The sequence below is a fragment of the Nonomuraea polychroma genome, assembly GCF_004011505.1.
In the GTDB taxonomy this organism is placed as follows: Bacteria; Actinomycetota; Actinomycetes; order Streptosporangiales; family Streptosporangiaceae; genus Nonomuraea; species Nonomuraea polychroma.
This window is the reverse complement of the sequence record NZ_SAUN01000001.1, coordinates 3,082,154-3,138,223: the sequence shown is the minus strand read 5'-3', so window position 1 is coordinate 3,138,223 and position 56,070 is coordinate 3,082,154. Positions and strand designations below refer to the sequence as shown.

56 protein-coding genes (1 of these 56 running past the window's edge) are annotated in these 56,070 nt (G+C 72.0%); 29 read left to right on the top strand and 27 right to left on the bottom strand.

What is annotated here, in order from left to right; genetic code table 11:
- From EDD27_RS13920 to EDD27_RS13890, 7 genes are all read right to left on the bottom strand, one after another.
- Positions 1–756, bottom strand: the 5' portion of a protein-coding gene (locus tag EDD27_RS13920) for a P1 family peptidase (protein WP_127932812.1). It extends 387 nt beyond the left edge of the window; only the first 756 of its 1,143 coding nucleotides appear in the window; its start codon is at positions 754–756; its stop codon lies beyond the left edge, outside the window.
- Positions 756–1,928 carry a M20 family metallopeptidase gene (locus EDD27_RS13915; protein ID WP_241564027.1) on the bottom strand — a complete coding sequence of 391 codons (1,173 nt, stop codon included), beginning with the start codon at positions 1,926–1,928 and terminating at the stop codon, positions 756–758. Before EDD27_RS13915 ends, EDD27_RS13920 begins: the two co-directional genes overlap by 1 nt.
- A complete protein-coding gene (locus EDD27_RS13910) occupies positions 1,925–2,725 on the bottom strand; it encodes an ATP-binding cassette domain-containing protein (protein ID WP_127932811.1) in 801 nt (266 codons plus the stop codon). The genes EDD27_RS13915 and EDD27_RS13910 overlap by 4 nt, the downstream gene beginning before the upstream one ends.
- A complete protein-coding gene (locus EDD27_RS13905; RefSeq protein WP_241564026.1) occupies positions 2,694–3,626 on the bottom strand; it encodes an ABC transporter ATP-binding protein in 933 nt (310 codons plus the stop codon). The genes EDD27_RS13910 and EDD27_RS13905 overlap by 32 nt, the downstream gene beginning before the upstream one ends.
- An 87-nt stretch (positions 3,627–3,713) precedes the next feature.
- Positions 3,714–4,598: an ABC transporter permease gene (locus EDD27_RS13900; RefSeq protein WP_241564025.1), complete on the bottom strand. Its 885-nt coding sequence runs from the start codon at positions 4,596–4,598 to the stop codon at positions 3,714–3,716.
- Between the two features lie 8 nt (positions 4,599–4,606).
- Complete coding sequence (locus tag EDD27_RS13895; protein WP_127932809.1) at positions 4,607–5,545, bottom strand: ABC transporter permease; 939 nt, start codon at positions 5,543–5,545, stop codon at positions 4,607–4,609.
- Positions 5,542–7,029, bottom strand: a complete 1,488-nt coding sequence (locus tag EDD27_RS13890; RefSeq protein WP_127932808.1) for an ABC transporter substrate-binding protein — start codon at positions 7,027–7,029, stop codon at positions 5,542–5,544. Before EDD27_RS13890 ends, EDD27_RS13895 begins: the two co-directional genes overlap by 4 nt.
- A gap of 88 nt (positions 7,030–7,117) precedes the next feature.
- Between EDD27_RS13890 and EDD27_RS13885 the strand changes: the two genes are divergently transcribed.
- The 6 genes from EDD27_RS13885 (at position 7,118) to EDD27_RS13860 (ending at position 11,919) form a co-directional block, all read left to right on the top strand.
- A complete protein-coding gene (locus EDD27_RS13885; RefSeq protein WP_127932807.1) occupies positions 7,118–7,861 on the top strand; it encodes a FadR/GntR family transcriptional regulator in 744 nt (247 codons plus the stop codon).
- A gap of 29 nt (positions 7,862–7,890) precedes the next feature.
- Positions 7,891–8,856, top strand: a complete 966-nt coding sequence (locus tag EDD27_RS13880) for an adenylate/guanylate cyclase domain-containing protein (protein ID WP_127932806.1) — start codon at positions 7,891–7,893, stop codon at positions 8,854–8,856.
- Between the two features lie 71 nt (positions 8,857–8,927).
- Positions 8,928–9,407: a SigE family RNA polymerase sigma factor gene (locus tag EDD27_RS13875; RefSeq protein ID WP_127932805.1), complete on the top strand. Its 480-nt coding sequence runs from the start codon at positions 8,928–8,930 to the stop codon at positions 9,405–9,407.
- Entirely contained in the window at positions 9,404–10,411 is a 1,008-nt protein-coding gene (locus tag EDD27_RS13870; RefSeq protein WP_127932804.1) for a hypothetical protein, read from the top strand. The genes EDD27_RS13875 and EDD27_RS13870 overlap by 4 nt, the downstream gene beginning before the upstream one ends.
- Before the next feature lie 5 nt (positions 10,412–10,416).
- Complete coding sequence (locus EDD27_RS13865) at positions 10,417–11,175, top strand: aminotransferase class IV (protein WP_127932803.1); 759 nt, start codon at positions 10,417–10,419, stop codon at positions 11,173–11,175.
- A gap of 102 nt (positions 11,176–11,277) precedes the next feature.
- A complete protein-coding gene (locus EDD27_RS13860; RefSeq protein WP_127932802.1) occupies positions 11,278–11,919 on the top strand; it encodes a class I SAM-dependent methyltransferase in 642 nt (213 codons plus the stop codon).
- Here EDD27_RS13860 and EDD27_RS13855 read toward each other — a convergent pair.
- The 4 genes from EDD27_RS13855 to EDD27_RS13840 all read right to left on the bottom strand — a co-directional run bounded on the left by EDD27_RS13855 (position 11,904) and on the right by EDD27_RS13840 (position 16,807).
- Positions 11,904–13,523, bottom strand: a complete 1,620-nt coding sequence (locus tag EDD27_RS13855) for a benzoate-CoA ligase family protein (RefSeq protein WP_206641392.1) — start codon at positions 13,521–13,523, stop codon at positions 11,904–11,906. The genes EDD27_RS13860 and EDD27_RS13855 overlap by 16 nt on opposite strands.
- Before the next feature lie 78 nt (positions 13,524–13,601).
- The gene (gene boxB, locus EDD27_RS13850; RefSeq protein ID WP_127932801.1) at positions 13,602–15,011 is read right to left on the bottom strand and encodes a benzoyl-CoA 2,3-epoxidase subunit BoxB; all 1,410 of its coding nucleotides are present in this window, start codon (positions 15,009–15,011) and stop codon (positions 13,602–13,604) included.
- 31 nt (positions 15,012–15,042) lie between these two features.
- Entirely contained in the window at positions 15,043–15,825 is a 783-nt protein-coding gene (locus EDD27_RS13845) for an NUDIX hydrolase (protein ID WP_241564023.1), read from the bottom strand.
- A gap of 28 nt (positions 15,826–15,853) precedes the next feature.
- The gene (locus EDD27_RS13840) at positions 15,854–16,807 is read right to left on the bottom strand and encodes a LysR family transcriptional regulator (protein WP_127940676.1); all 954 of its coding nucleotides are present in this window, start codon (positions 16,805–16,807) and stop codon (positions 15,854–15,856) included.
- A 66-nt stretch (positions 16,808–16,873) separates the two neighbouring features.
- On the opposite strand from EDD27_RS13840, the gene EDD27_RS57720 reads away from it, so the two are divergent.
- A complete protein-coding gene (locus EDD27_RS57720; RefSeq protein ID WP_277750712.1) occupies positions 16,874–18,265 on the top strand; it encodes an MFS transporter in 1,392 nt (463 codons plus the stop codon).
- Here EDD27_RS57720 and EDD27_RS13830 read toward each other — a convergent pair.
- From EDD27_RS13830 to EDD27_RS13815, 4 genes are read right to left on the bottom strand one after another with little or no spacing between them, the layout of a single operon-like run.
- Positions 18,243–19,058, bottom strand: a complete 816-nt coding sequence (locus EDD27_RS13830) for a transglutaminase family protein (protein WP_127932799.1) — start codon at positions 19,056–19,058, stop codon at positions 18,243–18,245. The two genes, EDD27_RS57720 and EDD27_RS13830, sit on opposite strands and share 23 nt — an antisense overlap.
- On the bottom strand, positions 19,043–19,930 hold the full coding sequence (locus tag EDD27_RS13825; RefSeq protein WP_127932798.1) for an alpha-E domain-containing protein: 888 nt from the start codon (positions 19,928–19,930) through the stop codon (positions 19,043–19,045). Before EDD27_RS13825 ends, EDD27_RS13830 begins: the two co-directional genes overlap by 16 nt.
- The gene (locus tag EDD27_RS13820) at positions 19,927–21,450 is read right to left on the bottom strand and encodes a circularly permuted type 2 ATP-grasp protein (RefSeq protein WP_127932797.1); all 1,524 of its coding nucleotides are present in this window, start codon (positions 21,448–21,450) and stop codon (positions 19,927–19,929) included. Before EDD27_RS13820 ends, EDD27_RS13825 begins: the two co-directional genes overlap by 4 nt.
- Before the next feature lie 45 nt (positions 21,451–21,495).
- Positions 21,496–22,467 carry a MerR family transcriptional regulator gene (locus EDD27_RS13815; RefSeq protein ID WP_127932796.1) on the bottom strand — a complete coding sequence of 324 codons (972 nt, stop codon included), beginning with the start codon at positions 22,465–22,467 and terminating at the stop codon, positions 21,496–21,498.
- Positions 22,468–22,547: 80 nt separating this feature from the next.
- Between EDD27_RS13815 and EDD27_RS13810 the strand changes: the two genes are divergently transcribed.
- Entirely contained in the window at positions 22,548–23,306 is a 759-nt protein-coding gene (locus EDD27_RS13810) for a maleylpyruvate isomerase family mycothiol-dependent enzyme (protein ID WP_206641391.1), read from the top strand.
- Between the two features lie 30 nt (positions 23,307–23,336).
- On the opposite strand, the gene EDD27_RS13805 is transcribed toward EDD27_RS13810, so the two are convergent.
- The 4 genes from EDD27_RS13805 to EDD27_RS13790 are packed head-to-tail and all read right to left on the bottom strand — an operon-like array spanning position 23,337 to position 26,841.
- Positions 23,337–23,981, bottom strand: a complete 645-nt coding sequence (locus EDD27_RS13805; protein WP_127932795.1) for a response regulator transcription factor — start codon at positions 23,979–23,981, stop codon at positions 23,337–23,339.
- Positions 23,972–25,129 (bottom strand): sensor histidine kinase, encoded by a 1,158-nt coding sequence (locus EDD27_RS13800; RefSeq protein WP_241564022.1) that lies wholly within the window; start codon positions 25,127–25,129, stop codon positions 23,972–23,974. Before EDD27_RS13800 ends, EDD27_RS13805 begins: the two co-directional genes overlap by 10 nt.
- Positions 25,130–25,138: 9 nt before the next feature.
- Positions 25,139–25,930, bottom strand: a complete 792-nt coding sequence (locus EDD27_RS13795) for an ABC transporter (RefSeq protein ID WP_127932794.1) — start codon at positions 25,928–25,930, stop codon at positions 25,139–25,141.
- Positions 25,927–26,841 (bottom strand): ABC transporter ATP-binding protein, encoded by a 915-nt coding sequence (locus EDD27_RS13790; RefSeq protein ID WP_127932793.1) that lies wholly within the window; start codon positions 26,839–26,841, stop codon positions 25,927–25,929. The genes EDD27_RS13795 and EDD27_RS13790 overlap by 4 nt, the downstream gene beginning before the upstream one ends.
- Positions 26,842–27,389: 548 nt before the next feature.
- Here EDD27_RS13790 and EDD27_RS13785 point away from each other — a divergent pair.
- Together EDD27_RS13785 and EDD27_RS13780 are read left to right on the top strand one after the other, a co-directional pair.
- On the top strand, positions 27,390–27,767 hold the full coding sequence (locus EDD27_RS13785; RefSeq protein WP_127932792.1) for a hypothetical protein: 378 nt from the start codon (positions 27,390–27,392) through the stop codon (positions 27,765–27,767).
- 85 nt (positions 27,768–27,852) lie between these two features.
- A complete protein-coding gene (locus EDD27_RS13780; RefSeq protein ID WP_127932791.1) occupies positions 27,853–28,794 on the top strand; it encodes an NBR1-Ig-like domain-containing protein in 942 nt (313 codons plus the stop codon).
- A gap of 3 nt (positions 28,795–28,797) precedes the next feature.
- Here the strand turns inward: EDD27_RS13780 and EDD27_RS13775 are convergent, their stop codons facing one another.
- Positions 28,798–31,665 carry a hybrid sensor histidine kinase/response regulator gene (locus EDD27_RS13775; protein WP_127932790.1) on the bottom strand — a complete coding sequence of 956 codons (2,868 nt, stop codon included), beginning with the start codon at positions 31,663–31,665 and terminating at the stop codon, positions 28,798–28,800.
- A 168-nt stretch (positions 31,666–31,833) separates the two neighbouring features.
- Here EDD27_RS13775 and EDD27_RS13770 point away from each other — a divergent pair, with 168 nt between their 5' ends.
- The 8 genes from EDD27_RS13770 to EDD27_RS13735 all read left to right on the top strand — a co-directional run bounded on the left by EDD27_RS13770 (position 31,834) and on the right by EDD27_RS13735 (position 39,635).
- Entirely contained in the window at positions 31,834–32,520 is a 687-nt protein-coding gene (locus tag EDD27_RS13770) for a response regulator (RefSeq protein WP_127932789.1), read from the top strand.
- Complete coding sequence (locus EDD27_RS13765) at positions 32,517–33,344, top strand: glutamate ABC transporter substrate-binding protein (RefSeq protein WP_241564021.1); 828 nt, start codon at positions 32,517–32,519, stop codon at positions 33,342–33,344. The genes EDD27_RS13770 and EDD27_RS13765 overlap by 4 nt, the downstream gene beginning before the upstream one ends.
- A 102-nt stretch (positions 33,345–33,446) precedes the next feature.
- Positions 33,447–34,190: an amino acid ABC transporter ATP-binding protein gene (locus tag EDD27_RS13760; protein ID WP_127932788.1), complete on the top strand. Its 744-nt coding sequence runs from the start codon at positions 33,447–33,449 to the stop codon at positions 34,188–34,190.
- Between the two features lie 10 nt (positions 34,191–34,200).
- Positions 34,201–35,028, top strand: coding sequence for a glutamate ABC transporter substrate-binding protein (locus tag EDD27_RS13755; RefSeq protein WP_206641390.1), 828 nt, complete (start codon positions 34,201–34,203; stop codon positions 35,026–35,028).
- A gap of 3 nt (positions 35,029–35,031) precedes the next feature.
- The gene (locus EDD27_RS13750; protein WP_127932787.1) at positions 35,032–35,700 is read left to right on the top strand and encodes an amino acid ABC transporter permease; all 669 of its coding nucleotides are present in this window, start codon (positions 35,032–35,034) and stop codon (positions 35,698–35,700) included.
- On the top strand, positions 35,697–36,491 hold the full coding sequence (locus tag EDD27_RS13745) for an amino acid ABC transporter permease (RefSeq protein ID WP_127932786.1): 795 nt from the start codon (positions 35,697–35,699) through the stop codon (positions 36,489–36,491). Before EDD27_RS13750 ends, EDD27_RS13745 begins: the two co-directional genes overlap by 4 nt.
- Positions 36,492–36,548: 57 nt before the next feature.
- Entirely contained in the window at positions 36,549–38,198 is a 1,650-nt protein-coding gene (locus EDD27_RS13740) for an NAD-dependent malic enzyme (protein ID WP_127932785.1), read from the top strand.
- Between the two features lie 42 nt (positions 38,199–38,240).
- On the top strand, positions 38,241–39,635 hold the full coding sequence (locus tag EDD27_RS13735) for an amidase (protein WP_127932784.1): 1,395 nt from the start codon (positions 38,241–38,243) through the stop codon (positions 39,633–39,635).
- A gap of 11 nt (positions 39,636–39,646) precedes the next feature.
- On the opposite strand, the gene EDD27_RS13730 is transcribed toward EDD27_RS13735, so the two are convergent.
- A complete protein-coding gene (locus EDD27_RS13730) occupies positions 39,647–41,749 on the bottom strand; it encodes an amylo-alpha-1,6-glucosidase (protein ID WP_241564020.1) in 2,103 nt (700 codons plus the stop codon).
- A 152-nt stretch (positions 41,750–41,901) separates the two neighbouring features.
- Here EDD27_RS13730 and EDD27_RS13725 point away from each other — a divergent pair, with 152 nt between their 5' ends.
- From EDD27_RS13725 to EDD27_RS13710, 4 genes are all read left to right on the top strand, one after another.
- Positions 41,902–42,456 (top strand): carbohydrate ABC transporter permease, encoded by a 555-nt coding sequence (locus EDD27_RS13725; protein ID WP_241564019.1) that lies wholly within the window; start codon positions 41,902–41,904, stop codon positions 42,454–42,456.
- 373 nt (positions 42,457–42,829) lie between these two features.
- Entirely contained in the window at positions 42,830–43,381 is a 552-nt protein-coding gene (locus EDD27_RS13720; RefSeq protein WP_127932783.1) for a TetR/AcrR family transcriptional regulator, read from the top strand.
- Complete coding sequence (locus EDD27_RS13715; RefSeq protein ID WP_127932782.1) at positions 43,365–43,766, top strand: DUF5360 family protein; 402 nt, start codon at positions 43,365–43,367, stop codon at positions 43,764–43,766. The genes EDD27_RS13720 and EDD27_RS13715 overlap by 17 nt, the downstream gene beginning before the upstream one ends.
- 331 nt (positions 43,767–44,097) lie before the next feature.
- A complete protein-coding gene (locus EDD27_RS13710; protein WP_127932781.1) occupies positions 44,098–45,036 on the top strand; it encodes a zinc ribbon domain-containing protein in 939 nt (312 codons plus the stop codon).
- Here the strand turns inward: EDD27_RS13710 and EDD27_RS13705 are convergent.
- From EDD27_RS13705 to EDD27_RS13695, 3 genes are all read right to left on the bottom strand, one after another.
- The gene (locus EDD27_RS13705; RefSeq protein ID WP_127932780.1) at positions 44,996–45,328 is read right to left on the bottom strand and encodes an ArsR/SmtB family transcription factor; all 333 of its coding nucleotides are present in this window, start codon (positions 45,326–45,328) and stop codon (positions 44,996–44,998) included. The genes EDD27_RS13710 and EDD27_RS13705 overlap by 41 nt on opposite strands.
- Positions 45,328–45,804, bottom strand: a complete 477-nt coding sequence (locus EDD27_RS13700; RefSeq protein ID WP_127932779.1) for an SRPBCC domain-containing protein — start codon at positions 45,802–45,804, stop codon at positions 45,328–45,330. Before EDD27_RS13700 ends, EDD27_RS13705 begins: the two co-directional genes overlap by 1 nt.
- 120 nt (positions 45,805–45,924) lie before the next feature.
- Positions 45,925–46,473, bottom strand: coding sequence for a CGNR zinc finger domain-containing protein (locus EDD27_RS13695; RefSeq protein ID WP_127932778.1), 549 nt, complete (start codon positions 46,471–46,473; stop codon positions 45,925–45,927).
- 74 nt (positions 46,474–46,547) lie between these two features.
- Between EDD27_RS13695 and EDD27_RS13690 the strand changes: the two genes are divergently transcribed.
- From EDD27_RS13690 to EDD27_RS13680, 3 genes are all read left to right on the top strand, one after another.
- Positions 46,548–47,042, top strand: coding sequence for a mycothiol transferase (locus EDD27_RS13690; protein WP_206641389.1), 495 nt, complete (start codon positions 46,548–46,550; stop codon positions 47,040–47,042).
- Positions 47,039–48,220 carry an aminotransferase class I/II-fold pyridoxal phosphate-dependent enzyme gene (locus tag EDD27_RS13685; protein ID WP_241564018.1) on the top strand — a complete coding sequence of 394 codons (1,182 nt, stop codon included), beginning with the start codon at positions 47,039–47,041 and terminating at the stop codon, positions 48,218–48,220. The genes EDD27_RS13690 and EDD27_RS13685 overlap by 4 nt, the downstream gene beginning before the upstream one ends.
- 242 nt (positions 48,221–48,462) lie before the next feature.
- Positions 48,463–49,557 carry a glycerophosphodiester phosphodiesterase gene (locus tag EDD27_RS13680; protein WP_241564017.1) on the top strand — a complete coding sequence of 365 codons (1,095 nt, stop codon included), beginning with the start codon at positions 48,463–48,465 and terminating at the stop codon, positions 49,555–49,557.
- Position 49,558: 1 nt separating this feature from the next.
- Here the strand turns inward: EDD27_RS13680 and EDD27_RS13675 are convergent, their stop codons facing one another.
- A complete protein-coding gene (locus tag EDD27_RS13675) occupies positions 49,559–50,377 on the bottom strand; it encodes a DUF1206 domain-containing protein (protein WP_241564016.1) in 819 nt (272 codons plus the stop codon).
- An 87-nt stretch (positions 50,378–50,464) separates the two neighbouring features.
- On the opposite strand from EDD27_RS13675, the gene EDD27_RS13670 reads away from it, so the two are divergent.
- From EDD27_RS13670 to EDD27_RS13660, 3 genes are all read left to right on the top strand, one after another.
- Positions 50,465–51,865, top strand: coding sequence for a tetratricopeptide repeat protein (locus EDD27_RS13670; RefSeq protein ID WP_127932777.1), 1,401 nt, complete (start codon positions 50,465–50,467; stop codon positions 51,863–51,865).
- 467 nt (positions 51,866–52,332) lie between these two features.
- Positions 52,333–53,271: a hypothetical protein gene (locus EDD27_RS13665; protein ID WP_127932776.1), complete on the top strand. Its 939-nt coding sequence runs from the start codon at positions 52,333–52,335 to the stop codon at positions 53,269–53,271.
- A 305-nt stretch (positions 53,272–53,576) separates the two neighbouring features.
- Complete coding sequence (locus tag EDD27_RS13660; RefSeq protein ID WP_127932775.1) at positions 53,577–54,401, top strand: PIG-L family deacetylase; 825 nt, start codon at positions 53,577–53,579, stop codon at positions 54,399–54,401.
- Here EDD27_RS13660 and EDD27_RS13655 read toward each other — a convergent pair.
- Positions 54,362–54,736 carry a hypothetical protein gene (locus EDD27_RS13655; RefSeq protein WP_127932774.1) on the bottom strand — a complete coding sequence of 125 codons (375 nt, stop codon included), beginning with the start codon at positions 54,734–54,736 and terminating at the stop codon, positions 54,362–54,364. The genes EDD27_RS13660 and EDD27_RS13655 overlap by 40 nt on opposite strands.
- The gene (locus EDD27_RS13650) at positions 54,733–54,993 is read right to left on the bottom strand and encodes a helix-turn-helix domain-containing protein (protein ID WP_127932773.1); all 261 of its coding nucleotides are present in this window, start codon (positions 54,991–54,993) and stop codon (positions 54,733–54,735) included. Before EDD27_RS13650 ends, EDD27_RS13655 begins: the two co-directional genes overlap by 4 nt.
- A 292-nt stretch (positions 54,994–55,285) precedes the next feature.
- On the opposite strand from EDD27_RS13650, the gene EDD27_RS54150 reads away from it, so the two are divergent.
- Positions 55,286–56,062 (top strand): DUF2267 domain-containing protein, encoded by a 777-nt coding sequence (locus EDD27_RS54150; RefSeq protein ID WP_164903606.1) that lies wholly within the window; start codon positions 55,286–55,288, stop codon positions 56,060–56,062.
- Positions 56,063–56,070: the final 8 nt, after the last annotated feature.

The window sequence follows — 56,070 nt, the reverse complement described above, 5'->3', positions numbered from 1 at the left end:
GTGGTCGAACTCGCCCGGAAGGCCGTAACGGGTGCCGGCCAGGGTGCCGTCGGCGGGGTCCAGGACGGAGCCGACGGGGTTGGCGACGGCCAGGGCCGCGACGGTGCCGCCGTCGGGGAGTATGACGCTGGCCGTGCCGACCCCTCCGGCCAGACCGCCCGCCATCGCACCGGTCCCTGCCCCGATCGACCCGCTCGCCGCCGGGGGTGCGGTCCCAAGGGCGGGTACGGCTCCGGGGCGCGCCGCGACGTTCCCGCCGACCGGAGGTGCGGTCCCTTCGGGGCTGGTGGTGTGGGGGTCGCCGCCCGACGCGGGGCCGACGCCGTGCGGGCCGCCGGTGGCGGCGTCGTAGGCGGCGGTGCCGAGTGCGGCATCGGGGACGGCGCGGAAGGCGCCGCCGCGGCCCAGGTCGAAGATGACGGCCGCCGGGACGATCGGCACCACGCCACCGTTCACCGGGTAGCCGATGCCCGCGTCCGCCAGCCGTTCCACCACCCCGCACGCCGCCGCCAGCCCGTACGCGCTCCCGCCCGTCAGCACCACGGCGTGCACGCGTTCGACCAGGTTGCGCGGGTCGAGCAGCTCGGTCTCCCGCGTCCCCGGCGCGGCGCCGCGCACGTCCACCCCGGCCACAGCCCCTCCGGCGGGGGCCAGGACGACGGTGGTGCCGGTGCGGTGGCCCGCCCCCACCCGGTGGGCGTGGCCGACGCGCAGTCCCGCCACGTCCATCAGCGAGTTCGTCGGACCACGCCGCATCAGAAGTCGCCGTTCAGGAACCGCCGCGCCGCCTCGGCGAACACCCGGGTGCACCGGACGATCTCCTCGACCTCCACGTACTCGTCCGCCTGGTGCGCGATCCACTTCCCGCCGGGGCCGTACACGACGGACGGGATCCCGCCCCAGTGCGTCAGCACGGTTCCGTCGGTCGACCCGGGCACCCCGCCGTACACCGGCTCCTCCCCCGTGACCGCCCGATGGGCGGCGGCCAGCGCGGCCACCACCGGGTCGGACACGGGCACGTCCACGGCCGGCCGGTCCACCAGCACCGACACCTCGGCCCCGATCCCGTCGCAGGCGGCCAGCGCGGCCACCCGGTCGGCGATGTCCTTGTGCTCGACGCCCGGGATCGTCCGCACGTCCACGAACACCGACGCGGCGGCGGGAATGACGTTGACCTGCTCCTCGGAGCCGGCCTGGAGCACGGTCGGCGTCACGTAGACCTCGCCGAGGTGCTCGTGCGCCGGATGCCGGCCCTGCAGTTCCTCCTGCAGCGCCCGCAGCCCGACCAGCAGCGGGCCGATCGCCTGGATGGGGTTGCGGCCGTGTTGCGGCATCGCGCCGTGCGCCATCTTGCCGGCGAGGTCCACGCGCAGCCGCAGCGCGCCCTTGGCGACGGCGCAGATCTCACCGGCCTCGGGTTCGGCCACGATCGCGCCGTCCACGTCGGCCGCGAGTCCTTCGGAGACGAAGTGGTGGGCGCCGATCATGAGGCCTTCCTCGTCGGCCAGCGCGCACACCTTGATGCGGCCGGGGAAGGGGCCGGCGAGTTGCAGGGCGCGGGTGGCGTACAGGGTGGCGGCCAGGCCGGATTTCATGTCGGCGCTGCCGCGTCCCCACAGCCTGCCGTCGCGGATCTCCCCGCCGAACGGGTCCACGGTCCACGTGGACAGGTCGCCTTCGGTGACGACGTCGGTGTGCCCCTCGAACATCAGCGTCGGCCCGTCGCCACCGCCGCCCTCGACGACGGCCACCACGTTGGGCCGGCCCGGCGCGACCTCGTACACGGTGGGCGCCCAGCCCCACTCCCGCATCCGGGCCGCCACGAGCTCGGCGGCGGCCTGCTCGCGCCGTCCGGGGTCGTTGGTGCTGGGGATGCGCACCAGCGCCTGCGTGAACGCGACCACTCCGTCGGCATCGACGTCGATCACAACAATCCCTCCAGAGTCGGTACGGCCTGCAGCAACGTACGCGTGTAGGGGTGGACGGGCGCGGCCCACACCTCGTCCACGGGCCCGGTCTCGACGATCTCGCCTTCGCTCATGACCGCGACCGTCTCGCACACGTGCCGCACCACGGACAGGTCGTGCGAGACGAACACGAGCGTGAGCCCGAGCTCGTCGACGAGGTCGGCCAGCAGGTTGAGTATCTGCCCGCGCACGGAGACGTCCAGGGCGCTGACGGGTTCGTCGGCGACGAGCACCTTCGGGCGGGGCGCGAGCGCGCGGGCGATGGCGATGCGCTGCCGCTGCCCGCCGGAGAACTGGTGCGGGTAACGATCGGCGGCGGCCGCGGGCAGGCCGACCTCGTCGAGCAGTTCGGCGACCCGGTTGCCGACGGGCAGGCCGAGGGCGACGAGCGGCTCGGCGACGAGGTCGCGCACGCGCATGCGGGGGTCGAGTGAGCTCATCGGGTCCTGGAAGACGATCTGGAGGTTCTCCCGCAGGAAACGCAGGCCGCGCTCGGGCCGGCCGGTGATCTGCCGGCCGTCGAACGTGATGGTGCCGCTGGTGGGCTGGTCGAGCGCGCAGAGCAGGCGCAGGAGGGTGGACTTGCCGGAGCCGGACTCGCCGACGATGCCGTACCGCTCGCCCCTGCCGATGGTGAGCGACACGTCCTTCAGCGCGTGGACGGGGGCGCCCGGTTGGGTGAGGGAGGTGCGGGGGCGGCGGTAGACGCGGGTCAGGTTGCGGGCGTCAATCAGCGGGGTGCCAGCATGCGTGGGCATGGCCGTCTCCTGTCAGCGCCGGTGCCGTCTCACAGTCGGGGGTGGCGTGCGGGCAGCGGTTCCTGAACACGCAGCCGCGAGGGAAGTGCCCGGCCGCCGGGACGCTGCCCTGGATGGTGGGCAGGCGGGTGCCGCGCGGGGTGAGCTTGGAGGCGGCCAGCAAGCCCTCGGTGTAGCGGTGGCGGGGCCGGGTGAAGACCTCGCGGATGGTGCCGCTCTCGACGACGCGGCCGCCGTACATGACCAGGACCCGCTCGCAGACGGAGGCGACGACGGCGAGGTCGTGGGTGATGAACAGCAGCGCGGGCGCCACCTCGGCGATCAGGTCGAGCATCTGCTTCTGCACGGTGACGTCGAGGGCCGTGGTGGGCTCGTCGCAGATGAGCAGCTGGGGCTCGTTGGCCAGGGCGATGGCGAGCATGACGCGCTGCCGCTGGCCGCCGGACAGCTGGTGCGGGTACGCCTGGGCGATCTGCCGGGGGTGGGGCAGGCGGACCCGTTCGAGGAGGTCGTACGTCCGGGCGAAGGCCTGCGGGCGGGAGGCGCCGTGCAGGGTCATGACCTCGGCGACCTGGGCGCCGATCCGCATGACCGGGTTGAGCGCGGTCATCGGCTCCTGGAAGACCATGGACAGGTCGCGGCCGCGCAGCCGCTTGAGCCGTTTCTCGGGCACGCCGACCAGGTCGCGGCCGTCGAGCGCGGCCCGTCCCGAGGCGGTGACGCCCTCGGGGAGCAGCCCCATGAGCGACAGCGCGGTCAGCGACTTGCCGGACCCGGACTCGCCAATGAGCCCGACCCGCTCGCCGGGCCCGATCTCGAACGACACGTCGCGCACGAGCTCGACGGCATCCGCACGGACGGCGAGTCCCTCAACCTTCAGCGTGCTCACTGGGTCGCTCACCGCTCCTCACTCGCTCCGCGGAGTCCCTCCTCCGTCGGGCCTCCACTACGCTCGCTACGTCGGGTTCGCTCCCTGCCCATGGGTCGCTCACCGCTCCTCACTCGCTCCGCGGAGTCCCTCCTCCGTCGGGCCTCCACTACGCTCGCTACGTCGGGTTCGCTCCCGGATCCTCCTGAGCTTGGGGTCGAGGTAGTCGCGCAGCCCGTCTCCCAGGAGGTTGAAGCCGAGCACCGCGAGGGCGATCGCCAGGCCGGGCCACAGCGCCAGGCGCGGGGTGGAGAACAGCAGCTCCTGGGACTCCTGCAACATGCGCCCCCAGGACGGGGTGGGCGGGCGGGTGCCGAAGCCGAGGAACGACAGCGCCGCCTCGGCCAGGATCGCGATCGCGAACGACACCGACGCCTGCACGATCAGCACGGAGCCGATGTTCGGCAGCACGTGCCGGAGCGCGATCGCGGTGCGGCGGCGTCCGGCGGCCCGGGCGGCGAGGATGTAATCGGTGACCATGACCTGGAGTGTGGCGGCGCGGGCCACGCGGGCGAAGGCGGGCACGGTGGCCACCCCGATCGCGATCATCGCGGTGAGCGTGCCGGCGCCGTAGACCGCGCCGAGCATGACCGCGAGCAGCAAGGCGGGGAAGGCGAACACGAGGTCGTTGACCCGCATGATGAGCTCGGACAACCAGCCCCACGGCGACATCCCGGCGATCATTCCCAGGGGCACGCCGAGCACGGCGGCGATGCCGACGGCCACGATGCCGACGTAGAGGGTGGTACGGGCCCCGACCATGAGCTGGCTGAAGGTGTCGCGGCCGAACTTGTCGGCGCCGAGGAGGTTGCCGTCGCCGGGCGCGCGGAGCTTGCGCGCGGCGTCGACGAGCGTCGGGTCGTGCGGCGTCCAGAAGAACGACAGCAGCGCGGCCAGCACCACCAGGGCGACGAGCGTGCCGCCGACCAGCAGGGCGGCGTTCATGCGGCCTCTCATCGCAGCCTCGGATCGAGCAGGTGGTAGGTCACGTCCACCACGAAGTTGATCAGCAGGACGGCGGCGACCAGCACCATCACCACGCCTTGGACGAGCAGCAGGTCACGCCCGGCCACGCCGTTGAGCAGCAGGTCGCCGAGCCCCGGGATGACGAAGACCCGCTCGACCACGACCGCGCCGATCAGCAGCGTGGCCAGTTGCAGGCCGAGCACGGTGACGACGGGGATCGAGGCGTTGCGCAGCCCGTGCCGCCACAACGCGCCGGTGCTGCCCCTGCCCTTGGCTCGGGCGGTGCGCAGGTAGTCCTCGCGCATCACGTCCAGCACGGCGCTGCGCACGTAGCGGGTGAGCACCGCGCCCTGGACGAGCCCGAGGGAGAGCCACGGGAGCAGGAGGCTGCGCAGCCACTCCCCCGGGCTCTCGGCGATCGGCACGTAGCCGCCGGACGGCAGGGCCTGTGCCTGCACCGCGAAGACGAACACCAGCAGGATGCCGGCCAGGAAGGCAGGGACGGCGATGCCGACCTGGCTGAACGCGCTGATCACGGCGCCCAGGGGGTCGCGGTGGTGCACGGCGGCGAACGTGCCGAGCGGCACCGCGATGACCAGCGCCATCACCATGCCGCCGAGCACGAGCACCGCGGTGACGCCGAGCCGGTCGCCGATCTGCGGGCCGACGGCCGCATTGGTCACGTACGAGGTGCCGAAGTCGCCCTGCACCAGCCCGCCGGCCCAGTCGAAGAACTGCACGACGGGCGGCCGGTCGGTGCCGAACTGCCGGCGCAGCTCGGCCACCGCCTCAGGGGTGGCGTTGACGCCGAGCGCGATCTCGGCCGGGTCCCCGGGCAGCAACGCCATGAACGCGAACACCACCACTGCGGCCACGGCGGTGCTCGCCAGCAGCACCGCCAGCCGTTTGAGCAGGTAGACGATCACTGTTTGGCGAGCGCGGTGAAGTCGAAGGACTCCGCGATGGCGTTCTTCGGCAGCCCGGTGACGCCCTTCTTCGCCACGATCAGGTTGGGGAACAGGAAGAGCCAGTCGGCCGCGGCGTCGTCGGACAGCAGCTTGCCGGCCTTCTTGAGGTCGTCGGTCTGCTGCTGCTCGGTGCCTTCGTCGGCGGAGGCGAGCAGCTTGCCGAACTCGGGGTTGTCGTAGTGGAAGTAGTACGACTTGTCAGCGAATATCCCCATGTCGCGGGGTTCGACGTGGTTGATGATGGACAGGTCGTAGTCGCCCTGCTTGAACACCACGTCCAGCCAGCGTGCCGGGAACTCCAGGGGCTCGATGTCGGCCGTGATGCCCACCTGGGCCAGCTGCGACTTGACGACCTGGGCGCTCGCCACCGCGTACGGCAGGTTCGGGATGCGCATCTTGACGGTCAGCGTCTTGCCGCCGAGCAGCTCCTTGGCCTTGGCCGGGTCGTACGGGTAGTCCCCGGTGCGGTCCTCGTACCACGGGTCGGTCGGCGGCACCATCGAGCCGATCAGCTGGCCGCGCCCGGCCCAGGCGGTGTCCAGCAGCGCCTTGTGGTCGATCGCGTGGCGCACGGCCTGGCGGGCCTTCTTGTCGTTGAACGGCGCGCGGGCGTTGTTCATCGACAGCACGACCTCGCCGTTCGTCGTGCCCTCGACCGTCTGGAAGCGGTTGGGGTCGGCGAACTGCTGCAGCGACTCCGGCGCCTGGACACTGGAGATGACGTCGATGCCGCCGGTCAGCAGCGCGTTGTTCATCGCCGTGGCGTCCTTGAAGTACTTCAGCGTGACCGACGACAGCGGCGGCTTCGTGCCCCAGTAGGAGGGGTTGGCGTTGAGCTGGATGGAGTCGCCGCGCCGCCACGAGCCCAGCACGTACGGGCCGGTGCCGACGGGCTTGTTGGCCAGGTCGGCGACGCCGGTGCGGCTGAACATCGCGCCGAGCCTGGTCGCCATCGAGTAGAGGAAGCCGTTGCTGGGCCGCTTGAGCGTGACGACGGCGGTGGAGTCGTCCTTCTTCTCCACCTTGTCGATCATGTCGAGCTGCGACTTGATCTTCAGCTTCCAGTCGCTCTTGACCCGGTCGAGCGAGAACACCACGTCGTCGGCCGTGAACGGCGCCCCGCTGCTGAACGTCACGTTCTTGCGGAGCGTGAACGTGTAGGTCTTCCGGTCGTCCGAGACGTCCCACTTCTCGGCCAGCAGCGGCACGATCTTGCCGTCCTGGTCGAGCTTGACCAGTCCCTCGTAGACGTTGACGAGCAGCGCCTGGGGGATGGCGACGCCTTCGGTGGAGGTGAAGTCCAGGTTCGCGGGCTCGGCCACGAATCCGACGGACAAGGTTTGGGCCGCGGGGGTGGAAGTGCCGCCGCCGGAGTCGCCGCCACAGGCGGCCGCGCTCAGCAGGAGACCGCCTACGGCGATCCAGATTCCGATGCGCCTCATGTCTTGCAGCCTCCTGGCTAGTGCACTGGTCGGACCAGTAGGCTAAGCACATTGCCAGCCGACGACGGCTCGGGTCAAGGGGGCGTACATGGGTGGTCCGCGATTCGAACCGGTGCGTACTGTGCGCGCCTATGAGCGCGTCGTGGAGCAGATCGAGGGGGCGATCGAGGGCGGCACCCTGTGCCCGGGCGAGCGGCTGCCCAGCGAGCGCGAGCTCATGGTGCAGTTCTCGGTGAGCCGGTCCACCGTGCGGGAGGCGCTGCGCGTGCTGCAGGCGCGCGGCCTGGTGCGCTCGCGGCCCGGTGACCCGAACGGCGCCGAGGTGCTGCCGTTCTCGCCCGTCGCGTTGCACAAGTCGATGACCACGCTGGCGCGGGTGGCGGAGCTGTCGCTGGGCGAGCTGGTGCAGTTCAGGATGGTGCTGGACGCGGCGGCCATCCTGCTGGCGGCGCGGCTGCGCACCGAGGAGGAGCTGGAAGAGATGGCCGCGGCCGTCGAGCGCATGAAGGAGGCGGACAGCGACGCCTTCAGCGCCGCGGACGTCGCCTTCCACGACGTGGTGGCGCGGGCCAGCGGCAACAAGCTGATCCAGATCTGCACCGACGTGGTGCGCTCGGTCGTGGTCGATCTCATCGCCGGCAGGATCGCCGCCGCTCCCGACCAGGAGGCGCTGATGCGCCGGAGCATCGCTCACCACGAGGAGGTCCTGGCCGCCGTGCGCGCCGGCGACGGCCCGCTGGCCGCCCGGCTGTCACGCCGATCGATGTACGACTACTACGCCGGCTACGTTCCCGAGGACGAGCGAATCGCCATGCAAGCCCTTCTGGAGTGATTTGCCCCACACAGTGCTATCTTGCACGCGTGGGCCGCGGGGATGAGAACGGGCTGACAGAGGCCTTCCTGCGTGAGCCGCGCCGCTACACCAGCCACCAGGTCGCCGACATGGCGGGGGTGCCGGTCTACCGCGCGCGGCGCTTCTGGCGTGCCCTGGGGTTCGCCAACGTGGCGGACGACGCCGTCGAGTTCACCGACTCCGACGTCGAGGCGCTCAAGACACTGCTCGGCATGGTCAGCTCCGGCGTCTACGACGAGGAGCACGTGCTGCTGATGGCCCGCTCGCTCGGCGGGGCCACTGCGAGGCTGGCCGAGTCGCAGGCCGAGCTGGGCGTCGAGGCCCTGGACCAGGCGGGCGTGCCGCTGGCCGACCGGCCGCGGGCCTGGCGCCGGCGGGCCGAGCGGGTCGTGCCCGACCTGGCGAAGCTGCTGGTCTACGCCTGGCAACGCCAGCTCGCCGCCGCCGCGGGCCGCATGGCCGACCAGGACATGAGCGCGGTACGGCTGGCCGTCGGCTTCGCGGACCTGGTCGCCTTCACCCGGCTGAGCAGGCAGATCACCAGCAGCGAGCTGGCCCGGCTGATCGACAGGTTCGAGGGGGGATCCGCCGACATCGTCACCTCCACCGGCGGCCGGGTGATCAAGACGCTGGGCGACTCGGTGTTGTTCGTGGCCGACAAGGCGCACGTGGCGGCCGAGATCGCGCTGCGCCTGGTCGAGACGCACGCGCGCGTCAGGGGCCTGCCGGAGCTGCGGGTGGGCCTGGCGTCCGGGCCGGTGATCTGGCGGATGGGCGACGTGTTCGGCACCACCGTCAACCTGGCGAGCAGGCTCACGGCGCTGTCGTTGCCGGGCACGATCCTCGCCGACCCGGCGACGGCCGAGGAACTGGAAGGCGACCGGGCCTTCCGGCTGCGGCCTGTCGACAAGCTGTCGGTACGCGGGCTGGGCGAGATGGCGCCCTTCACCGTCATGCGGTCGGGAGCCCCTTGACGGCCGGGGCAACCTGGGATCGCGCTCGATGCGTCACTACCGTCAGCGAGCTCTGACGGGAGGCGTACACGTTGGCTGATAGAGCCATATTTCAGGACTTCGTGGTGGCGAGGTCCGATCGGCTGTTACGGACCGCGTACCTGCTGACCCGCGACTGGGGGGTGGCCGAGGACCTGCTGCAGGAGTCGCTGGCCAAGGCGTGGTTCGCCTGGCCGGGCATCGACGAGCCCGAGGCGTACGTGCGCAAGGTGCTGGTGACCACGTACACGTCCTGGTGGCGGCGCCGGTGGCGCAGGGAGCTGCCCAGCGCCGACCTGCCGGACGCGCCCTCGTACGACCCGGCAGGACCGCGCGAGGAGCTGTGGAAGGCGGTGGGCCGGCTGCCGGCGAGGCAGCGCGCGGTGATCGTGCTGCGCTTCTACGAGGACTTGCCGGTGGCCGAGGTGGCGGAGCTGCTCGGCTGCCAGGAGGGCACGGTCAAGAGCCAGACCGCCAAGGCGCTGGCCAAGCTGCGAGTGGACGAGTCGATCGTGAAGGAGCTGCACCGATGACCGTGCAAGACCTGCGTGACGTCCTGCGGGAGCGGGCCGAGGCGCCGTCGCCGACGAACCCGCGCCGCCACGACCAGGTCGCCGCCCGCGTCCGCAGGACGCGCCTGCGCCGCCGGGTCACGGCGGGTGCCGCGGTGGCGGCGGCGGTCGTGGTCGGGGTTTCCCTGCTGCCGGGTGCGGCCGAGCAGCCGCGCGAGACGACAGCGGCCGCCCGGCCCGTGCCCGAGCTGCCGGAGCGGTTCACCGCGGACGACGGCACCGAATACCGCCGCCTGACCACGCTCACGATGAAGGGGAGCGGCCCGAAGAAGTCGTCGGTCACGGTGCCGGTCTCCGGGCGGCCACTCGAAGTGGCCGGGATCTGCGACGGCGAGCTCGGCGGCCTCGGCCCGAGGATCTTGGTGAACGGCAGGCCGCAGGCAGGCTCGCACATCGGGCTGTGCTTCAAGCGGAACGCCATGGAGCTGCGGCCGGTCACGATGCCGACGGGCGCCACGGAGGTGACCATCGGCTTCGACAAGACGGTCAACGGCTGTGTCCTCGACAAGAAGGGCGGTCAGTGCGTGCCGTCCAAGCCCGACCGCACGGACTGGCGACTCGGGGTCTACGAGTGGACGCCGCCCGTCCAGCCGGTCGAGCCCGCTCCGCTCAAGGCGTTCCCCGGCAAGCTGGGCCGCCTCAAGCTGGCCGGCCAGACGTCCGGCGTGTGGGACCGGGATCGTTCCTTCGAGATCGTGGTCAAAAGCCCGAGCGGGAAGATCGCCTTGGAGCAGCTCTGCTCGGGCGACCTGGCTTCGAGGGTGTGGTTCACCTACAAGGTCGACGGCATGGACACCGGCACGGGCCCGACCTGCGTGGTCTGGAAGCAGGGCCCGTTCCCCATGGCGGCGACCGAGTTCACCGTGCCCAAGGGCAAGCGGGTGACGATCACCGGCAGGGTGGGCATGTGGGGCGACTCCACCAACCGCCCGGTCCGCTGGTCGGTGGCCGTGTACGTAAGGTAGATCACATGACGAGACGCGCCGCGATCGAGGGCAAGCCGGTGGGCTCGGACGCCTACGTCGCGCTGGAGGCCCGCTACGGGCACTTCACCGCCATGCAGGTCAGAGACCGCCGCACCCGCGGGCTCGATCTGCACCTCGAGCGGCTGGAGAGCGCCAACCTCGAGCTGTTCGGGGTGGCGCTCGACCGGGCGGCGGTGCTCGGCTCGATCAGGGCCGTGCTCGGCGACGACGTACGGGACGCCAGCGTGCGGGTCTACGTCGTGGAGTCCGGCGGCCGGCCGCTCGTCATGGCCACCGCCGCGCCGCCCTTCCACCTGTCCGGCCGCCCCCAGAGCGTCAAGCCGGTCGTCTACCAGCGGTATCTGCCGCACATCAAGCAGGCGGCCGGCTTCCCGCAGGCGCACCTCATCCGCCAGGTCGCCCGCGACGGCTTCGACGAGGCGCTCCTGACGACCGAGGACGGCGTGATCAGCGAGGGCGCGATCACCAACCTGGGCGGTTTCGCGGGCGGCCGGCTGATCTGGCCGGACGCCCCGATGTTGCGCGGGATCACGATGGGGCTGCTGCAGCGGATGGACGTGCCGCAGGAGCGCCGCCCGCTGAAGGTCGCCGCCCTGCCGGAGCTCGATCAGGTCTTCCTGTGCAACTCGCGCGGCGTGGTGCCGGTGAGCCGGGTGGGCGACGTCGAGTTGCGGCAGGACGGCGAGCTGATGGCGCGCGTGATCGGCTTCTACGACGCGATCGCGGGAGATCCGCTGGATTGAATCCGCGCGGTTTCGGGCGGCGGGCTGAGCGGGCATGCACTTCCGGCGACGACTTCACCTCAGGGACATCCTCCGTCCCCGCCGAGAGAGGCCGCTGACCGAATGCCGAGCTTCCCCGAGATCATGCATCGCACGTTCTTCCGGACGTTGTCCCTGCTCTCGCCGGCGGCGCAGGGCGTGCTCCTGCGCCGCTACTTCGACTGGTGGCACCGCAGCCCGGACCCGTGGAAGCTGGCGACCGACAGCTACGAGCAGCAGAAATACCTGGCCACGCTGCAGCATCTGCCGCCCAGGCCGTACCGGCGGATCATCGAGGTGGGCTGTGCCGAGGGGGTGTTCACGCACGCGCTCGCGGCGGCGTTCCCGGACGCCGAGATCACCGGCGTGGACGTGTCCGAGCGGGCGCTGGCGCGGGCGCGCGAGCGGGTGCGGGGCAACGCGCGGGTGCGGTTCGTCCGGGCGGACATCGTCACCCACCGACCGGCCGAGCGCTTCGACCTGGTGTTCTGCTCGGAGACCCTCTACTACCTGGGCCGTGCCGAACGCCTGCGCCGGGCCTCCGCGCGGCTCGGCGACCTGCTCGCGCCCGGCGGCGTCCTGGTGGCGGTCCACCCGTGGCCGGAGGCCGCCCGGCTGCACCACTACCTGGATGCGTCGCTGCCCCGGCTCGCGAAGGAGGTCTACACGGCAACGTACCGGCCGTTCGCCATCTCGATCTACGGCACCCCTCAGGCCGAGGCCTGACGCTTGCCCAGCAGGTCGGCGGCGAGCTGCCGGACCACCACGCGCTGGATCTTGCCGGTGGCCGTCTTCGGCAGCTCATCCACGATCAGCACCTCGCGCGGGCGCTTGAACGAGGCCAGGCCGTCACGGCAGAACGCGACCAGCTCCGCGGCGTCCACCGCGCTGCCCGCCGCCGGCACCACGCAGGCCACCGGCTTCTCCAGCCCGTCGGGGTCGATGTAGGCCACCACCGCGCACTCCCCCACCGACGTGTGCTCCAGCAGCCTGGCCTCCACCTCCATCGGCGACACCCAGATGCCGCCCGCCTTGATCAGGTCGTTGGAGCGTCCGAGGCAGCGGTAGAAGCCGTCCGGGTCGCGGGTGTAGGTGTCTCCGGTCCGCAGCCACTCCCCCTGGAACACCTGGCGGGTGGCGGCGGTGCGGCACCAGTAGCCGGTGGCGATGGAGTCGCCCCGCACGTACAGGTGACCCGGCTGGCCGTCGGGGACCGGGGCGCCGAGGTCGTCGAGCAGCCTGGCCTCGTAGCCGGGCACGACCGTGCCCGAACTGCCCTGGCGTACCTGGCCGGGCCGGTTGGAGATGAAGATGTGCAGGGCCTCGGTGGAGCCGAGGCCGTCGATGATGTCCACGCCGAACCGCTCGGTGAAGCGCCGGTAGATCTCGGCGGGCAGCGCCTCGCCGGCCGAGACGGCCAGCCGTACCGATCGGAAGGCGTCGTCCGGGGCGCCGAGCGCGAGCAGGGCCGCATAGAACGTGGGGCCGGCGAAGAACAACGTCGGCCGGTCCACCGCCACCCGCGCGATCACCCCGGCCGGGGTGGGCCTGGCCGGATCGAGTATCGCGGTCGCGCCCGCGGCGAGGGGGAAGAACAGGGAGTTGCCGAGGCCGTACGCGAAGAACAGCCGGGCGACGGAGAAACACCGGTCGCCGGGGCGGATGCCGAGGACCTGATCACCGTAGGTCTCGCAGACGTCGCGGATCGCGCCGTGCCGGTGCATGGCGGCCTTCGGTGCTCCGGTGGTGCCCGAGGTGTAGAGCCAGAGGGCGGGGGAATCGCGCCAGCTGTCGTACGCGGCCGCCGCGCCCGGGCCGTGCGCCGCCACCGCGCCGCGGCCGGCCTCCAGCACCTCCGCCCAGCGCCGGACCCGCACCCCGGGGTCCGGTCCTGCCGGGTCCGCCTCGGCCGAGTCGGTCATGACGAGTGTCGTCACGTCGGGGGCGGTCCGCAAAGCCTCCCGCACGGCCGGCGCGAACTCGGAGGTGGCCACCACGACCCGCCCGCGCGCGTCCCGGAACAGGGCGGCCAGCTCGGCGCCGTTGTACATGGTGGAGACCGGTACGGCGACCGCCCCCATCCGCATGACCGCCAGGATGGTGACCACCGTCTCGGGGCGGTCCGACATGACGAGCAGCACGCGTTCCTCCGGCCGGACGCCCAGCTCCCGCAGCCCGGCGGCCAGCTCGGCGACGCGGGCGGCGAGCTGCGCGTACGTGAGGGAGCTCGGGGCGCCCGCGGGCCCCGTCACCGCGACGTGATCACCTCGGCCGGCTTCGACCTGCCGGTCCACGAGGAAAACGCTGGCGTTGAACGACTCCGGCATCATGGCCGTCCCCATCCGCAGGCGGACATTCGTAGGCGCATCCTCTACAGAGATCGGATAAGCCGTCAACCGCCTGTAGCATCACAGATGCACGTACTCGTAGTCGAACGGCCGCCCGTTGATCCCGTTGCGCGGCGGCGCCACCCAGGCGGCGATCTTCCCCGGCTCGTACACCGGCCGCATCAGCGCCCGCACGTGCTCCTTGTCCGCGGCCGTCGGCAACCACCGGCCCCTGGCGGCCTCCCATGACCCCTCGTCGAGGACGCGCCCGTCCGGGGAGATGTGGTGCCCGGCGAACACGCCGACCCGGCGGTTGAATCCCACGTGCGGCAGGTAGAGCGTCGCGTCGAGGCCGTGGCCGGCGAGGATGCGGTTCCACCGGTTCACGCCGGTGGCGCAGTCGGCGATGTACTCGCCGCGCAGGTCCGCGTTGAGCGCCGTGAGCGCGGGCAGCCGCACGTCCACCAGCCGGCCCCGCTCGACCCGCGGCACGACGGCGAAGGCGTCGGTGAGCCGGTGGTCGTCGGCGCGCCGCTCCTCCTGCCAGCGGCCCTTGAGCCCGGCGGTGAAGTAGTTGGCCACATTGGTGGACGTCTCGCCGCCGAACAGGTCGAGGCTGACGCTGTAGTGGAAGTTGATGTACTTCTGGACGACGTCCAGCGGGATCCCGCCGTACGGCCCGATGTCGTCGGTGTCGTGCTCGCGCATCAGCTGCGCGGTACGCTCCACCACCCGGTCCACGCCCGTGGTGCCCACGAACATGTGGTGGGCCTCCTCCTTGAGCATGAACTCGCAGGTACGGCTCAGCGGATCGAACGCCGACTCCTTGAGCGTGCCGAGCTGATACTTCCCATCCCGATCGGTGAAGTACGTGAACATGTAGAACGACAGCCAGTCCGGCGTCTCCTCGTTGAAGGCGCCCAGGATGCGCGGCGAGTCCTCGCTGCCCGAGTTGCGCTTGAGCAGTTGCTCGGCCTCCTCACGGCCTTCCCTGCCGAAGTAGGCGTGCAGCAGGTAGACCATGGCCCACAGGTGCCGGCCTTCCTCCACGTTCACCTGGAAGAGGTTGCGCAGGTCGTACAGGGAGGGGGCGGTCAGCCCGAGCCGGCGCTGCTGCTCGACGCTGGCCGGCTCGGTGTCGCCCTGGATGACGATGAGCCGCTGCAGGTCGGCGCGGTGCTCGCCGGGCACCCGCTGCCAGACCGGCCGGCCCTTGTGCTCGCCGAACGCGATGCGGCGGTCGTCCTTCCGCTCGGCCAGGAAGATGCCCCAGCGGTAGTCGGGCAGCGGCACGTGATCGAAGTGCGCCCAGCCCTCGCGGCCGACCGAGACGGCCGTGCGGAGGTAGACGTCCCTGGTCGGCAGCGCCGGGCCCATCTCCGCCCACCACTGCAGGAAGCGCGGCTGCCACGACTCCAGCGCCCGCCGCAGCCGGCGGTCCTCCGCGAGGTCGACGTTGTTCGGAATGCGCTCGCTGTAGTCGATGGACACCTCTCAAGCGCAACATCGTCATGTAACCGCGTCAAGGGGATGTAGACCAATGGTGCTGGGCGAACGGGATCCGGCCGAGGATGTTCGCGATGGCCGCGGCCGGATAGTCGATCATGTCGGCCGGCAGGGCGTGGACGGGCCACCAGGCGATCTCCGAGCACTTGCGGGGCTCGGCGTTGTACGGCTCGCCGGTCCACGTCCCGGTGGTGAAGAAGAGGCCGACCCGGTCGGGTGCCCGGTGCATGACGTGGGCGAACGTCAGGTCGGCCGGGTCGATGGTGACTCCGAGCTCCTCGGCCGCCTCCCGTGCGGCGCCATGGGTCGCCGGTTCGCCCTCCTCCAGGTGTCCCGAGGGCAGGTGCCAGAGCCCGTCGCCGTAGCCGGTGCCGGAGCGGCGGGCGAGCAGGATCGTGTCGCCGCGCAGGAGCACGACGTGCACGTCGACGATGGCCCGGAACCGGCCCGGCGCAGGGGCGACCGTGGGGCCGTGGCGGCGGTCCAGGGCTTGGGTCCACTTCACCGCCACGGCGGCCACCTGGATCAGCTCGGCGCGCAGCCGGTCAGGGTCGGCTTCCGCGAACGCCTCCAGCACCTCCTCGGCCAGAACGTGCCGCCAGGTCAGCGCGCCGTCGCGGGCCGCCGTCTCCGTCTCCTGCCTGGCCCGGTCGGACGCGGCCGTCGTACGCCCGCCTCCGGTGCCGTCGGGCAGCTCCTGCATGCCCCACCTCTTATCCTGGGCCGCCCGCTCGGCCGCCACCTCGGCGAGCACCCTCGCCAGCGAGCCCGGCACGCCCGCGTCCCCGTCATGCGTCATGGCCTCCAGTGTGGCCTGGACACGCAGCTCACGAGGCGGCGGGCCGGAAACCGGGGCCCAGGTCGGTGACTCCGGAGCACACGTGGTCGCGGAACGCCCGCGCCGCCGGCGTCAGCCGATCCCCCGCGGGCCAACTCACCCCGATCGTCCGGAACACGGGCGGCGACAGGGGGATCTCCACGACGCCGGAGCCGGGCGTGGCCGGACGGGGTCCTGGCTGGGAACGCGGCAGGATCGCCACGCCGAGGCCCGCCGCCACCAGCCCGCGCATGGTCTCCGACTCCTGGCACTCGAAGGCGATCAGCGGCTCGAATCCCGCCGCCGCGCACAGGTCGTCGATGATCTGCCGCAGGCCGTACCCGTGCTCCAGGGCGACCTGTGCCTCCCCCGCCAGCTCCGCGGCCCGCACCCGCTCGCGCCTGGCGAGCCGATGTGCCGCCGGCACGGACAGGACCAGCTCCTGATCGGCGAGCGGCCGGCTGTCCAGGTCCGGGTCGTCCAGCGGCATCGGGGCGACGAACACCAGGTCGCTCTCGCCCTCGTGCAGGTTCCGCAGCATGTCCTGGCGCGAGCCCTGCGCCAGGCTGAAGCGGGCGCGCGGGTGGCGCTCGCGGAAGCCGCGGATGAGCGACGGGACGAGTGTGCGGCCGAGCAGGTGCAGGAAGCCGAGCACGATGCGGCCGCTGTCCGGATCGATTTCCTCGCGTACCTCGCGGGCGGCGCCGGTGACGGTGCTCAGCGCGCGGGCGGAGGCGGCGGCCAGCGTGCGGCCCGCCCTGGTCAGGCGGATGCCGCGGCCGGCCGGCAACACCAGCGGGGCGCCGACCAGGTCGGACAGGGCGGCGAGGCGGCGGCTGGCAGTGGGCTGGGGGATGCCGAGGAGTTCGGCTGCGCGCGTCACGTGACCGGTCTCGCCGACCGCGGCCAGGAGGGCGAGGGCGGGCGCGAGGTGGGCGGCCAGCTGTTCATCGGATTCATCCATCACGGTATGAATTATCGCCTATTTGAGCATTGGACGTATTTATTAGCCTTGCTTAGCGTTGTGCGGGTGGTCATCCAAGCTCAGAGCGCTCCTGCGCAGGTGGACACCCGGCGGGTCGGCGCGGCCGTCGCGGCGGCGGGGCTGTCGTCGTTCGCGCTGCTGTACGCGCCGCAGCCGGTGTTGCCGCAGCTGGCCGCCGCGTTCCGGCTCGATCCGGGCAGCGCGTCGCTCGCCATCGGCGTGGCCACCGGCGCGCTGGCGGTGGCGGTGCTGCCGGTGGCCGCGCTGGCCGAGACCGTGGGGCGGCGGCGGATGATCGTCTGGTCGGTGGTGGTGTCGGCGGTTCTCGGGCTGCTGCTGCCGCTGGCGCCGTCCTTTCCTGTGCTGCTGGTCATGCGGGCGGTGCAGGGGGTGGCGATCGCCGGGTTCGCGGGGGTCGCGGCGGCCTACCTGGCCGATCAGGTCGGGCCCGGCCGGCTGGCCGGCGCGGTGGGTGCGATGATCGCGGGGAACTCGGTCGGCGGGATGACGGGGCGGCTCGGCACGGGGTTCGCCGCCGGTCCGCTGGGCTGGCACGGCGCCCTGGCCGTGGTGGCCGGGGTCGCCCTGGCGTGCGCGCTGTTCGCGGCTCTGACGCTGCCCCGCACCCCGAGCCCCCAGCACGCCCCCTCACCCGCCCACGCCCCCGCGCCCGGCGCCGCCCGCGTGCCTGCCCGCGGCTCTGCGCCCGGCCGCGCCCCCGTCCCCGTCCCCGCCCATGACCCCGCGTCCTCCGGCGAACCGGCCGACGGGGCGCACGTCGAGCGGGGCCGGCGGGCCCACTCGCGTGCCGCGCACGTCCGGCCCGACGCGACGTGGGCCGGCCGCCCGAGAACGGACAGCACGCGGGCCGGGCGAAGAGGTGCCGGTGTCGGAGTGCTCGTTCCGTGCATGGTCGGCGCGCTCGCCACGGGCGCGTTCGTCGCGCTCTACAACGCCGCCGGCTTCCGCCTGGCCGGGGAGCCCCTCTCGCTCAGCCCGGCCGTCGCCTCCCTGGTCTTCCTCTCCTACGCCATGGGCACCGCCTCCTCGGCCGCCGCCGGGCGGCTCGCGGCCCGCCTGGGGCGTACGACGGCCCTGGTCACGTCCCTGATCGTGACGGTGGCCGGGTCGGCGCTGACCCTCCACCCGTCGTTGCCGGCGATGTCGCTCGGCTTCGCCCTGCTGACCGCGGGCTTCTTCGCGGCGCACGCCATCGCCAACGCCTGGGTCGCCGCCCAGGCGTCCCCGCAGGCCCGCGGCCGGGCCGCCGGTCTCTACACCCTCTGCTTCTACCTGGGCAGCGGCGCGGGCGGCACGGCGGGCACCATCGTGTACGGCCACGCGGGCTGGTCCTGGCTGATCGCCCTGACCTCGGCCTGGCTGCTGCTGGCCACCCTGGCCGTCCTGCTGAGAGCTAGGCGGGACCCAGCCGGGTGACGGTCACCGTGATCTCCTGGCGGCTCCCCGGGGGCCCCTGGTAGATGCCCTTGAGCGGCGGCACGTCCGAATAGTCCCGCCCCCGGGCCACCACCACGTGCGCCTCCCCCACGTACGTCCGGTTGGTCGGATCGAGCGGCAGCCACTCCCCCGCCCAGTACTCCACCCACGCGTGGCTCTGCCCGTCGACGGGCTCGCCGATCCCGGCGGTCGGCCGCGGATGCAGGTAGCCGGAGACGTACCGGGCCGGCAGCCCGACGGCCCGCAGCAGCCCCGCGGTGAGGTGCGCCATGTCCTGGCAGACGCCCTTGCCCAGGTCCCATGCTTCCTGTGCGGAGGTCTGGACGCCGGTCGAGCCGGGCATGTACTCCACTCGGGCCGCGACCAGCTCGCAGATCGCCTCGGCCGTCTCGTGCGGGTCGCGGCCCAGCGCCTGCGTCTTGGCCAGCTCGTCCAGCTCGGCGTTCACGGCGGTCATCGGGGTACGCCGCAGCAGCTCCTCCATCGACGGCTCGGGCGCCGTGGCGGAACCCTGGGGGCGGCGCGGCCCGCTGGTCTCCACCCTGCTGACGGCCTCTATGGTCAGCGACCGGTGCGGCTCGGGCACGTCGAACGCCGTCACCGTGGTGCCCCAGTAGTCCTCGTACGTGTAGGTCGGCACGGCCGGCGTCACTTTGACGCGGCTGGACAACACGCCGTGCGCGGGCGTCATCCGGAGCTCGTTGTAGGAGGAGTGCGCCTCACCGTCGTACTCCACGTGCGTCACGTGGGAGACCTTCACGCGCCAACCCATGCCATCGCCTCCCTGCGCTGGAAGAACCTCTTCGTGATCGCCTCGCCCGCGGCCGCGCACGCCTCCTGGAGGGTGCCGAGCAGCTCGGGCAGCCGGTCGCTGAGCTCGTCCAGGTCGCTGTACTCGAGCCCGGCGCGCACCCGCCCGATGGCGGCCTGCGCGGAGTCGGCCACCCCGGCCCTGGCCGTTTCGGGGGCGAGCGCCCGCAGGCACTTCTCCGCGGTCAGCAGCGAGTAGACGACCGAACGCGGGAAGAGCCGGTCGAGCAGCAGGAACTCCAGCACCGCGCCGTCCCTGGCGCCGTGCGTCCTGGTGAACGACTCGTCGGCGCCGCTGGCCTGCAGCAGCAGCCGCCAGTCGCTGGCCAGGTGCACGGCCAGGAGCCTGGTGGTCATGTCGACGCGTTCGAGGCTGCGGCCGAGCACGATGAAGCGCCAGCAGTCGTCCCTGCTCATGGTGGCGTCGGCGAGGCCGAAGAACAGGGCGGCCCGCTCGCGGACGAAGGCCAGGTACGCGTGCGGGGGCAGCGTCTCCAGCTTGGACAGGTGGTGCCAGGTGACGTTGAGGCACTCCCAGACCTCGCTGGACAGCACCTCGCGCACGCCTCTCGCACTGTCCCTGGCGGAGCTGACCGAGGAGGCGATCGAGGCGGGCTCGTCCAGGTCGTAGGCCAGGCGCCGGATCATCGCCTGGGGGCTGGCGGGGGCGGCGGTCAGGCCGAGCACCGCGTAGAGGGAGCTGCTGGTCTCGGGCTCGTCGAGCATGCGGTGCACGGACACGTCGAGGAGCCGGGCGGTGTCGTCGGCGCGCTCGACGTACCTGCCGATCCAATAGAGCGTCTCGGCGATGCGGCTGAGCAGCGGGCGCGTCATTGTTGTTCCCCTTCCCACGCCGCGGTCCTGCTGGGGCTCCACTGCGCGGCGCTGGGCGCCGCCATCGCGGCGGACGCGGCGGGCGCGCAGGCCTCGCCGAGCACCCAGGTGTCCTTGGAGCCGCCTCCTCTGCTGGAGTTGACCACCAGCTCGCCCTCCGGCAGCGCGACGCGGGTCAGCCCGCCGGGCAGCAGCCACACGTCGTCGCCGTCGTTGACGGCGAACGGCCGCAGGTCGATGTGGCGCGGCGCAGGGCGCTCGCCGACCAGGGTGGGCGAGGTGGACAGGAGCACCGGCTGCTGGGCGATCCAGCCGCGCGGATCCTCGCGTACGGCCTCCCGCACGGCCGCGAGCTCCTCCGGCGTGGCGACGGGCCCGATCACGATGCCCTTGCCGCCCGCGCCGTCCACGGGTTTCAGCACCAGCTGATCGGCCTCGGCCAGGACGTGGTCGAGCACGTCGGGCTCGTCGAGCCGGTAGGTCTCCACGTTGGGCAACAGCGGCGTCTCCCCCAGGTAGTAGGCGATCAGGTCGGGCACGTACGTGTAGACGAGCTTGTCGTCGGCGATCCCGTTGCCCACGCCGTTGGCGATGGTGACGTTGCCGGCGCGGGCGGCGTTCACCAGCCCGGGGCAGCCGAGCACGGAGTCGCCCCGGAAGTGCAGCGGGTCCAGGAAGTCGTCGTCGACGCGGCGGTAGACGACGTGGACGAGGCGGCGGCCGTACGTGGTGATCATGTAGAGGCGGTTGTTCTCGCAGACGAGATCGCGGCCCTCGACCAGCTCGATGCCCATGAGGCGGGCCAGCAGCGCGTGCTCGAAGTAGGCGGCGTTGTAGACGCCGGGCGTGAGCAGCACCACGGTCGGGTCTGCGACCCCCGGGGGCGCGGCGCCGCGCAACGCGGCCAGGAGCCTGGCGGGATACTCCTCGACCGGACGCACGAACTGCTCGGAGAAGAGGGTGGGCAGCGTGCGGGTCATGGCGAGCCGGTTCTCCAGCACGTAGCTGACCCCGCTGGGGGTGCGGACGTTGTCCTCCAGCACGTGCAGGACGCCTTGCTCGTCGCGGATCAGGTCCGTGCCGCCGACGTGGACGCGCACGCCGTTGGGCGGGCGCCAGCCGTGGGCGACGCGATGGTAGTGGGGACTGGAGTGCAGCAGTCGCCAGGGGACCACGCCGTCGTGGAAGACCTGGCGGGCGCCGTACGCGTCGTCGAGGAACGCCTCCAGGGCGCGGATCCGCTGCCGCACGCCGCGCGTCACGAGGTCCCACTCGGCGGCGTCGATGACGCGGGGGATCAGGTCGAGCGGGAAGGGCCGCTCGACGCCCGCGTAGTCGAAGGTGACCCCGCGATCGGTGAACATCCTGGCGAGCTGATCGGCCCTGGTCCGCAGCTCGCGGGCGCCGAGCGGCTGGAGTGCGGCGAACAGCGCCTGGTACTGGCCGCGGGGGACGCCCGGCCGCTCGAACATCTCATCCCACGCTCCGGCCATGACATACGTATCAAAGATGTCCGCCATGACCGATTTATAGGAAAAGTATGTTTCCGGCAATGGCGTCGAATGTTACAAGCGGACGGAGCGTTCGAGGGAGTCGGTCAGCCATAGGTGGGTGGATCCGAGCGTGGCCACCTCGCCGCTGACCTCGGTCACCAGCCGCCAGTAGCGGCGCATCCGCGGCTCGCGTTCGTGGGAGAGGTCGGTCAGCAGCCGGCTCCGGAACTCCGGGGTGTCGCCGCTGCGGCGCACCGAGGCGTGCGCCGCCACGAATCGCTCCAGCTCGGGGCCCTCGCGGGGAGCCTTGCCCGCCACGACCAAGGGCTCGGCCAGCGCGCACGCCTCGCCGACCCCGAACATCAGCGCCTCCTCGTCGGAGATCAGCTCGATGTTGACGCGGGCGCGCTCCAGCAGGGCGCGCGTCAGTGATCGGTCACTGGCCAGGGCGACGAGCTCGGCGTACGCGACCACCTGGGCCGGGGTCGGGTCGACCGGCGGCTGGGGCACGGCCATGGTCACGAACGCCGTGAACATGCCCTCGGAGATCGGGGCCAGCATCGCGCGCCGCCAGAAGCGGATCACCGCGTCGCGGGCGGCCGGCCCGCGCTCCACCGCGGCCAGCAGCTCCAGCCGGGCGGCCCGCTCGGCCGGCCCCGCCTCCTCGACCGCCCGTAGCGAGGCCCGCCGCCAGGCGAGGTCCGCGAGCTGGACGTCGATCACGGCCCGCTCGGCCGCCACGACCTCGCCCACGGAACGTTCCCCGTCCAGCACGCGCCTGATGGAGACCAGTCCGAGCCCGAGCCCGCGCAGCCTCCTGACGAGGCCGAGGCGGTCCACGGCGGCCTGGTCGAACCGGCGGTGCCCGCCCGTGCTCCGCACCGTGTCGATGATGCCCTCGTCGCAGTAGAAGCGGATCGTCCGCACCGGCACGCCGGTCAGCCGGGCCAGGTCGCCGATTCCAAGCGTGTCATCGCGCAGCGCCCTTGGCCGAGCTCCGCTCGGTGTCCTGAGATCAATGTCCTCGCTTCGCTGCGAATTCATCTCAGGCACTTGAACCTCCACTGGACTGGAGTTCCTACGGTACCGGCGTACCCGTTCACCGAGTTGAGGGGAGTTTCGCCATGCTGGATGTCGAGCGGCTGGAGGAGGGGCTGCGGGAGCAGACCGCGGGGTTCGCCCGCGCGGCCGCCGGAGGGGATCCGCAGGCCACCGTGCCGACCTGCCCGGACTGGCCGTTGCGGGTGCTCGTGGGGCACATCGGGCAGGCGCACCGGTACGCGGCCCAGGTCGTGCGCAAGGGCGAACCGGCGGTCGCGCCGGACCCGTGGCAGGCCGAGCCTGGCACGCCGGACCGCTGGGAGGAGTGGCTGCGCGCGGGTGCCGACGACCTGATCGACGCGATCGAGGAGACCGGCGCCGGCAAGGAGATGTGGACGTTCCTGGGGCCGCGGCCCGCCGTCTTCTGGCTGCGCCGGATGCTCGCGGACACGGCCGTCCACCATTACGACGCTGCCGTCACGACGGGCGCGGCGTTCGTCCTCGCCGACGACCTGGCGGCCGACGTGGTCAGCGAGGGGTTCGAGATGCTGACCGCGCCGGGCGCCGAGCAGCTCAAGCCCGAGCTGGCCGAGCTGCGCGGCCGGGGCGAGCGGCTGGGGCTGCGGCCCGTCTCGGGCGACGGCTGGGTGCTCACCAGGGCGCCCGAGGGCCTGCGGTGGCAGCGCGGGCCGGTCCCGGCCGATGTCGACGTGGTGGTGTCGGGCACGGCGGCGGATCTCATGCTGGTGTGCTCGCGCCGCCTGCCTCTCGACGACGGCCGGGTGGAGGTCGCCGGGGACCGCGCCCTGATGGATCACTGGCTGGCCCGGATGGCGTTCTGACGCGGCTGAGCTGGTCCGACGGGACCGATCTCAGCTGTCGAGGTAGCGCAGGATGGCCAGCACGCGGCGGCTGTAGCCGGGGTCGCGGGGCAGGTCGAGCTTGTCCATGATGGCGTTGACGTGCTTCTCGACCGTGCTGAGCGAGACGTGCAGGCGCTCGGCGACGGCGGCGTTCGTCAGCCCTTGGGCGAGGTGCCGCAGCACCTCGCCCTCGCGTGGGCTCAACGTCCTCAGCGGGTCGGCGTGGGTGGTGCGGGCGAGGAGCTGGCGCACGACCTCGGGGTCGAACACGGTGCCGCCCGTACGGACCCGCTCCAGCGACTCCAGGAAGTCGGCCACCTCCGAGACCCGGTCCTTGAGCAGGTAGCCGAGCCCTTCGGTGCGCCCGGCCAGCAACCTGGCCGCGTAATGCGGCTCGACGTACTGGGAAAGGACGAGCACGCCGACCTCCGGCCGGCGATCGCGGATCTCCAGCGCGGCCCGCAGCCCTTCGTCCTTGTGGGCCGGCGGCATGCGGACGTCGATCACGGCCACGTCCGGGCGGTGGTGTTCGACGGCGTCGAGCAGCGCGGGCGCGTCGCCGACGGCGGCGACGACCTCGTGGCCGGCGTCGTCGAGCAGCCGCGTCAGGCCCTCGCGCAACAGGACGGAGTCGTCGGCCAGAATCACCCGCACGGCTCGGCCTTCGGCAACGTCGCGACGATCTTCGTGGGGCCGCCGGGCGGGCTCTCCACGGCGAACTCGCCGTCCAGCGCCAGGACCCGCCTGGCCAGCCCGGACAGCCCGCCGCCCGACGGGTCGGCGCCGCCCTTGCCGTCGTCCGAGATCGCCACCCGCACCGTCCGCTCGTCCTCGCTCAACACGACCAGGATGTCACGTGCCCCGGCGTGTTTGACCGCGTTCGTGATGGCCTCGCGGGCCACGAAGTAGAGGGCGGTCTCGATCTCGGAGACCGGCCGCTCGGCCAGTCCGTGGTGCACGGTCACCGGCACGCTGGACCGCTCGGCCACGCCGGCGAGCGCGGCACGCAAGCCCAGCTCGTCGAGTGCGGTGGGGTAAATGCGCCAGGCCACGCTCCTCAGCTCGTCGAGGAGGTGCCGCGACTCGGCGTAGGCCTGGGCGACCAGCTCGCCGGTCCTGTCGTGGTCGCCGCTGTGCCGGGCGCGGCCGAGGAGCATGGCGAGGGCCACGCCGCGTTGCTGCACTCCGTCGTGCAGGTCGCGTTCGATTCTGCGGCGTTCGTCGTCCACGGCCTTGACGATGCCGGAGCGGGTCGCGGTCAGCTCGGCGATGCGTCTGCTCATCTGCTCGTGGCGGTCGGGGCCGAGGAAGCGGCCGGCCAGCCGCCGTTCGAGGGATCCGACGGCCAGGATCATGAGGGCGGTCAGGACCAGCAGCGCCATCCCGCTGGTCAGGCCGAGCACGCCGCTGCTGGTGACCAGCTTCACTCCCGGCAGGTTCACGGGCACCTGCTCGGACCGGCCCAAGGCCACGTCCCACGACCCGCCGAGCAGGAGCAGGCCGGTGATGAACAGGGCCGAAGCGCAGACGTAGCCGCCGAGCACCCCCAGCGCGGCGCGGGCGGCGAGGAAGCCGTAGCCGGCCTCCCCCGCCGTCTCGTGGCCGAACCATCGGGCAAGCCTGGCACGTTCGACGGACACCAGCCAGGCCAGGCCCCGCGCGGCGGCGGGGCGGGTCGCGGGGACCATCGACGCGGGCCATGCCACGCTCAGGAAGGCCAGCTCGGCGATGCCCAGCGCCATCCCCAGAAGCACGCCGGCCAGCACGCGGGCGGCCCGCTGACCGTGATCCGACGCTGCCACGGGCCGAGTCTAGGCGTCGCGGCGGCGCAGCACCGCGTGGCCCGTCGCCAGCGCGGCCGCGGTCCAGGCCAGCAGCCAGACCAGTCCTTCGCCCGCCGAGTACGGGATCGGCCCGCCGGTCATGTTGTCGGTGCTGCCCATGAACGCCAGCCCCGCGAACAGCGGCATGCGCAGCGACGCGTCCAGCGCCGCCTGGCTGCCGGTCATGAGCAGCAGCAGCGGCAGACCCATGAGCATCATGAACACGATGGTGAGGGTGCCTGCCGCGCTGCGCATGGCGGTGCCCACGCCCACGGTCATCACCGACACCAGTGCGTAGAACAGGCCTACGGCGAGCAGGTCCAGCACGACCTCCCCGGCGGGCAGCACGACCAGCCCGCCGAACACGTCGGCGGACAGCAGCACGTAGACGGCGGCCGTCGCCACGGCGCCTGACAGCACGCCTGCCGCGGCCATCACCGGCGCCACGACCAGCGCCTTCGCGGCCAGCATCACGCCGCGGACCGGCGTGGCCTGCAGCGTGACGCGAACGGAGCCGGAGGCGTACTCGGAGGTGATCACCAGCATTGCCAGCGCCACCAGCGCGAACTGGGCGAACGAGGTCGCGGACACCACGGGCTCGCTCGCGACGACCGCGGTGGCCGGGCTCTCCCCGCGCAGCGCATCCGTGGCCGTCGCGCCGCCCAGCGTCAGGGCGCTGAGCACCGTGAGCACCGTCGCGGCGGCCAGGCACCACCACGTCGACCGCACCGACCACAACTTGCCCCATTCGGCGCCGACCGCCTGCCACAACATGCTCACGCCTGCCCCTTCCCCGCGCCGTACTCGACGCTGTCCGCCGTCAGCTCCTGGTACGCCTGCTCGAGCGACGCCTCCCGGGTACGCAGCTCGTGCAACCTGATTCCCGCCTCGTGCGCCAGATCGCCCACTCTCTCGATCGGCGCCCCGGTGGCGACCAGCTCGTTCTCCGCGTGCCGCGCCACCTCGACCCCGGCGGCGCGCAGCCGCGCGGCCAGCTCCCTGACGTGCGGCGTGCGGACGACCACGGCCGTCAGCGAGCTGCCCGCGATGACCTCCGCCAGCGGGGCGTCCATGAGCAGCCGCCCCTTCCCGATCACCACCAAGTGGTCGGCGGTCAGCTGCATCTCGCTCATGAGGTGGCTGGAGACGAACACGGTGCGGCCCTCGGCGGCCAGGGACCTCATGAGGCCGCGTACCCAGCGCACCCCGTCGGGGTCCAGCCCGTTGACGGGCTCGTCGAACATCAGCACCTCGGGGTCGCCCAGCAGCGCCGCCGCGATCCCGAGCCGCTGGCTCATGCCGAGCGACAGCGTCCCGGCCCGCTTGCGGGCCGCGCCGGCCATCCCGACGGTCTCCAGCACCTCCGCGACGCGCCGCCGCGGGATGCCGTTGCTGCTCGCCAGGGCCGCCAGGTGCGCGTACCCGCTGCGGCCGGGGTGCAGCGCCCGCGCGTCGAGCAACGCTCCAACCGTGCGCAAGGGGTTCCTGATCTCCCGGTACGGTCTGCCGCCGATCAAGGCGGTGCCCGAGGTGGGGTGGTCGAGCCCGAGCACGAGCCGCATCGTCGTCGATTTGCCGGCCCCGTTCGGCCCGAGGAAACCGGTCACCGTGCCGGGCTTCAACTCCAGCGACAGGTCGTCGACGACGAACCGGTCACCATAGCGTTTGCTCAAACCCTTGAGACTGATCACGCCGTCCCACGCTAGGCAGCCGCCGCCCGGGCCACCATGGGGGCGGACCGCCGACCTCGATGGCGGAAGACCGCAATCGCACGGTGCCGTCCGCCATCGCGCCGGCTCGTCGTACGGGCACGCGGCCCGGCTGGCGGTTCCGCACGGCCGAGGTGGTGGGCGCGCGGGCGCGGCTCGCGGCGCTGCTCGACACCGAAATACGCCGGGCAGTGAATCGTACATTCACCGCTTCCTACGAAAATCCCGGCCGGATCAGAACGTCGGCGGGCGGCGTGGCGACGTTTTTCAGCTGCGGAATGTGGCGGCCGAGACGGAGCGAACTAGCCGGCCGCCCGTGCGGCGACCGCTGCTATTGCCGACATGCGGACGGCGAGTGCCGCCATTGTTGCGAGTGCTGCGACTGCTCGCTCTGACCTGCGCGTTTTCATTGTCCAAAAGGCAATGGACAATGTTCGGACAATGATCGCTTGGCAGCCGCGGCGACGGCGCGCGACAGTGATGGCGGAAGCAAACGAAAACCACCGCCCAGCGAAATGGGGGAAATTCGCATGAGAATTCGCGGGAAAGTCATGCTCGCCGTCGGCGCGATGACCGCCTCGATGTTCGCCACTTCGGCGGCGGCGGCTCCGTCGTTCGCCGTTGCGAATACCGCCGCGAGCACGGCCGTGTCCGCCGCCCCGCAGCAGGCGCTCGACGTCATCCGGGGGAAGACGCGCTGCTTCAGCTACTCCTACGGCGACGACGGCACGACGAGCGTCACCGTCTACTTCCACAACCGCTGCAAGCACTCGAGGGGGATCAAGATCCGGGTCGCGCAGGCGAAGGATGCCTGCATCTGGGTTCGGGGCGGGGACTTCGACAAGAAGAAGTTCAAGGGGGCCCGCCCCACCGTGCAGTCCATCACGGAAGTCTCGCACTGCGGCTGACGTCCTGATTCCCTGTCCCATGCCGGGCCCCGGCCGCGCCGCCGGGGCCCGGCCCCCTTTGGAGGGTTTTGGTAGCCTCCGTGGGATGTCACAGGACGAAGGGGCGGCGTCGCGGCGGGGGCGCAAGCCCATCCGGCCGGATCCGGCGTCCGGCCCGGTCGCGCTGTTCGCACACCACCTCTGGGAGCTCAAGGAGCAGGCGGGCGACCCGTCGTTCGCGGAGATGGCCTCCCGCCTCGGGGCGGCGGCCTCGAAGTCGTCGCTGGCGGCCGCGGCCCGCGGGAGCGCGCTGCCCACCTGGGAGACGACGTGGGAGTTCGTCCGGGTTCTCGCGGTCGACCGGCTGGGCCAGGACCCCGAGGAGATCAGACGCGAATGGCGGGCCCGCTGGGAGCAGGCCGCACACGCCACGGGCGCCGGCACCGAGACCGCGCCCGATGCCGCCCCGCACACCGAGACCGCGCCCCATGCCGCCGCAGACCTCGAGACGGTGGCCGGGCCCACCGAGACCGAGGCACTCATGGTGCAGCATCCCGAATCCCGAGCCCGATCCGCTCCTGCCACATCCCTGATCGCGGCGGTCGTGGCCGGCGCGGCCGGCGTCGGGGCCGCGCTCTTCGCCTGGCTCGCCCCTCCCTCGGGGCAGGCCGAGCCCGCCGCCCGGAGCACCCCGGCGCCATCGGTCTCCTTGTTCGACGACTCCGTCTTCGAAGGGGACGTCACGCATCCGGACGGTACGGTGGTGCGGAAGGGGGCGGAGTTCACCAAGGTCTGGCGGATCAGGAACGCCGGCACCGTCCCCTGGACGAACCGCTATCTCACCCGGCTGAACGACACCCCGTGCAAAGCTCCGAAACGGGTCGAGATCCGCACTGTCCAACCGGGCGAGTCCGTGGAGATCGCGGTACGCGTCCGCGCCGCCGACTCCCCCGCCCGATGCAAGATTTATTGGAAGATGACCGACAAGTCAGGAGCCGAGTTGCTCGCCGCCAAGAAACCGATCTTCCTGGACGTGGTCGTCGCCTGACGGTCAGGATTGGTGCGCGTTCATCCACTCAGGGGTCGCTCGGAGCAGCTCGTCCAGGTCCTCGAGGAGCTCCTCCTCGAGGTTCCCCGTCCGCGCCAGCTCCTCCACCCGCTGGCACAACGCCGCCTCCCGCCCGGCCCCGACGGTGGCGCAACTCCCCTTGAGCCGGTGCGCCAGCGCCGCCACCTCGGGCAGATCGCCGTCCCGCGCCGCCCGGAGCAGATCCTCGAACGTCTGCCGCGCGGTCGCCAGGTACGCCTGCGCGACATCCGCCACCGCCTCCGCCGACAGGCCCGCCAGCTCGGGCGGAAGGCCGGCGTATGACGCCCACTCCGGAATCCTGGCGAGCACGCGCGGCCAGTCCACCGGCTTGGCCAGATGGTCGTCCATGCCTGCTTCCAGGCACCGGATCCGGTCGTCCGGCATGGCCGCCGCGGTCATCGCGATGATCGGGGTACGCGTCTCCTCGCGGCTCCTGATCTCCTCGGTCGCGGCCAGGCCGTCGAGCACGGGCAGCTGGCAGTCCATGAACACCAGGTCGTACCCGCCGGCCAGCACGGCACGCACGGCCTGCTCGCCGTCCTCGACGGTCTCGACCTCGTGCCCGGCCTGCCGCAGGACGAGCATCGCCACCTGGCGGCTGACCTCGTCGTCCTCGGCCACGAGGATGCGCACGCCCCCGGAGGCGCCCGTGGTGACCGGTGTGCCCTCGCGTGGCTCCCCGGGGCATTCCACGGTGCCCAGGGCGTTCTCCACGGCGGCGAGCAGGCGGCGCCGGCTGAGCGGCCGGGTGATCGACTGCACGGCCCGGTCCCCGGCCGCCGGCCAGGCGAACCGGGCCCGGCCCGGCGTGACGACCACGACGACGCTGGTGGCCTGCAGGAGCGGGTCGTTGAGGATGGCGTGCGCGAGCGTCTGGCCCTCCTGGGCAGCGCCGAGCTCCCCAGGGCCGAGCTCCCCTGAGCCGAGGTCGAGCGCCACCACGGCCAGCTCGTACGGGCTCCCGCCCGCCGCCGCGTCGTGCAGCCGGGCCAGGGCGGACCGGGCGTCCCTGGTCTCCTCCACGGAGAGCCCCGCGTCGGACAGGTACCGTCCGGCCAGCGCCCGGTCCTCAGGGCGCGGGTCGGCGACCAGCGCGCGCCGCCCCTCCAGCGCCCCGGCCCCCGGCTCCGACCACGTCAGGACGTCCACCGGCAGCCGCACCCAGAACCGGCTGCCCACCCCCTCCACGCTGTCGAGCCCGATCTCCCCGCCCATGAGCTCGGTGAGCTGCCTGGCGATGGCCAGGCCCAGGCCGCTCCCGCCGGTCCGGCGCGTGATGGGCGAGTCGACCTGGCGGAAGACGCCGAAGACGCGCTCCCGGTCGTCGGGGCCGACGCCGATGCCGGTGTCGGAGACGGCGAACCCGAGCACCACCCGCGAGCTGCCCGGCTCCCCCTCGTGCAGCGTGACGTGCAGGTCGACCCCGCCTTGGACGGTGAACTTGAGCGCGTTGCCGACGAGGTTCGTGAGGATCTGCCGCAGCCGCGCCGGGTCGCCCGCCACCTGCCGCGGCACGTGCTCGTCGAGCCGGAGCGTGAGCCAGAGGCCCTGCTCGTAGGCGAGGGGCGCGAGCGGCGCCACCACTTCGTCGCACAGGCGCGGCAGGTCGAACGGCGCCGCCTCGACCTGCAGGTGACCCGCCTCGATCCTGGACAGGTCGAGGAAGTCGTCGAGCAGGCGCAGCACGTTCTGGGCCGACTCCTGGCCGGTGGTGGCGTAGTAGCGCTGCTCGTCGTCGAGCCGGGTGCCCATGAGCAGGGAGTTCATGCCGAGCACGCCGTTGATCGGGGTGCGGATCTCGTGGCTGATCTTGGCCAGGAACTCGGACTTGGCGCTGGAGGCCTGGACCGCCTCGTCCCTGGCGTCGGCGAGCTCGGCCGCGTATCTGGCGAGCGTGGCCTGCGCCCGGCGGCGGCCGCGCGTGGTGTGGATCTGGATGCCCAGGCCGATGAGGATGAGCAGCGCGAGCAGGGCCGCGACGGTCATCACGTTGCCGCGCAGCTGCTCGGCGGAGGCCAGTGCCTCGGCGGCGGAGACCTCGGCGGTCACCGTCCAGCCGACGCCGGGGATGGGCTCGGAGGCCGAGAACACCGGGCCGTCGATGCCGCGGAAGGTGCCGCTCCAGGTGCGCCTGGCCAGCGCCGCGTCCACCCGCGGGTCCTCGCGCAGGGACGTGAGCGCGTACAGCGTCCTGCTGGGGTCGGCGACGAGCACCCCGGCCTGGTCGGTGATCAGCAGCTGGATGTCCTGCGCCTCGGCGGCGTCCTTGGCGAACCGCTGGATCGCGTCCAGGCTGTAGACCACGGTGAGGATGCCGAGCATGCGCTTGCCGTCGGCGCTCGGGATCGGCACGGCCACGGCGACGGCTCTGGACAGGTCGCGCATCGTGGGCGTGTACGCCTGCGAGACGTACGCCTGGCGCTGGTCGCGCACCGCGTTGTACCAGTCGGTGTTGCCGATGTCCTGGGGCAGCGCGCTCTGCGGCTCGGCGCCCAGCATGTCGCCCTCGGGCGAGATGAGGATCAGGCCGCTGACGCCGTCACGCATCTGCTTCAGCTCGCCGAGGTAGCCCCGCAGGGTGGCGGTAGTGGTGTTTCCGACCGCGTCACGTACCCGGGGTTGCTGGGCGAAGGCGGTGACGAGCTGCTTGAGCGAGCTCATCTGCTGCTCCACCACGACCCGGCTGACTGACGCGGTGGTCTTGACGCGGTCGGTGACCTCGTCGCGTACCGCCTGCTCGGTCAGGGAGACGCTGGAGGCGGTCAGCAGCGCCAGAGGCAGCAGCCCGAGCAGCGTCCACAGAGCCGTCACCGCGAGCAGCCATCTCACCGGCGTCCGTCTCCCTGTCGTTCGAACCTGTCACCCGGCTACAGAGTAGGAGGGATCGGGCGCTCATGGGAGGATCGCCGTGAGCAGAATGCGCTAAAGTCGATCTTATTTAACAAAAGCCTCCTAAGCTGCTCAGAACCGCTATCAGAAGAAGCGAGGAGCGTGGCGATGCCTGTATCCAGGGACATCACCGTTCTCATCGTGGACGACGACCCGGTCGTGACCGCCGCGCTCCAGGCGCAGGTGAACCGGGTCCTCGGGTTCAGGGTGGTGGGGATCGCGCACAGCGGGCACGCGGCGCTGGCGGCCGCGAGCCGGTTCGCGCCGCGACTGGTCCTGCTGGACCTGCACCTGCCGGATCTGCCCGGGCTGGAGGTGGCGCACCGGCTGCGCCGGCCCGATCAGCCGCCGGCCGACATCATCGTGATCTCCGGCCGCAAGGAGTCGGCGACGGTACGCGCCGCCATCCAGCGCGGCGCCCTCTACTACCTGGTCAAGCCGACCAGGGCGGGCACGCTGGAGCAGACGCTGCTGCGGTACGCGGCGACCGCCGAGCAGCTGGAGTCCGGCGGCCGGTTCACCGAGCAGCAGGAGATCGACCGGATCTTCCGCCTGCTCCACATCGACCACGCGGACCGGCCGAAGAGCATCTCCGCGGCCACCGAGCAGGCAGTGCTGGACGCGCTGGCCGAGGTCGAGGAGGACGTGTCGGCGCACGAGCTGGCCGCCTCGATCGGCGTCAGCCGCGCCACGGCCCGCCGTTACCTGGAGCATCTGGCCGACCGCGGCCTGGTGGAGGCCCGGCCGAAGTACGGGCCGACCGGCCGCCCGCAGCACCGGTACCGGTCGCGGTGACCAGGCTCAGGGCCCTGCTCGCCGTCCTGCTGTGCCTGCTGCCCGCGGGATGCGCGAGCGCGGCGGCGTTCCCCGAGGGCTCGACCATGGCGCGCATCAGGGACCGCGGCGTGCTCATCGTGGGCATCAAGTTCGACCAGCCGATGTTCGGCTACAAGGACCCGGCGACCGGCCGGATCACCGGGTTCGACGCGGAGATGGCCCGGCTCGTGGCCAAGGACCTGACCGGCAGCGAGCGCAACATCCGCTTCGTCGAGACCGTCTCGCGCGAGCGGGAGAACTTCATCGCCCAGCAGGTCGTGGACCTCGTCATCGCCACGTACTCGATCACCCCGGCCCGCTCCCAGCTGGTGACCTTCACCGATCCCTACTACTACGCCTGGCAAGACCTGCTGGTCAGGGCCGCCGACACCCGCATCGGCGGCGTGTCCCACCTCGCCGGCAAGACGGTGTGCACGGCCAAGGGCTCCACATCGGTCGAGCGGCTGCGCAACGAGGTGTCCGGCGCGATCCCGGCGGTCGTGGACGGCTACAGCGAGTGCGTGCCGGCCCTGCTGGAAGGCCACGTGGACGCGATCACCACCGACGACACCATCCTGCTCGGCCTGCAGGCCCAGCATCCGAACGCGCTGCGGCTGGTCGGCGAGCCGTTCGCGCGGGAACCGTACGGGATGGGCGTGCGCAAGCACGACACGGTCTTCCGCGACTACCTCAACGGGCTGATCGCCCGCTGGCTGGCCGACGGCCAGTGGGACCGGGCCTTCCGGGACACCATCGGCATCTCCGGGGCGATGCCCGAGCAGTCCAAACCTGCTCACCGCTGACCAGAATCGCTAATTTCTGAGCAGAACGATCACAAGCCTTTTCACGGAACATGCGGCTCCTACGGTTACGCCAACGCTGACCGACAGCAAGGAGCGTGACGCATGAGCCAGGCGGACCTCATCGTCCTGGACCAGGTCAACAAGCGCTACGGCGAGCACCACGTGCTCAGGGACGTGAACCTGACCGTCCGGCGGGGCGAGGTCGTCGTGATCATCGGCCCGTCGGGGGCGGGCAAGTCGACCCTGTGCCGCGCGATCAACCGGCTGGAGACCATCGACTCCGGCACGATCACCGTGGACGGCACGCCGCTGCCGGCCGAGGGCAAGGCGCTGGCCCGGCTGCGGGCCGAGGTGGGCATGGTCTTCCAGTCGTTCAACCTCTTCGCGCACAAGACCGTCCTGGACAACGTCGTCCTCGGCCAGGTCCACGTGCTGAAGAAGCCCAAGGACGCGGCCGTGCGCAAAGCCCGCGAGCTGCTCGACCGGGTCGGCATCGGCGGCCAGGCGGCCAAGTTCCCCGCGCAGTTGTCCGGCGGGCAGCAGCAGCGGGTGGCGATCGCCCGCGCGCTGGCCATGGAGCCGAAGGTGATCCTGTTCGACGAGCCGACGTCGGCGCTCGACCCGGAGATGGTCAACGAGGTGCTCGAGGTGATGACCTCGCTCGCCCGCGAGGGCATGACCATGGTCGTCGTCACCCACGAGATGGGCTTCGCCCGGCGGGCCGCCGACCGGGTCGTCTTCATGGCCGACGGCGAGATCGTCGAGCAGGACACCCCCGACGGCTTCTTCGGCGCGCCGAGCACCGAGCGCGCCCAGTCCTTCCTCGCCAAGATCCTCACTCACTAAGGAGCCCCCCGTGTTTGGAAGATCCCTTTACGCCGGTTTCGCCGTCATGGTCCTGGCCACCGCCTGTGGTGGCGGGTCGGAGTCGTACGCCTCCATCGTGGACAAGGCCAAGAACGACAAGAAGCTGGTCATCGGGGTGAAGGCGGACCAGCCGGGTCTGGGGTTGCGCACGCCGGACGGCGCGTTCGCCGGGTTCGACGTCGAGGTCGCCAAGTACGTGGCCAAGGAGCTGGGCGTCGACCCCGCGAACATCACGTTCAAGGAGACCGTGTCCGCGAACCGGGAGGCGTTCATCGAGCAGGGCCAGGTGGACATGGTCGTGGCGACGTACTCGATCACCGACGCCCGCAAGCAGAAGGTGTCCTTCGCCGGGCCGTACTTCGTGGCCGGGCAGGACCTGCTCGTCCGGGCGGACGACGCGGCGCTGACCGGCCCCGAGGCGCTCAACGGTAAGAAGCTCTGCTCGGTCGCCGGCTCGACCCCGGCGCAGAAGGTCAAGACGGAGTACGCCAAGCAGGTGCAGCTGCAGGAGGAGCGGACGTACTCGGCGTGCGTCGACCGGGTCCTCGGCGGCCAGCTCGACGCCCTCACCACCGACAACGTGATCCTGGCCGGCTACGCCGCGCAGCACGCGGGCAAGCTGAAGGTGGTCGGCAAGCCGTTCAGCACCGAGAAGTACGGCATCGGGCTGAAGAAGGACGACACCGCCGGCCGCAAGGCGGTCAACGACGCGCTGCAGAAGATGTTCTCCGACGGCAGCTGGACGAAGGCACTGCAGGCCAGCGTGGGCGCCTCCGGCTTCGCCGTGCCGCAGGCCCCGCAGCTGGAGCGGTACTGATCCATGGAAGCGCTGCTGTTCGAACGTGACACCATCCTGGTCGCGTTCTGGATGACGGTACGGCTGACGGCGGTCAGCGCGCTCGGCTCCCTGGTGCTGGGGACCGTGCTGGCCGCCATGCGGGTCGCCCCGCTGGCCTCCCTGCGCGGGGCGGCGAACGTCTACGTGTCGGTGGCCCGCAACACGCCGCTCACGCTGGTGCTGCTGTTCACCGGCCTCGGCATCGGCGCCAACCTCGGCGTCGAGCTGTCCGACGACATCGCGACCAACAACTTCTGGCTCGCGGTCATCGGGCTGACCGCCTACACCTCGGCGTTCGTCTGCGAGGCGCTGCGCTCCGGGCTCAACACGGTGCCGGTCGGGCAGGCCGAGGCGGCCCGGTCGCTGGGGCTGGGCTTCGTCAAGACGCTGCGGCTGATCACGTTGCCGCAGGCGTTCCGCGCGGTCGTGGCGCCGCTGGGCAGCATCCTCATCGCGCTGACCAAGAACACCACGATCGCGCTGGTGGTCGGCGTGAGCGAGGCGTCGGTCCGGATGCGCGAGATGATCGAGACGTACGGGGACCAGGTGATCGAGATCTTCCTCGGCTTCGCGGCCGGGTTCGTGCTGCTGTGCCTGCCGATGGGGCTGCTGTTCGGCTGGCTGTCGAAGCGGATGGCGGTGGCCCGATGAGCTACGCCAACCTGTACGAGGCGCCGGGGCCGCGCGGTATCCGCCGCAACCGGGTGCTGGCGGCGGTCGTCGCGCTCGCGCTGCTGGCGATCGCGTACGTCGTGTACGTGCGCTTCGACCAGAAGGAGCAGTGGGCGGCGGAGAAGTGGCTGCCGCTGCTGCGGGGGGACGTGTGGGCCACGTTCATCCTGCCCGGCCTGGCCGGGACGCTGGGCGCGGCCGTGGCGGGGGTGGTGCTGGCCGGGCTCTTCGGGCTGGTGTTCGCGACCGCCCGCATGTCCGACCATCGGTGGATCCGGGTGCCGGCGGCCATGGTGGTGGAGTTCTTCCGGGCCGTCCCGCTGCTGCTGCTGATCTTCTTCGCCTTCTTCGGCTCGTTCGTGCTCATCGGCGTGAACATCTCCGCCTTCGCCGCGGTCGTCTTCGGGCTCACCCTCTACAACGGGTCCGTGATCGCGGAGATCATCCGGGCCGGGGTGCAGAGCCTGCCGAAGGGGCAGCGGGAGGCGGCGTACGCGGTGGGCATGCGCAAGGGGCAGGTCATGCGCCTCGTGCTGCTGCCGCAGGCAGTGCGGGCGATGATGCCCGCCCTGGTCAGCCAGTTCATCGTGCTGTTGAAGGACTCGGCGCTCGGGCTCATCGTCGGCTACGACGAGCTGGTCGACCGTGGACTGAACGGGATCGCGGCCAACTTCTCCAACGTCATCCCGGCGGCGATCCTCATCGCGGCCATCTTCATCCTGATCAACCTGTCCCTGGACCGCCTGGCCCACCGGCTGGGCGCGGCGTGACCGACGATCTCCGTTTCGCGGTGCGTGTCCTGGGCGGCGGGCGGAAAGCACGAGGTCATGGCCCGGAACGTGCTCGACGACCCGCTGCTGAACAAGGGCACCGCCTTCACGCTCGATGAGCGGGCGCGGCTGGGCCTGGACGGGCTGCTCCCGCCGGCGGTCGAGACGCTGGACGAGCAGGCGGCCCGCGCGTACGGGCAGTTCCGGCGCCAGCCGACGGACCTGGCCAAGAACGTCTTCCTCGGCGCGCTGCAGGACCGCAACGAGGTGCTGTTCCACCGCCTGCTGGCCGACCACATGCGCGAGATGCTGCCGATCGTCTACGACCCCACGGTGGCCGAGGCGATCAAGAACTACAGTCACGAGTACCGCCGCCCCCGGGGCGTCTACCTGTCCATCGACGACATCGACGGCATCGAGCGCGCCCTGGGCAACGCCGGCCTGGGGCGTGGGGACGTGGACCTGATCGTGGCCTCCGACGCCGAGCAGATCCTCGGCATCGGGGACTGGGGTGTCGGCGGCGGCGCCGGCATCGCCGCCGGCAAGCTGGCGGTCTACACCGCGGCCGCCGGGATCGACCCGGCCCGGGTCATCCCGGTCGCGCTGGACGTGGGCACCGACAACGAGGCGCTGCTCAACGACCGCCTCTACGTCGGGCTGCGGCACGCGCGGGTGCGCGGCGAGCGGTACGACGCGTTCATCGACGCCTACGTGTCCGCGGCCACGCGACTCTTCCCCGAGGCCATGCTGCACTTCGAGGACTTCGGCCCGGGCAACGCCCGCCGCATCCTGGAGAAGTACACCGGCCGCGTCCCCGCCTTCAACGACGACATGCAGGGCACCGGCGCCATCGTGCTGGCCGCCGTGCTCGCCGCCGTCCGCATTTCCGGCACGCCGCTGCGCGAGCAGCGGATCGTGGTCTTCGGCGCGGGCACGGCCGGCATCGGCATCGCGGACCAGCTACGTGACGCGATGGTTCGCGACGGCCTGGACCGGGAGCCGGCCACCCGCCGGATCTGGGCGGTCGACCAGCAGGGCCTGCTCTGCGATGACATGCCGGACCTGCGGGACTTCCAGCGGCCCTACGCCCGCCCGGGCGACGAGGTCGCCGGCTGGGCCATGGGCGGGTCGGGCGTCGGGCTCGCGGAGGTGGTCCGCCGGGTCCGGCCCACGGTGCTGCTGGGCACCTCCACCGCGGGCGGGGCGTTCACCGAGGAGATCGTCAAGGCCATGGCGGCGGAGGTGGACCGGCCGGTCATCCTGCCGATCTCCAACCCCACCGAGCGGATGGAGGCCCGGCCGGACGACGTGATCCGCTGGACGGACGGCAGAGCCCTGGTCGCGACCGGCGTCCCGGCCGATCCCGTCGAGCACGACGGCGTCACGCATGTCATAGGCCAGGCCAACAACGCGATGGTGTATCCCGGGCTGGGGCTCGGCACGGTGGTGTCGCGGGCGCGGCGGATCAGCGACGGCATGCTGCAGGCCGCCGCCGAGGCGGTCGCCGGGATGGTGGACGTCGCGACGCCCGGGGCCTCGCTGCTGCCCGAGGTGGAGAACCTGCGGATCGTGTCGGCCACGGTCGCGGTCGCCGTGGCGCGGCGGGCGGCCGAGGAGGGCCTGGCCCGGGTCGAGCTGGGCAATCCTGTGCAGCAGGTGCAGGACGCGATGTGGGAGCCCGCGTACCGGCCTGCCGACGGCCGCTGACCCGGGACCGCCCGCACCGTGCCGGGCGGTGAGAATGATCCCATGGCGCTCACCCCCGGCCCTCTCGCCGGCACTCCTGGCCCCTTTTCCGGTCGTCACATCGCCGGCCTCGCTCAAGACCTCCGTCGCGGGCACGCCACGTCGGCCGAGTTGGCCGAGCAGGCGCTCGACGCGATCGCCGCGCTCGGCCCGGAGCTCAACGCGTTCGTCACGGTGGACGCCGCCGGTGCGCGGGCGGCCGCGCGGCGCGCGGACGCGGAGCTGGCGGCGGGCACGGATCGAGGGCCGTTGCACGGCATTCCGGTCGCGGTGAAGGACCTCATCATGATCGCCGGGCTGCGGGTGACGATGGGGTCGCGTCATTTCGCCGGCCACGTCCCGGAAGCCGACGCCGCATGTGTGGCCAGGCTGCGCCGGGCGGGCGCCGTCATCGTGGGCACGACCACGACCCACGAGTTCGCGTACGGCCCGACAGGCGACCGCTCGGCGTCCGGGCCCGCGCACAACCCGTGGGATCCCAGCCGTATGACCGGCGGCTCCAGCGCCGGCAGCGGGGCGGCCGTCGCGGCCGGCCTGGTCCCGCTCGCGCTCGGCACGGACACGGGCGGCTCGGTCCGCATCCCGGCGGCGCTGTGCGGCGTGGCGGGCTTCAAACCCGCGTACGACGCGATACCGGCGGACGGCGTGTTCCCGTTGTCGCGGACCCTCGACCACGTCGGCGTCCTGGCGGGGACCGCGGAAGACTGTCTCCTCGCCTCCACCTGCCTGACCGAGCCGACCGGCCGAAAGCACGCCACCCCGCCCACGGGCGGGGCGGACCGGCCCGACGTCGTGGGCCCGGTCCGGGTGGCGTGGCTCGATCCCGCCGGGCTGTTCGACGGGGATCCGCGCGTGGTGCGGGCGGTGCGGGCGGCGGCCGGGCCGCTGGAGGAGGTCCGCCTGCCGCCGGGCCTGGCGGACGCCCTGCGGGACACGTACACCGTGATCCAGAGCTGTGAGACGGCGGCCGTGCACGCCGACCGGCTGGCCGGCGCGCCCGAGCTGTTCGACCCCGAGGTGCTCGAGCGGCTGCGCGTGGCCATGGAGGTCCCCGGCTGGCGGTACATACGTGCCATGGACGGGCGGGCGAGGCTCGCCGAGGCCGCAGGAGCGCTCTTCGACCGCCACGACGTGCTGGCCCTTCCCACCGTGCCGATCATCGCCCCGCCGCTCGGCGTGCGCGAGACCGAGATCGGCGGCAGACCGGCCGCCGTCCGCGCCGCCTTGCTGGCGCTGACCAGCCCGTGGAACGTGCTGGGCAGGCCCGCGCTGACCGTCCCTGCCGGGACGGTGGACGGCCTGCCGGTCGGCCTCCAGCTCGTCGGCCGCCCCGGCCACGAGGCCTTGATCTTCGAGGCCGCCCGCACGCTCGGGCGGCACGCGGGCGCGCGGAGCTGAAGCCGCCGGGGTCAGCGGGTGGCGGCCGCCTCCGCGTGGACCAGGCGCATGCCGTCAGGCAACCCGCTGACCGTGGCTGAGCCGTCGTGGGCGACGTTCACCTCCACCTCGTGCTCTCCCACTCGTAACCCGCCGACGGTCAGCGCGCCCAGGGCCGCGCCGGACAGCGGGCGCAGCAGCACCCGTTCCTCCGGCACGTCGGGGTACAGGCCGAGCGCCGCGTGAGCGATGGTGAGCGCGGCGGCGGCCGACCAGGCCTGCGGGCGGCAGGCGGCGGGATAGGCCATGGGTCGTCCCACCCGCTCGCGGGCGTCGCCCGCATACAGTTCCGGCAGCCGGTAGCCGAAGGACTCGGCGGCGGCGAGCAGCCCTTCGGCGAGCGCGGCCGCCTCGGCGTCGAACCCTTCGCGGGCCAGGCCGGCGAGCACGATGGCCGTGTCGTGCGGCCAGATCGACCCGCAGTGGTACGACAACGGGCTGAACCCGCCGTCCCCGGACGACATCGTGCGCAGCCCGAAGCCCTCCGCCATGCCGGGCGCCGTCAGCAGCGCGGCGATCTCGGCCGATTCCTTGCGCGACAGCAGCCCGGTGCCCAGGAGGTGGCCGATGTTGCTGGTGAGGGCGTCCACCGGCCGCTTGTCCCGGTCCAGCGCCAGCGCGGGGAAGCGCCCCTGCGCGCCGTCCACCCAGAAGGCGGCGCGGAACCGCTCGGCCAGGGTCTCGGCGTACTCGCGCCACCGGGCGGCGCCGGGCATGCCGAAGGCGTCCAGGAGGGCGGCCCCGTCCAGGGCGGCCCGGTGGGCGTACCCCTGCACCTCGGCCAGGGCGATCGGCGGCTCGGCCTGGCCGCCGTGGTGGAAGCGCACCGCGTCACCCGAGTCCTTCCAGCCCTGGTTGGCCAGGCCGCGGCCGCCGACGTCGATGTACTCGACGAATCCGTCGCCGTCGGGGTCGGCGTGCTCGGCGAGCCAGCCCAGGGCGGCTTGCAGCGCCGGCAGCAGCGCCTGGACTTCCGCGTGCGGCATGCCCCAGCGCCAGGCGTCGTGCAGGAGGCTGATCCACAGCGGGGTGGCGTCGATGGTGCCGTAGTAGGCGGCGGGCAGGCGGCGGTCCTGCTCCCCCAGCGTGAACGCGTTCCGCCGTAATTCGTGCATGATCTTCCCTGGTGCCTCGCCGGTGTGCGGGTCCAGGCGCTCGCCCTGGCGGCGGGCCAGCACGCGCAGGGTGCCGGCGGCCAGCCGGGTGCCGAGCGGGAGCAACATCCGGGCGGCCCAGATGCTGTCCCTGCCGAACAAGGTCAGGAACCACGGCACGCCCGCGCCGAGGAAGGTGTCGCCGGGCGCGGCCGGCTCGGCCAGGCGTAACGAGCGCAGGTCCGCCAGCGCCTGGTCGAGGAGCCGCGCGATGCGGCGATCGTCGGCGGTGACGCGCGGCTCGCTCCACTCGAGCGGCCCGGTGGCGGGCACGACGACGGCGGCGGCGTCGTGCACGGCCAGGCTCCAGCTCAGCGTGGTACGTCCGCGCGGCGGCAGCGTGACCTCCCACGTCAGGCACGCCCGCGCACCCGCCCTGGTCCCTGCCCCGTGGCCGGTGACGGTGACCTGCGTCCCCTCCGACCGCCACGACAGTCTTCCCTCCCCGGCCAGGGCTGCGACCGCGGTCGGGCCGGTCGTGGCAGGCGGGCGTGGGGCGGCGGGCAGGACGGCGGTGCGGCCCGACTTGACGTCGTCGATGGCGGCGAAGTCGCAGGCCAGCTCGACGGTCACGGTGGCCGTCACCGGCCCTGACGCGGTGGAGACGATCTCTATGTGCTCGTCCATCCCGTACGGGCCGAGCTCGCGCATGCGGTCCAGCCGTACCGTGGGGTCGGCCGTGGGGTCGCCGAGCCACCTGGCCAGTGACACGAACCTCGTCCGCCCGGCGCCGGCGAAGGCATGCCCGACGGCCTCCGGTTCCCTCCCGTCGACGAGGAGGCGGGCGAGCGACAGCACCCGGCGGTCGGCGCGGAAGAGCCCCTGCACGCCGGCCTGGCGGATCTGCCCGTCGGGGCCGCTGAGCGCGCTCGCCGGCGCCATCACCGTACTGACCAGGTCGTGGAGCAGCGGCTGGAGCACGAGGACTTCCCCTCTTGACAGAAGCGGGTCGGCGATGGAAATTTCGTGCAATCGGCAAATTTGAACGAACAAATCATGCCTCACCGGCACCGATCTGCCGCTGTGGCTGGGCAACTCCGTGCTGGTGACGCTCGTCGTCACGGCGGGGCGGGGTGCTGCTGGACTCCATGGCGGGGTACGCGCCGGCCCGGCTGCGGTTCGGGGGGCGGCGGGCGCTGTTCTCCGCGATCGTGGCGATCATGGCGGTGCCCGGGGTGGTGCTGTTCATCCCGAAGTTCCTGGTGCTGAACCAGCTCGGCCTGTACGACAACTACACCGCGCTCATCCTGCCGGTGATCGCGGACGCGGCCGGTGTGTTCATCATGAAGCAGTTCTTCCAGTCGATCCCCCCGACCGTGGAGGAGGCGGCCCGGGTGGACGGGGCCGGAGTGTTCCGCACGTTCTGGTCCGTGGTGCTGCCGATGGCCAGGCCCGCGCTGATCACGCTCACCATCATCTCCTTCCAGGGCGTCGCGGTGCAGAGCCTGGAGTTGTTCACGTTGCCGCGCGGGCTGGCCGACCTGGTGAGCGGGTCACGGGGCAAGGGCACCCAGTACCCGCTCAAGCTGGGCGCGGCCGTCCTGGCCACGATCCCGGTGGCGGTCGTCTTCGTGGTGTTCCAGCGTTACTTCGTCCGCGGCGCCAACGAGGGCGCCGACAAGGGGTGACCCCCGCGCCTAGGTGGCCCAGGGCGTGTTCAGCAGCGGTGTCAAAGGTCACCCGCATTCGACTGACCTCAGCCCGCTGCCGGCAGCGGTCTGATCTGTTCATGTCGTGAACCGTTCCCGTGACCCATCTCTTGCCGTTGCAGTCGTCACAGATTTTGTAGGTCAACCTTCCCCCAGAGGTGTACCCGCCGCGCGGGTCTCAGCGCGACGACTCACCGCACCCCATACGCGGCCTTCCCGCCTGGTCCCGTAGCGCTCTGCTTGTGGGTACGCAGATCCGTGCACGTGCTTTGAGCCTGCTGACAAAGGATCTGGGCGCCGAGGCCAGGGGCTGGCTCTGAAACTGTACCGGCTGACCGGTATAGTTTTGGGCATGCCACGACCAAGCTCAAAGGACCGTCTCCTCGACGCCGCCGCTGACGTGCTGCTGTCGCAGGGAGGTGAGTCGCTCACCCTCGAAGCCGTCGCCAAGCGGGCCGGAGTCTCCAAGGGCGGACTGTTCTACCACTTCCCCACCAAACAGGCCCTGGTCGGCGCCATGGTCGATCGGCTGACCAAGGCCTTCGAGGACGCGCTCGCTCAGGCGGGCACCCACCCGGGCGACTTCTTGCGCGCCTATGTCGAGGCGACCATCCCCGAGCGGCACACCACCGCCACGGCGCCTGCCGACCGGGTCACCGCTGCGCTGCTTGCCGTGATACTCGTCGACCCGGCGGAGCTCGAGCCGTTGCGTAAGCGGTTCGCCGCCTGGCAGGCCAGGCTCGCCGACGACGGTATCGACCCCGCAGCGGCGACAGCCGTACGGCTGGCCGTGGACGGGTGGTGGGCGGCCAGGCTGCTTGGGCTCGGCTCTCCCGGACCTGAGCTGCATGACGGGACCCGCCGCTACCTGATGGAGGCCATCGACCGTGCTGCGCGCGACTAAGGGCCTGATGCTCGTCACGGATGTCGGCTTCGTGGTCTATTTCGCCGTCACCGGTCTCGGGCTGATCCCGCTGGAATGGGCGTTCGCTGACTACGCCAACCCGCTGATGGTCGACTGGAACTGGTCGTTCCTCTGGATCGACCTGCTGGCCAGCTTCACCGGGCTGACCAGCCTGTGGCTCCTGCGCCGCGGCAGGGCGAGCGGTCCGTCACTGATGCTGGTCTCGCTCGTGCTGACCATGGCCTCGGGGCTCATGGCGATCGCCTTCTGGACGTTGCGGGGAGACTTCTCACTCGCCTGGTGGATACCGAACCTCTACCTCATGCTCTTCCCCGTTCCCGGGATCATCTGTCTGACGAGCCAACCCGTCGGGAGTCGCACATGATCGCGACCCGACGTCGCTTCCCACCCTGGCCAGCCCTCTACAGCCCCGTTCCCACGAGCACTTAAGCCTTTGTCAGCAGGGTATGGACTGCTTGTCATATTCGCTATGGAAACCTAAGTGTCTGCCCTGATCTCGTCGTGGCGCTCGTCGGGTTGGTGGCGACGGCCAGGCACCGGACAGGGTCATTTGCCCGGGCCGGTATGCGTCGGTGAGGTGCCCGCCGATCTGGTTGTCCCGTGACGCCGCTGAGCCTTTGGCGCCCTGCGATGTGACGGGCGATGGCCGGTTCTGGCCGGGCCGGTCACGGTGAGGCAGGCATCATGTCGTTCACGTGTTCTACCTGGCCGCCAAACGCAAACACCAGGAGCGGCTGCTGGCCGGTTTCACGCCCGCCGACCCCCGCTTCGCCGAACTGGCCCCGGCGTATGAGGTCATCGGTGTCGAGCATGAGCGGGTCTGCGCGCGCATCCGCAACCTGAACAAGGCGCTGGCCTGGTCGGCGGCCCGCTGGGCACTCGACCACGCCCTCGCCGCCGGGGCGACGGTCATCTACCTGGAGGACCTGGCCACCCTGGAAGCGCGCGGGCGCCGGGGACGGGCGAACGCGCGCCTGTCGGGACAGGTACGCGGGCAGGTCGTGGCGGCGATCCGGCATCTGGCGGCCAAGCACGGCATCGCCGTGGTCACCGTCCCGGCCCGCGGCAACTCCCGATACTGCCCCCGCTGCGGCACCGGCACCTCCATCCAGCGGCATTGCCCGGCCCCGGACCGGCTCACCGAACGGGGCTGGGCGTGGGCGCACTGCCCAGCCTGCGGCCTGTCGTGTGATCGGGACTGGGCGGCGGCCGAACGCATCCTCGCGCGCGGCCTGCTCGGCCAGCAGGCCACCCGCACCGACCGCACCGCCGGCCCCACCCCGAAACGCCACACCCGCACCCCGAAGAACCCTTCGATGGCCTCCAGCCGTGTGCCGGACCGGCGCACGGTGCCCGCCCCACCCCCCAACAGGGGTGGACAGCGTCCGGCGGGCCAAGCACCCCAGACGACCCGCCCACCCGCGGGGCGTACAGGGCTTGCACGCGATCCTCACCACCGGACCGGCTTCCACCGCGTCGCGGCCACCCCCGTACTCCCCCTCGGACAGTACGCAGGCAGCCCGCCACGGCCACGCCCGCCCGATCTGCCCGAAATACTCAGGTCAACACAGAGAATCGCAGACGCTCCTACACCTAGCCGTCGTCGCGGTGGGCCGACTCGGCGATCTGCTTGATCCTTTGCAGCCGGGCGTCCCATCGTGCCGCGACGTCCGCCATCGCCCGGACGGCCTCGTCCAGGCGTTCCGGGCGGACGGTGTAGCGGACCTCGCGGCCGTCCCGCCGTGCTTCGACGAGGCCGGCACGGTCGAGGACCGCCAGGTGCTTGGCGACCGCCTGACGGGTGAAGGGCAGCTCGGCGGCGAGGACGGTGGGGGTCGCCTCGCCGAGCGCGAGCAGGACGTCAAGGAGCCGGCGACGGCTCGGTTCGGTGACCGCCGCCAGGAGCTCCTCGTCATCGGGATTCATCACCGCACTGCTGCCTGGTCTTTCGCCGAAGCGTACGCCACCAGGTCGGCGAGGTGCTTGCTCCAGCCGTGGATGTGCTCCTGGGCGTAGGAGGCCTTGTCCTCCTCGCTCCAGTCCAGGTCGCTGACGCCGGCCTCCGTCACCCGCAACCGGGTGCCCGAGCCCTCCGGGGCGAGCGTGAACTCCACGAGCACGGAGTTGCCCTCGCGTGGCTCGGTGCCGTTCGGATAGGCCCAGCGGAAGGAGAACAGGCGCGGCGGCTCGACGGCCACCACGGTGATCTCGGCGGTGGCCGGTTCGGTGACGGCCTTGGCCGCCCGGTCGGTCCAGGTGAGCGTGCCCTTGCCGCCCTCCCGCACGTCGATGTCCGCGGCGTTGGCGAACCAGCTGCTGATCTGGCCGGGCTCGGTGACCGCGCCCCAGACCACCTCGACCGGCGCCTCGATCAGGATTTCTCGTTCGATGCTCGGAATCATGGCGATTCTCCCGTCTGATGTGCAACCTTTGGTTGCGCGTTCACGCTAGCAAGCGATCCACGAATGCGCAACCTTCGGTTGCACATCGGAGGTGATGCCGCACACGGCGCCCGCCGGCCGTCAGGAGGGCGCGGCCTGGCTCTTGCGGGAGCGATAGTTCGCCACCTTGACCCGGTTGCCGCACTCCTCCATGCCGCACCACTGGCGGTTGCCGCCCCGGGAGCGGTCGATGAAGATGCGCGTGCACTCCTCCAGGGCGCACTCCCGGACACGCAGCTCACCGAACTCGCCGAGCAACTCGGCCGCCGAGCGCGCCACACTGGAGGCGATCGCGCCGGCGTCTCCGGAGCGCACGAGCCCCGCCGGGGTCAGCCTCATCCGCGGCGGCGCCCCGGCGGCCTCCTCGTTGACGACGCGCAGGTCGTCCTCGGGCCAGGGGCGGCCGTCCATGGCCGTCGTCACCAGCCGGTAAACGGCCTCCCGCAGGGTGCGCAGCCGCCGCAGATCCGCGGCGTCGACGGCCGGCGCCTCGCTCATCACCCCCGCCTCGACGGCCCATCGGCCCAGGTCGGCGGGGGTGGCCAGGAGCTCTTCCGGTTCGCTGCGCCGCCACTTGAGCGTCCCCATGAAGTCGAGGGCGAGGTTGCCGCTGACGAAGATGAAGGCCACGACACCATCTTGACAGGTTACAGACGACTGCCGCAATCTTGCGTACACCTACTAAGCCGGTTACAGCCTCGGACGTGCGGGAGCCCCATGTGATCACCAATGACGACTACCTCTACTACGTCGACCGTGCCCTGGACGGGATGGCGGACATCGTCGCCGGTCTCGGCGACGATCTCGCCAACGGCAGACCGCCGCTCCCCGGCGCGAACTCCCCGTACGCGCTGCTCACCCACTGCCTGGGAGTGGTTTCGTACTGGGCGGGGGCGCTCGTGGCCGGACGCGAGGTCGTCCGCGATCGCGAGGCCGAGTTCGCCGCGGCCGGACCCGTCGGCCCGCTGCTGGACCGGGTGGCAGAGGTACGAGCCCGGCTCGCCGAGGACGTACGAGCGGCCGATCCCGCCGCGCGACTCCGCGGCACGCCGCCCGCGGCCTTCCTCGGCCCCGGCCGCGAGTTGACCCAGGGGGCGGCGCTGCTGCACGTCTACGAGGAGCTCGCGCAGCACCACGGCCAGATGGAGATCCTGCGCGACGCCATCCTCGCCGAGCGGGGCACGGCGGTGACGCGGTGAACCGCCCGCCCGCCGACCTGTTCGAGGCCATCGACGTCGAACGGCTGCGCTCCGGCCACGGCGTCAAGTGGGGCTCCCTGCCGCGGGACACCATCGGCGCCTGGGTCGCCGACATGGACTTCGGCGTCCCGCCCGCCGTACGCGAGAGCATCATGGACGTCACGCGGCGTGCGGACTTCGGCTACCCGTACTGGCCGGGTGAGGACCCGGTGATCGAGGCGTTCGAGGAGCGCATGGCCACCCGGCACGGGTGGCGTCCGGAACCCGGGCGGGCGCGGGTGTTCACCGATCTGCTGCAGATCCTCCAGGTCATGGTCGAGTACGCCACGGAGCCGGGTGACGGCGTCGCGATCCACGTCCCCGCGTACCCGCCCTTCCTGGCGAGCATCGCCCGGGCGGGACGGCGCATCGTGCCGCTGCCCATGACGCGCGGCACGACGGGGTGGGACTTCCCGGCCGAAGGGCTCGCCGGGCGCCTGCGCGAGCAGGACTGCCGCATGCTCGTGGTCGTCAATCCGCAGAATCCGACCGGCCGCGTCTTCACGTCGGCCGAACTGCTCGCCCTCGCCGCGGCGGCCGAGGAGCTGGACCTGGTGGTGCTGGCCGACGAGATCCACGCGGACCTGGTGTTCGCCCCGCACCGGCACGTGCCGTTCGCCTCCGTCGGCACGGCCGCCGCGCGGACGGTCACGGCCACCTCGGCGACGAAGGCGTTCAACATCGCCGGGCTCCGCTGCGCCGTCGCGCACATCGGCCCGGACCGGCTGCGCGAGGCGCTGGACAGAGCCCCGCTCGACTTCTTCGGAACGCCGAGCACCCTCAGCCGGGTCGCCACCGTGGCCGCCTGGCGGGGATCCGATGCCTGGCTGACGGCCCTGATGGGCACCCTGGAGCGCAACCGGCGCCTGGTGGAGGAATGGGCGGCGACGTTGTCCTGGGATCCGCGTTACCACTCCCCGCAGGGGACGTACCTGAGCTGGCTCGACTTCACCGGAAGCCCGATCGGGGCCACCACGCCGGCGGGACGGCTCGAACGCCTGGCACGGGTCAAACTCAGCGAAGGGGCCGAGTTCTCCCAGCACACGACGGTTGACACGGCCGCCTTCGCCCGGCTCAACTTCGCCACCAGCACGTCCAACCTCGCGGAGATCCTCGGCCGCCTCCTGGCCGTCCCGTAGCGCCGGACACCACGGTCCCTGAGCCGCTCACCGCGGGCAGGCGCCGCCGTCCAGGCCAAGCACCTGGTTGGTGAGGCAGCCGTTGCGCAGCACGGCCATGGCGGGGTCGGCCACCTCCTCAGACCGCCCGACGCGCCGGTCAGCACGGCCGGCCGGCCATGGAGTTCGGTCATGTCGTCATGACTTTCACTGTGTGCTCATACGTAACTCGCGGTCCACCTGGAGCGTCTACGGTCGCGCCCATGAGAATGCGCAGGTTACTCGCGAGCGTGCTGGCCGGGGTCGTGGCCGGCGGTACGGTCGCCGTTGTGCTGATCCAGACACCACCCGCCACGGCGGAGCGCCGCGGCCAGGCGCCCATCGTGATCGGGCACCGGGGCGCCAGCGCGCACCGGCCCGAGCACACCCTCCTGGCCTACGAGGCGGCCATCGCCATGGGCGCCGACTACATCGAGCCCGACCTCGTCTCCACCAAGGACCACGTGCTGGTGGCCCGGCACGAGAACGAGATCTCCGGCACGACCGACGTGGCCACGCGTCCCGAGTTCGCCGACCGGCGCACCACCAAGCCCATTGACGGGCGTCCGGTCACCGGCTGGTTCACCGAGGACTTCACGCTGGCCGAGCTGAAGACGCTGCGCGCCAAGGAGCGCGTGCCCGACCTGCGGCCCGACAACACGGCGTTCGACGGTCTGGCGGAGATCCCGACGTTCGAGGAGGTCGTGCAGCTCGCACTCAAGCACGGCGTCGGCGTCTACCCCGAGACCAAGCACCCCACCTACTTCGACTCCATCAACCTGTCGCTGGAGGAGCCGCTGCTGGAGGTGCTGAACAAGTACCGGGTGCGCAAGGCGTACATCCAGTCCTTCGAGACCGCGAACCTGCGTGACCTGAGCGGCAAGACGCGGCTGCCGCTGATCCAGCTGATCACGGCCACGGGCGCCCCGTACGATTGGGTGGCCGCCAAGGACCCCCGCACCTACGACGACATGGTCAAGCCGGAGGGCCTGCGCGAGGTGGCCTCCTACGCCGACGGCATCGGTGTGGACACGCGGCGCGTGGTGCCGGTGGACGCCGCGGGCAAGACCCTGCCGCCCACGACGATCGTCGCAGACGCCCACCGCAAGGGGCTGGACGTGCACGTCTGGACCATCCGCAACGAGAACTCCCAGCTCCCGGCCGACTTCCGGATGGGCAACCCGGCCAGCCCCGTGTACGCGCGGGCGACCGGCGACGTGATGGGCTGGCTTTCCAAGCTCCTGGAGCTGGGCATCGACGGCGCGTTCTGCGACGACCCGGGCATGGGCCGGGCCGTGGTGGCCAAGCGCTCCCTCTAGCTCAGGTACGGCGCCAGCGGGACTCGCCGAAGCAGTAGGCGGCGAACAGCAGCAGTCCCAGCGCCACCACCACGAGCAGCCAGGGCCCGGCGGGCGTGTCGGCGAAGCGCCTGAGCGCGGCGTCGATGCCGCCCGCCTTGTCCGGGTCGAACGTGATGGCCGCCTGGCCGACGAGGATCCCGGCCAGCGCGGCGACCGCTCCCCTGGCGACGTATCCGCCGGTCCCGAGCCGGTCCATCGCGGTACGGGCGCGCGGGGACATGCGCCCGAGGTCGAGCTCCTCCCTGAACCCTTTGGTGAGGCCTTGGCGCACCCAGTAGGCGCCGAGCACGATCAGGGCGAGGGCGATGGCGCCCACGACGAGCGGGCCTCCCGGCAGGCCGAGCAGCGCGCCGGTCACGTCCCGGGACTTCTCGTCGTCCGAGGACGCCTTGCCGGAGGTCAGCATGCTGAGCAGGGTGACGACGACGAGGACGTACACCGCGACCCGCGCGACCGCCTCCACCCGCTCGATCGCCTTCCCGCCGCCGAACACCGCCTCCGACGCCTGCCACAGCGCCAGCGCGACGAACCCGGCGGTCATGATCCACAGGAGCACGGCGCCGTAGGGCAGCCCCGCGACCGTGGAGATCGCTCCTGCCTTGTCGGCCTCCTGGGAACTGTCGCCGAGCCCGATCTGTACCGCCACCACGCCGACCAGGGCGTATAACACCCCGCGGCAGGCCAGGCCCACGCGGGTGGCCACGTCCAGCGCCCGGCTGCGGGCGGCCCGCCGGGCCGCGCCCGTCACCTCGTGTCCCGCCCGTTCCGCAGTGTTCACCGCTCCTCCAAGGGTGTCCGGGTACTCCGCAAGTGCCCTGGAAGCGGCCTTCTACGCCTCGCCGCGGCGGCGGTTACAGTGATCCTCGTGACGACCGACCAGCACGGCCTGGCGATGAGCGGGGCGAGCGGCGCCGCGGCCCGGCACTACGATCGGGCGATCGACGCGTTGCTGCACTTCCGGGTGGAGGTCGACGCCGAGGCGAACGCGGCGCTGGAGGAGTCGCCGGACTTCCCGATGGGCAACGTCCTGGCGGCGTACCTGGGTCTGCTGACCACCGAGGTGGAGGACGCGCGCACGGCGAGGGTGCGGTTGGGGGCGTTCCGCCGCAGGATCGACGAGTCGTCGCTGCTGCCGCGCGAGCGCGCGCACCTGGCAGCCGTGCAGGCGCTGCTCGACGGCGACTTCCTGACCTGCGGGGCGCTGCTGGGCGAGATCGCGGTGGCGCATCCGCGTGACGCGCTGGCGCTGGCCGCGGGGCACCAGATCGACTTCTTCACCGGTGACGCCCGCTCGCTCCGCGACCGGATCGGCGGGGCGCTCAGCGCCTGGCGCGAGGACGACCCGCATTTCGGGCACCTGCTGGGCATGTACGCCTTCGGGCTGGAGGAGGCCGGGCACTACGACAGGTCCGAGGAGGTCGGGCTGCGGGCGGTCGAGCTGAACGCGCGCGACGTGTGGGGCATCCACGCTGTGGTCCACACGTACGAGATGCAGGGCAGGTTCGGCGACGGGCTGCGTTACCTCGACGCGCGGCTGCCGGACTGGTCGACCGGGACGTTCTTCAACATCCACACCTGGTGGCACTACTGCCTCTACGCGCTGGAGGCCGGCGACGTGGGGCGGGTGCTGGCGATCTACGACTCGGCGCTGGCCGACGGGCAGTCGTGCATGGAGCTGCTCGACGCGGCCGCCCTGCTGTGGCGGCTCCACCTGGAGGGGTCCGAGCAGCCGGAGCTCGACGAGCGCTGGCGGGCGCTGGCCGACGCGTGGCCGGTGCGGGTGGCCGAGCCGTTCTACGCGTTCAACGACATGCACGCGGTCATGTCGTACGTGGGCGCGGGGCGGATGGGGGACGCGGAGAAGCTGATCGCCTCCCGGGAGGCGTACGTGCTGGAACCGCGGCCCGGGGTGACGAACCGGGACATGACGCTGCGGGTGGGGCTGCCGGTGTGCCGGGCGATCGTGGCGTTCGGGCGGGGCGATTACGCGTCGGTGGTCGATCTGCTGTATCCGATCCGGCATCGGGTCAATGAATTCGGCGGCAGCCATGCGCAGCGGGACGCCGTGCAGAAGACGTTGCTGGAGGCGGCGTTGCGGGCGGGGGCGCGGGACGTGGCGCGGGTGCTGGTGAGCGAGCGGATCGGCGTGCGGCCGTGCAGCCCGTACAACTGGCTGAAGCAGGCGGCGGTGGCCGACGCGCTGGGCGACCGGGCGGCCGCGGCCGCGGCCCGGGTGCGGGCCGATGAGCTCGTACGGGCCTTCTGAGAGGAATGCCGCATCGGGCACGTCGCGTTCCGTGAGAAGATCGAGATCATGATCGGTCTGCTGCCAGGCTCAGGCCGTCGCGATCGCCATGGCGTCGCGACGGCCACCCCCCTGATCCTTGTGCCGCATCCAGGGGTGCCCGCCCGTCCTTCCGTCCAGCCGTTCGTTGCGGCGCCCGGCCGTGGGGCCCGCCGCCCGCGCACCGGCGATCGCGCCGTCCCCGGGTTCACGCGCGCGGGCGCGGGCCTGGTCACATGCTGACCATGCAGAGACGGGAACGCTCCGAGCAAGCTTCGCCGCCCGCCCCCGGCATCACGGGGGCTGGGCAGGTCCCGCCCGCCGGTCCCGATGACAGCGGGGCCGGTCACATCCCGCCATCCGGTCACGGCGTGAGCGGGGCCGGGCACGTCCCGCCATCGGGTCGCGGCGTCAGCGGGGCCGGGCACGTCCCGCCGTCCCCTCCCGGCGTGACGAGCATCGGGCACTTGCCCGGGCTGCGGCCTCGACGGCGTCCCCGGGACGGGGGCGAGGCGGCCGGCGGCGACGTCGACCTGGTCGACGCGCTCGACCCGCTGACCTGGCGCACGGTTGCCGCCTGGCTGCACGACAAGCCCTCCGCGGCCACGCGGCAGGTCGGGCTGCAGGTGCTGGCGTCGTTCCTGCGCTGGCTGCGCGGCACGGACCAAGCGCTCGAACTCCTCGCCGTCACCGGAGCCCATCTCGACACCTACTGCGAGCTCGCCCGCACCGGTGCGCTCACGCGCACGCCGGCCCGCAAGCCGCTGTCGACCAGGACAGTCGCCAGGAAACGTTCCGTCCTGCTGTCCTTCTACGCCTTCGCCTGGCAACACGGCGTGGTCCGGCACAACCAGGTCCCCGGCCCCCTTACGGCCAGGAACCGCCGCATCGCCGGCACACCGCCCCTCACCAGGGAAGAACGCCGGCTGCTGCGCCAGGGCGTCGCCTGCCTGGCCGCCGACGGCCGCACGGCCGAGGCCGCCGCCGTCGCGCTGTTGGAATCCACCGGCGCCGGCGCGGACGCGCTGGCCGGACTGACCCGGCAGGACGTCCACAGCGTGGCCGACGGCGCCGGCAGCCGGCCCGCCGTCATCACGGTGCACCATGGCCGGGACGACGTCGTCGCGTTCCCTGTTCCGCCGCTGGCGCGCCCGCTGCTGCGCGTGTTGTGCGCCAGCCGGCCCGCCGGCGAGCCGCTCATCAGGCGATCCGACGGCCGGCCTGTGGACGTCGACTGGCTCAGTGACGCGCTCACCGACGCGGCCCTCGCCGGCGGCATCGCCGAGCAGCGGGCCCGCGACCTGCACCCGCGCATGCTCCGCGCCGTCACCGTCACCGACCTCCTAGGAGACAGCGGCACCCTCCCACCCCCACGCCCCCACCCCTGACCCGCACCGCCCTCTCCCCGGATCCACCGCTGACGTCCGCCGCCCTCCCCTGTCACCACTGCTGACCTGCGCCGCCCACTCCCTCAGAGTCCACGGCAACCTCCAACGGCCTCTCCGCAAGACCACCCGACCTCCGCCGACACGTTCCCAGCGACCTGCGCCCGTGCGCTGCGGCGACCGGTGATCGGAGGCGGCCCCGGCGGGCGGCCCAGGTGGCATGGCCTCGCGGAGCACGCGACCGCCGCGCCGCCATGCCACCTGGGCGAGCCTGGGACTGTCGGAGGTGACGGGTAATGTGTCGGCACATGGATCGGCAACTCACCTTGATGGTCGTGCACGCCCACCCCGACGACGAATGTCTCGGCACCGGCGGCATCCTGGCCCGCTACACCGAAGAGGGCATCCGCACGGTCCTGGTCACCTGCACCAACGGAGAGCAGGGCGACGACCAGGGCGGCGTCAAGCCGGGCGAGGAAGGCCACGACGACGCCGCTGTCGCCGCGCGCCGGCTCGGCGAGCTTCGCGAGTCGGTCGCCCATCTGGGCATCGACCACTTGGAGCTGCTCGGCTACCGCGACTCCGGCATGGAAGGCTGGGCTGCCAACAGCCACCCGGACGCGTTCGCCAACGTGCCCGTCGAAGTGGCGGCGGGCAGGCTGGCCGCGCTGATGGAGCACTACCGCCCGCAGGTCGTGGTGACCTACGACGAGACGGGCGGCGGCGGTTACGGCCACCCGGACCATGTCCAGGCCCATCGGATCACGGCCGCGGCGGTGGAGTCGACCGGCATCCCGGACAAGTTCTACTACACGGCCATCCCCCGGGCCGCCATCAAGCGCATGTTCGAGATGATGCGCGAGCACGGGATCGACCTCGGCTTCGAGCCTTCGGACGACTTCGGCACCCCGGACGAGCGCGTCACGAGCGTCGTCGACGTCACCCCGTACGTCGAGCGCAAGCTCAAGGCGCTCGAGGCCCACGAGAGCCAGGGGGAGAACATCTTCCTGTTCCGCATGCCGCCGGAGGCCCAGCAGCAGGCGTTCTCGCACGAGGCGTTCGAGCGGGTGCTGTGCAAGGTGGACGCCCCTGATCACGAGGAGGACCTGTTCGCGGGCCTGCGCGACGGCTGAGCCACAGGACACCCGAACATTATTCCGAGGGCCGCAGTGGAGGCCCGAGGACGGCAGCGCAGCGGGCGGGCGGCGGCCTTGTCGGTCGCGCCCGACGCCAGCAGCGTGAGCAGCCGCTCCTCGTCCCGGGACAGGTCCGCGCCTTCCGGTGACGGCTCCGCGCCCGACCCGGTCAGCCGGACCGGCACGCTGCGCTCCCACACCGCCTCGCACAACGCGACCAGCGCGTCGAGCAGCGGCGACGCGTGGATCAGGTACGACGCCGCGACCACACTGTCCCCGGCCCGTGGCAACGGGATGATCGCCAGCCGCTGGTCGGAGATGGCGAGTTTCATCGGCAGGTCGGCGGCGATCCTGGCCTGCCGCCGTGCCGCATCCCGGCCGTGACGTCCTCCACCCAGCCGGCCAGCTCCAGCACGCCGGTGTCGTAGACCACGCGGTATTTGACGCCCGGTTGAGCAGGGGGCGAGACGGCGACGTAACGCACCGGCCGACCGGTCGACCGGGTGGCCAGGCCCAGCTCGACGAGCGACTGCAGGAGGCGCCGGGCGGCCGACGCAGGCAGATGGCAGTCGTGGACGATCTCCGTCACGGTGGCCTGGTACGGCGGACGAGCGCGTCGTACACCTCCTCGTCCTGAGGCCGGAGCCCGATCGCCTCCAGCACGCCTGCACCCTCCTCCCGTGTCGGGTTCACGCCACCTGACGGAAAGTCATCACCGGCCGATCTTGTTCAGGAAACAGCCGGAAAAGTCGCCCCTGAATCCCGGCGGCCACGAGCACGCATCCAGAGCGGGCACCGACGACCGGCCCAAGCCGGCCGCGCACGCGCCGGTCCTTCCGGGGTAGCTGACCACGGGAAACGGGTCACTACGGGGAGCGGACATGGATTACGAGCAGTTCATCAAGATCGTGGACCAGCGGATCGGCCAGGGCGCGGAGGTCGCCGACCGGGCCGTGGAAGCCACGCTCCGCACCCTTTCCGAACGGCTCTCGAAGGGACAAAGCGCCGATTTGATGGGCGAGGTGCCGCCGGAAATGATGCGGCTGCTCTCTTCAGAGGGCGAGCCCGAGCCCTTCGGCGTGGACGAGTTCCTCCGCCGCGTGGCCGAGCGCGAAGGCGTGGACCTCGCGACGGCCGACCGGCACGCTCGTGCCGTCTTCTGGGCGCTCGGGCAGACCGTGAGTCCCGACGAGATCGCCTACATGGCGGCCGACCTCCCCCACGACTTCGACCCTCTGATCGCCGAGGCCCGGCGACGGCACGTCGAGATCGTGCCCGCCGGGCGATTCCTGGACTCGGTGGCCGGACGCGCCGGCCTCGACCGCGCCGGCGCGCACCGCGCCACCGAGGCGGTGCTGGAGACGCTCGCCGAACGCATCACCCCTGGCGAGGTCGAGGACCTGATCATCCGGCTCCCCATGCAACTGCACGCGCCGCTGAAGCGCGGCGTGACCGCGGGCCGGGGCAGGGCGGTCCGCATGCCGGTGGAGGAGTTCATCCGCCGGGTGGCCGAGCGCGCTGACGTCTCGCCGGAGGCGGCCCGCGACCACACGCGCGCCGTCTTCACCACGTTGCGCGAGTCGATTCCCCGCGAGGAGTTCTTCGACGTGACGGCCCATCTGCCCAACGAGTACGGACCCCTGCTCCCACATGCGTGACGGCCGCG

Coding starts and splice junctions, on each gene's coding strand:
- EDD27_RS13890 (WP_127932808.1), bottom strand. CDS start 7,029: ATGAGGCGCATCGGAATCTGGATCGCCGTAGGCGGTCTCCTGCTGAGC.
- EDD27_RS13830 (WP_127932799.1), bottom strand. CDS start 19,058: ATGGGTTGGCGCGTGAAGGTCTCCCACGTGACGCACGTGGAGTACGAC.
- EDD27_RS13745 (WP_127932786.1), top strand. CDS start 35,697: ATGAGCTACGCCAACCTGTACGAGGCGCCGGGGCCGCGCGGTATCCGC.
- EDD27_RS13660 (WP_127932775.1), top strand. CDS start 53,577: ATGGATCGGCAACTCACCTTGATGGTCGTGCACGCCCACCCCGACGAC.
- EDD27_RS13700 (WP_127932779.1), bottom strand. CDS start 45,804: ATGATTCCGAGCATCGAACGAGAAATCCTGATCGAGGCGCCGGTCGAG.
- EDD27_RS13855 (WP_206641392.1), bottom strand. CDS start 13,523: ATGATGCCGGAGTCGTTCAACGCCAGCGTTTTCCTCGTGGACCGGCAG.
- EDD27_RS13845 (WP_241564023.1), bottom strand. CDS start 15,825: ATGACGCATGACGGGGACGCGGGCGTGCCGGGCTCGCTGGCGAGGGTG.
- EDD27_RS13815 (WP_127932796.1), bottom strand. CDS start 22,467: ATGAATTCGCAGCGAAGCGAGGACATTGATCTCAGGACACCGAGCGGA.
- EDD27_RS13770 (WP_127932789.1), top strand. CDS start 31,834: ATGCCTGTATCCAGGGACATCACCGTTCTCATCGTGGACGACGACCCG.
- EDD27_RS54150 (WP_164903606.1), top strand. CDS start 55,286: ATGGATTACGAGCAGTTCATCAAGATCGTGGACCAGCGGATCGGCCAG.
- EDD27_RS13865 (WP_127932803.1), top strand. CDS start 10,417: ATGACGAGACGCGCCGCGATCGAGGGCAAGCCGGTGGGCTCGGACGCC.
- EDD27_RS13860 (WP_127932802.1), top strand. CDS start 11,278: ATGCCGAGCTTCCCCGAGATCATGCATCGCACGTTCTTCCGGACGTTG.
- EDD27_RS13680 (WP_241564017.1), top strand. CDS start 48,463: ATGAGAATGCGCAGGTTACTCGCGAGCGTGCTGGCCGGGGTCGTGGCC.
- EDD27_RS13780 (WP_127932791.1), top strand. CDS start 27,853: ATGTCACAGGACGAAGGGGCGGCGTCGCGGCGGGGGCGCAAGCCCATC.
- EDD27_RS13910 (WP_127932811.1), bottom strand. CDS start 2,725: ATGCCCACGCATGCTGGCACCCCGCTGATTGACGCCCGCAACCTGACC.
- EDD27_RS13810 (WP_206641391.1), top strand. CDS start 22,548: ATGCTGGATGTCGAGCGGCTGGAGGAGGGGCTGCGGGAGCAGACCGCG.
- EDD27_RS13885 (WP_127932807.1), top strand. CDS start 7,118: ATGGGTGGTCCGCGATTCGAACCGGTGCGTACTGTGCGCGCCTATGAG.
- EDD27_RS13740 (WP_127932785.1), top strand. CDS start 36,549: ATGGCCCGGAACGTGCTCGACGACCCGCTGCTGAACAAGGGCACCGCC.
- EDD27_RS13900 (WP_241564025.1), bottom strand. CDS start 4,598: ATGAACGCCGCCCTGCTGGTCGGCGGCACGCTCGTCGCCCTGGTGGTG.
- EDD27_RS13760 (WP_127932788.1), top strand. CDS start 33,447: ATGAGCCAGGCGGACCTCATCGTCCTGGACCAGGTCAACAAGCGCTAC.
- EDD27_RS13655 (WP_127932774.1), bottom strand. CDS start 54,736: ATGAAACTCGCCATCTCCGACCAGCGGCTGGCGATCATCCCGTTGCCA.
- EDD27_RS13825 (WP_127932798.1), bottom strand. CDS start 19,930: ATGACGCGCCCGCTGCTCAGCCGCATCGCCGAGACGCTCTATTGGATC.
- EDD27_RS13705 (WP_127932780.1), bottom strand. CDS start 45,328: ATGAATCCCGATGACGAGGAGCTCCTGGCGGCGGTCACCGAACCGAGC.
- EDD27_RS13870 (WP_127932804.1), top strand. CDS start 9,404: ATGACCGTGCAAGACCTGCGTGACGTCCTGCGGGAGCGGGCCGAGGCG.
- EDD27_RS13720 (WP_127932783.1), top strand. CDS start 42,830: ATGCCACGACCAAGCTCAAAGGACCGTCTCCTCGACGCCGCCGCTGAC.
- EDD27_RS13750 (WP_127932787.1), top strand. CDS start 35,032: ATGGAAGCGCTGCTGTTCGAACGTGACACCATCCTGGTCGCGTTCTGG.
- EDD27_RS13820 (WP_127932797.1), bottom strand. CDS start 21,450: ATGGCGGACATCTTTGATACGTATGTCATGGCCGGAGCGTGGGATGAG.
- EDD27_RS13735 (WP_127932784.1), top strand. CDS start 38,241: ATGGCGCTCACCCCCGGCCCTCTCGCCGGCACTCCTGGCCCCTTTTCC.
- EDD27_RS13785 (WP_127932792.1), top strand. CDS start 27,390: ATGAGAATTCGCGGGAAAGTCATGCTCGCCGTCGGCGCGATGACCGCC.
- EDD27_RS13840 (WP_127940676.1), bottom strand. CDS start 16,807: ATGGATGAATCCGATGAACAGCTGGCCGCCCACCTCGCGCCCGCCCTC.